Below are 55,062 nucleotides of genomic sequence, written 5' to 3' on the forward strand. Positions count from 1 at the left end.
AGCCGGTGGCGGGCTATCGCAAGGGCCGCAAGGCGCTCAACTATCTCAAGAACAAAAGCCGCATGATGGTGACGTTTGCACCGCTCGGCCAAACCGGCGTATATGCGCCGATCCATGCCACGGTGGGCACGCAGATCGGCACCTTGACCATCAGCGCCGGGCGTTTCGAAGCGGTACAATAGCCAGGCGCGGAATTGGCGCGCCACTGGAGACAGAATGGGGCGCGCTACTCTGATCGGCTTTTCGGCGGTCGCCATGTGGGCGCTGCTGGCGTTGCTCACGGATGCGTCGGGCCAGGTGCCGCCGTTCCTGCTGTCGGCAATCACCTTCTCGATCGGCACCGGCGTCGGGCTCGTCGCACGGCTGTTCATGCCGGCACCCGACAAGCGCCAGAAGATACCGCCGCAGGTGTGGCTGATCGGCATTGCCGGCCTGTTCGGCTACCACTTCTTCTATTTCACCGCGCTGCGCAATGCACCGGCGGTGGAGGCGAGCCTGATCGCCTATCTGTGGCCGCTGCTGATCGTGCTTGGTTCGGCGCTGATGCCGGGCGAAAAACTGGCGTGGAACCATGTCGTCGGCGCGCTGCTCGGCCTTGCCGGCACCATGCTGATCGTCACCAAGGGCGGTGGTCTCGCCTTCGACGCCCGCTATGCCTTCGGCTATGCCATGGCTGCCGTCTGCGCCGTGCTGTGGTCGTCCTATTCGTTGTTGTCGCGGCGCTTCCCGTCGGTGCCGACCAGCATCGTCACCTGGTTCTGCGCGGCGACCGCGGTGCTGTCGCTCGCCTGCCACCTGGCGCTGGAACAGACGGTTCTGCCTGACGGCGCCGGCCAGTGGCTGGCCGTGCTCGGCCTTGGCCTGATGCCGGTGGGCGCCGCCTTCTATGTCTGGGACATCGGCGTCAAGCGCGGTAACATCCAGGTATTGGGTGCTGCAAGCTACGCCGCACCGCTGTTGTCGACGCTGGTGTTGATCGCGGCCGGCGTCGCCGAGCCGTCGCTGCGCATCCTCGCCGCCTGCGTGCTCATAACCGGCGGCGCGGTGCTCGCCGCAAAATCCCTGCTCCTGCGCAAGCCTGCCGCGACCGAGAGCCAAGCCGGGTCATCCGAAAGCAAGGCCGGGGCATCCGAAGACGGAGCCAGGGCATGACGATGCCGTTTGCGGGCGGCATCGACGCCAACGCCAATGCGACGCTGATCTTTTCGCTGGCGGCGGCGGTGATCTACGCCTTCACGCTTGGCATGCCGCCGACGCTTGCCCGCTCGGCGGCAAAGACGCTTGCCGTGGCGATGCTTGCCGTGCTGGCCGGGCTGCAGGGCGGCCCGCTGCTGCTGGTCGCCGCGCTCGCACTCAGCGCCGTTGGCGACGCATTCCTGTCGCGCGACGGCGAAAAGGCGTTTCTCGGCGGGCTGGCCAGTTTTCTTGTCGCTCATATCGTCTATGTCGCGTTGTTCCTGCGCGGCGGTGGCGGGTTGGGAGTGCTTGGCACCGAATCGTGGCGCGGAGCGATCACGCTCGCCATGGCGGTGTTTGCGATCGTCATGCTGGCGGCGCTGTGGCGTCGCGTCGGTCCCGGCCTGCGCATCCCGATCGCCGTCTATGTCGCTGCGATCCTGGCAATGGGCGTTTCAGCCCTGACGACAAGCAACCTCTGGGTGATTGGCGGCGCCATCCTGTTCATGGCATCGGACGGGTTGCTCGCCACGGAGAAATTCCTTGTCGCCGCCATCTCGCCGCATCGTGCCTGGATGCGATTCGCCGTCTGGGCGCTGTACTACGCCGCCCAACTCGCGATCACACTTGGCTTCCTACTAAATTGGGCTTCTTATTGAGTTAGGACTGTCCAGGCTGCCAGCCGGGTGCCGCCAACTCAAAGGCCGAAAACTCGAAGCCCGGCGCGACGGTGCAGCCGACCAGTGTCCATTCGCCCAGGCTGCGCGCCGATTGCCACCAGCCTGCCGGCACGACGATCTGCGGCCGCTCACCGGCTGCGAGATCGATGCCGAGCACCTGCTCCACAACGGTACTGCCTTCCTCCCACATCGCCAGCGCCAGCGGGGCGCCGGCATGGAAATGCCAGACCTCGGCGGCGTCCTTGACCCGGTGCCAGGCCGAGACCTGATGCTCCTCAAGCAGGAAGTAGATGGCGGTCGAATGGCCGCGCGCGTCGCCGGTGCCATCGCGAAAGGTCTCGGCATACCAGCCGCCTTCCGGATGCGGCTTCAGCCCGAGCGTCGCGATGATTTCGGCGGAGCTGGTCATGGCGTCGACGATACCACCGGGCTCTAGAAATTGTCCTTGCGCTTGCGGATTTCAGCAAAGACCTCGGCGTCCGAAGCTTTCTCCAGCCCCAGATGCTTGCGGATCGCCGGATCGTGCCAGCGCAGGAAGGGATTGGTCGACAGCTCCTCGCCGATCGTCGTCGGCAGCGTCGGCTTGTCGGCGGCGCGCAGCTTTTCGATCCTGGCGGCGCGTTCCTTCAATGCCGAATTGGTCGGGTCGACGGTCAGCGCGAAACGGGCGTTGGAGAGCGTATATTCGTGGCCGCAATAGATGGCCGTCTCAGCCGGAAGTGCAGCCAGCTTCTTCAGCGATTCATACATCACCGGCGGCTTGCATTCGAACAGCCGTCCGCAACCCAGCGCAAACAGCGTGTCGGCGGTGAACGCCACACCCGAAGCCGGCAGATAGTAGGAAACGTGGCCGGCGGTGTGGCCGGGCGTGGCGATGACTTCGATCTTTTCATCGCCAAGATGGAGGACCGAGCCGTCTTCGACGGTCTCGTCGATGCCGGGGATCTTGGCCTTTTCGGCCTCCGGGCCGACGATGCGCAGCTTGAAGCGCTCCTTCAGCGCCAGATTGGCCTCGACGTGATCCATGTGATGATGCGTGGTCAGGATCATCGTCGGCGTCCAGCCGGTGCGCTTTATCGCGGCCAGGATAGGCGCTTCCTCGGGCGCGTCGATGATCGCGGTCTGGCCGCTTTTGGGGTCATGCACCAGCACGCCGAAATTGTCGCTGCGGCACATGAACTGTTCGATTTCGACCGGCATCACATCTCTCCGTTATGGCCGCAGACATAGGGCGCTTGCGGGGCGATGTCATCCCGGATGTCGAATGACATCCCGGAATGTCGGGTCGTCGCGGCCTTTTGTTGAAACCTGGCGACATCACGGCTACATCCCTGCCATGCATTCCGACATCGTCGATCTTCGCTCGTTCTATTCGACAACGCTCGGCCGGTTCGCCGAGCGCTCGATCACCATGGCGTTGTCGTCGATATGGGCGGTCGTGCCCAACGAGCGGCTGGTTGGTCTGGGTTACACCTTGCCCTGGCTGGAGCGGTTCGGCACCGATGCCGAGCGGGTCTTTGCCTTCATGCCGGCAACGCAAGGCGCCGTCGTCTGGCCGGCGACAGGGCCGACGGCGACGGCACTGGTCTTCGACGAGGAACTGCCGCTGGTCGATTCCTGCATCGACCGCATGCTGCTCGTCCATTCGCTCGAACATGTCGAGAACCCGCGTGAGACGCTGAACGAGATCTGGCGTGTGCTGTCGCCGGCCGGCCGCGTGGTCATCGTCGTGCCCAACCGGCGCGGTGTCTGGGCGCGCTTCGAGCACACCCCGTTCGGCAATGGCCGGCCTTTTTCGCGCGGCCAGCTTACGGAACTGCTGCGCGAGGCCAATTTCACGCCCGCCGCCTGGTCCGATGCGCTGTTCTTTCCGCCGTCACGGCGCCGTTTCATGATGCGGTTCCACAATGTGCTGGAGCGCGCCGGCCGGCGGCTATGGCCGATCTTTTCCGGCGTCATCGTCGTCGAGGCGCAGAAACGGCTCTATCAAGGCGTGCCGGTGGCGCAGCGCGCATCGCGCCGCGTCTTCGTGCCGGTGCTGTCGCCGCATGGCGCCACCCGGCTTGGCCGTCACAATGCCGATGCCAAGCCCTCGGCTTCGCAGGTGACGGCTTCGTGATCGCGGCAAGCGTGCCTGCCGTCGTTTCCCTGCCTATCTGTCGCAAGCGGACCGACAGCCCATCCGGCAGCCCATACGAACGCCTGTCAAGTTTCTCCATCCGGTTTCAGCTCTGAACGCAAGGACCTCGGCCATGGCTGATCAACCGGACAATGCCGCCGCCGTTCGGCCAGTTGCCGTGGCGGTCGAAGCCAGCAGCCTGCGCGATCAGGTGATGACGATCCGGCGGGCGCTGGCGGGATCGCCGGTTCGCAAATGGTTGCTGTGGACATCGGTCGGCATCATGGCCGTGATCATCGCAACGTCGATCGGCCAGGTTCTGCTCAACCGCTGGAACCAGCCTTTCTACGATGCGCTTGCGCGCCGCGACATGGCGGCCTTCCTGCACCAGCTCCTCGTCTTCGCGATGATCGCCGGCGGGCTGCTGGTGCTCAATATCGGCCAGACCTGGCTCAACCAGATGATCAGGCTCAAACTGCGCGAGGCGCTGACGCTGGATCTGATCGATCAGTGGATGCGGCCGGCGCGCGCCTTCCGGTTGGCCAATGCCGGCGCCATCGGCGTCAATCCCGACCAGCGCATGCAGCAGGACGCCGCGCATCTGTCCGACCTGTCAACCGATCTCGGCGTCGGGCTGCTGCAGTCGTGCATCCTGTTGGTGTCCTTCGTCGGGGTGCTGTGGGAGCTGTCCTCGGGCTTCGTGTTCCACATCGGCGGGACCTCGCTGGCCATACCGGGCTACATGGTCTGGGCCGCCATCCTTTACGCCGGCATCGCCTCCTGGCTGAGCTGGCTGGTCGGGCGCCCGCTCATCCGCCTGAACAGCGACCGCTATACACGCGAAGCCGAACTGCGCTCCTCGATGGTGCGCGTCAACGAGAATGTCGATGCCATTGCTTTGTATCATGGCGAGGCCGACGCCAGGCGGCGGCTCGAACTCGATCTCGGCACGGTGCTGGGCGCCATGCGGCGCATCTACACCGCCCAGATCAACCTGTCCTGGGTGACCGACACCTATGGCTGGATCACCGTCGTGGCGCCCATACTGGTCGCTTCGCCGGTCTATTTCTCAGGTGATATCAGCTTTGGCGGGCTGATGATGGCGGTCGGCGCCTTCAACCAGGTCCACTCCTCCTTGCGCTGGTTCATCAACAACATCGGCAGCATTGCCGATTGGCGCGCCACGCTGATGCGCGTGGCCGATTTCCGCATCGCGCTCGATGAAACCGATGCGCTGCACGACACCGAAAAGCGCATCGCCTTCGGCCAAAACGTCAATGGCAGCCTGACTTTCGAGAAGCTCGAAGTGGCCTCGCCGGAGGGCTGCACCAGGCTCGCCGACCCGCATGTCGAAATCCGCCCCGGCGAGCGCGTCATGATCACTGGAGACCCGGGTGCGGGGAAGACGCTGTTCTTTCGTGCCATTGCCGGCCTGTGGCCATGGGGAAGCGGCCGGATCGGCCTGCCGGCGGGAGAAACCCCCATATTCGTGCCGCGCGTGCCCTATTTTCCGGTCGGCACGTTGCGCGAAGTCCTCGATCACCCGAACGGGTCCGCGCCGGCGAACGATGCCGACATTTCGGCGGTGCTGGCCGAGGTCGGTCTGGTACGGCTGTCCTCATCGCTCGACCGTGCCGGGCGTTGGGATCACGAGTTGGGCGATGACGAACAGCGCTCGCTGGCCTTCGCCAGGCTCGCGTTGCGGCAGCCGAAATGGGTGATCATCGATGAGGCGCTGGATGCGTTCGACGGCCCATCGCTAAGACGCGTGCTGTCGATGCTCGAGAAGCGTTTGCCGGGGACAGCGATCCTCAACATCGGTCGCGGCCAGCACAACAACCACTTCTTCCCGCGCGCGTTGACGATCGTCAAGGATTCCGGTGCGCCAGCCCTGAAGCCCGCCCGCGTCAGAGCCGGCGCGATCGAACCGCCGCCAGCAGCCGCCCGCCGCAAGAAATGAGCTGATTTCCGGGCGAGGGAAGCAAAGCTTTATTTTGCCGTGATCGCGAGGGAAGCTCCTCGGGAGAAACAACCTTGGCGACGGCCGTGCTCGATGCTCTGCGCCTGCTTGCCTGTCTTGCCTGCGCCCAGGCTGCCCCGGCCGCCTCGCCGCCGGATGCGCTCGCCGTCGACGTCGAGCTGGTGCTGGCGGTCGACATCTCGCTGTCGATGGACGAGAAGGAGTTCGCCCTGGAGCGGGCCGGCTATGTCGAGGCGCTGCGGCATCCCGACTTCATCAAGGCTGTCCGCGCTGGCGCTACGGGCCGCATAGCGCTGACCTATTTCGAATGGGCCGGCACGGTGCGCGACGACGCGGTCATCGGCTGGCAGATTATCGATAGTGCCGAGAGCGCGAACAGCTTTGCCGACAAGGTCGCGGCTCGTCCGTTCCGCAGCTTTCGCGGCACTTCGATTTCCGGTGCGCTGGCCTTCGGCACCGAGCTTTTCGACCGCACGTCTTTCCAGGGCGAACGCAGCGTCATCGACATTTCGGGCGACGGACCGAACAATATAGGGCCGCCAGTCACCGCGACGCGCGATGCGGCGACCGTCAAAGGCATCGTCGTCAACGGCCTGCCGATCCTGATCAGCCCGTCGCCCACCTTCAGCCATCTCGACCAGTATTACGCGCAGTGCGTGACCGGCGGACCCGGTTCCTTCGTGCTGCCTATCTATGCCGCCGCCGAGTTTTCGACAGCCATCCGGCGCAAGCTGATCCTGGAAGTGAGCGGCATTCAGGACGAGATGAGAAGCATCCCCGTCGACGCGGCGACGCCGATAGACTGCCTGCAAGGCGAACGGGACAGGCGGTTTCTGTCGGATCCGTATTTTCCCGAACTTGACCGTTGAGCTCTCGACAGAGGGGTTAACGCGATCCGGAGGAAAAACCGTTCCACAATTTCCCGGAATCCCTCTCGGTTTAAGCGGGCCGGGCACCAAATTGATTGCGAAACTCGTTGGAGAGATCGCGGCGCCATCGCCGGCCGTGGACATAGCCTTGCATCAATTCCGGCAGCGAATAGCCAAGCGTCTTGGATGAACGGTTGGCCATGTAGCCCTGAAATGCCTCCGGTATCCTGCCTCGCAGGATGTCGGCGATGAGCTGCCGCGAGATCATGTAAGGCGGAATGTGCGGGTAGGCATGGGCAATATGCGGATGTTTGCCCATCAGGTTCGCATAGGCCTCGACATAGCCGTCACGACGGCCGGAAATCGAGTTCTCCGAATTGTATTTCGTCCAGTCCAGATCCCTGGACAACTGCGCACCGAAGCGCCGGGCAAGACGCAGCAGCAATTCGCGATCCTGCATGCGGGTGATGTCGCTGTCGTAGCCGCCGATGGCCAGCAAGGCTTCGCGGCGAGCCGTGATCGCGGAGCCGGCGATGAAGATGGTCTGCCCAACCAGCGTCCGCTCCAGCATTGCGGGGCTCACGAACGCCTCGGGGTTGACGCAGTTTGTGATGCGATTGCCCTTCAGGGACACGAACGAACTGATCAGCACTTGCAGTGCGGGATTTTCATCGAACCAGGTCAGGGTTCGTTCAAGCCGGTGCGGCATGTAGATGTCGTCGGAATCGAGGAACGTCACCAACGGTGCCCGCGCGCGCTCGATGCCGGCATTCCTGGCGGCGTTGGCGCCTCGCCATTTTGCCCCGACATAGATCAGCCGCGGGTCCTGGATACGGGCCATCGCCGCTTCGGTCCCATCGGTCGAACCATCGTCGACGACAATGTGCTCAAGCCTCGACATGCTCTGGGAGAGTACGCTTTCCACGGCGCGCAACACCGTTTCGCGTCGGTTGTGGGTCGGCGTAATGACCGTGATGAGAGGTGTTGGATCGATCCCGGCCATGTCTGTCAGCTGTTTCCTACGCAGGGTTGCGCGTCTGTCCAGGACTTTTCGATTTTCAGAACGGTTGAATGGATTGGACTTCCCTTCCTCTACACCACATCACGGTCGGTGCGACGCTACAAAAAACGACTGCCCCTGTCACTCACCGTGCCGGTACTCAATCCGCGCGAGACAACGAATCCCCGCTGCTAGCGTTCCAATTGCAACAGCACCGCCGCACATAGCATTGCGAATCACCATGGAAGCAACCCGTCATGACAGATAGCATACATCCCATTACCTCAGACGTAATCGCTTAGCGCTCGGGGTTTGGTCAGATTGCCCATGCGAGGCCGGCAACTCGGCTTCGATAACAAGGGAGTTCAGTCATGGCAGCTTACGCCGTCGCGCATATGCGCCAAGCCACAATGGGTCCGCAGATCGTCGAATATCTGCATAAGATAGATGCCACGCTGGAACCTTTCGGCGGCCGGTTTCTGATCCATGGCGGCGATGTGGAGGTGATTGAGAACGACTGGCCTGGCCATCTGATCATCATAGAATTTCCCGACAGGCAGCATGTGCATGGCTGGTACAATTCGCCCGCCTACCGGGCGATACTGGCGCTGCGCACGGACAATTCGGAGGCCGATGTGATGTTCGTCGACGGCGTCGAACATCCGCACAAGGCCACGGATGTTCTGGAGCAATTGACGGGTCAAGGTTCAATTGGACGCTGAACTGCGGTTCAAGGAATGGCGGTAAAGCGTCTAGCTATGCCCAACATAGTCGGGCACAGTTTCGATTTTGTCACGAACCATGCCAGTTGCGAAACTGAACTGACCCCAAAACGCCAAACCATAAAATGCCTGACCGACAATCAGAGAAAAGGGAACCTGCCAAAGCGGCATCCCCGTTTCCCGGGCATGACCTACGATCCGTCGTGTCGTGCGCCATGACATGGTGAGCCACCGGCTGAAAGACTTGACTATCCGTCGCGTACGGCTCGGCGAATTGAGCGCAACGAACTTCCGGTCGGCGTCGCGGCCTGTAACCAGGGCGCGCCAGTAAAAGAACCGCCAGCCCCTTGGCGAATAGTGATAAACGCGTGCGTTGACATTATGAATTTTGTGGCCCTCCCGCAGCAGTTCGCGCATCAGCAAAGTGCAGGAAACCTTGAAGCCGTTATGTTTTGGAAAAGGATGGCTGACGATCCACTCGCGTCGAAACGCTACATTGTTAGCGTTGATCGCTCGCTTCGAGGCAAATCGCCCGTCTCCATGCGCCATCGGGAAAAACCAGATCAACGCGAACGTTCTTGAAAAGAAATCGTCGTATGAGAGGTATGTATATCCGTTTGCGCAGATAATTTCGGAGTTTTCAAAGGGCTCAAGCAGTCCTGGCAGCCATCCTGGTTCCGCGACCACGTCGGAATCCATGAAGATGACGATATCTCCGTCCGATGCCAGCATGCCGTTGTTCTTTAGGTCGTAATACCGGCCGCCAGGGAAAGCCGTGAAGACAAGTTCGGCAACCTGACCGAGCTGCGGGGCCTCATTCGAAATCTCACGACGCAACGCATCTTTGTCCGACTCTTCTCCCCCGTGAGAGATAATGATCCTTGGTCGCGCTGAACCGGGTGCTGAAACCGATGAGATTTCTCGAGCCAAGGCTTTCATCCCAACGCCGATCTCGTCCCAGTCGATGGATTTTGCATTCTCCATTTCGACGACGAGTGAATAGGTTGGACGCTCTTGAGCCATATCTGAACCGATCAAGTTATTAGTGCCGATGTGGCTATAACGCTCTCGGCGGGCTGTCAAACCAGCGGGCAATACGATTTGTGCTCGTGATCGCCATGGACGGCGATGCGCTTTGATCAATAACACCGCATCTCTGGCGCCCCTGGATGCTTCGTGTTCCGCGGTCGATCAGATCGAGAACCTTGATCTCCTCTTTTTAAGAAAACCGCGACGGTAATTGTTGGCATGGAATTTCGACGTGTCAGAATATTCCGCCAAGAACCGCTCTCTCCACTCCTCATTGATGGTGTCTCGTTGAATATCGAGGCCCGAGCCGAGATCCGCCCCGGGTTTCAAGACAAGCTGGGCGTCGACCAGAGACGCAGCCCTTTCAAGGCAGGTCCGTGGCTGTTCAAGGAGTTCTTCGTATGTCAGTGACAGGAAGGACAATCCGTTCTTTGCAAACCAGACATCCCAGGCCAGATTTTCCAGGACAATTTTTTCAAGCGAGTCCGCGATTGCTTTGCCGTCGTAGCATGGTGTCTTCTGATCGGCCTCGGTAGAGCGGAACCGACCACTCTGACGAGCGCGGGTCCACGAAACTGCTTGGCCAACGAGGTCCCCACGCGTCAACCTGATATAGCGCAGCTTTGGAAGGCTTGCGGGGAGATCCACGGTTTTGGCAACTTGTGAAAACTGGCTGGCAAACAGTTTGACCGCGTAAATCCCGGAGGGAGACCGCCCGTCTTTCAGGGCACGCAAAACCTGGGCACGGGGATCGCGGGGATAATTCGGCATTTCTAGAACACGGCGGCCACCGAACCACTCGAGAGGGTTGCCAAGCCCGGTGGCTGCCATCAATCCGGCGAGGTGGTTGCTGCCGCTGCGCGGTGAGGTGCAGATGAGAATTCCGGCTTTCAACCCAGCCAGCATGTCCGGTGGGATTTCAACTGGCAAAGGGCGCCTACGAAAGAGATACATGGGCGATCAACACTACCGTTTCAGCAAGAACACTGCCTGCTGGCCGAAGAAGTTCCAGAACCACCATGGCATCGACAGGCCGATCTTCTGGCCGTTGGCGTCGAGAGCGGTTGCCTTCTCGACGGTCGCGCCGAGCTCGTCGCACAGATTGACGAAGTCGCGGATGGTGCAGAAGTGGATGTTGGGCGTGTCGTACCAGGAATAGGGCAGGTCCTTGGTCACTGGCATGCGGCCGTTGACGAACAGTGACAGACGCACACGCCAATGGCCGAAATTGGGGAAGGAGACGATGGCGCGATTGCCGATCCTGAGCAGTTCGTCGAGCACCAGCTTGGGGTTGCGGGTGGCCTGCAGCGTCTGCGAGAGAACGACGAAGTCAAAGCCCTTGTCGGGATAGAATTCGAGGTCCTTGTCGGCATCGCCCTGGATGACCGAGAGGCCGCGCGCCACGCATTCGTTGACGCCGCGCTGCGACAGCTCAAGTCCACGGCCGTCGACCTGCTTGGTGTCCTGCAGCAATTCAAGCAGCGAGCCGTCGCCAGAGCCGACGTCGAGCACGCGGGACTGTGGCGGGATGAGATTGGCGACGACCTCAAGATCGACGCGCTGGTCGAAATTGACGTTCATGATGAGAGCCCTCTCGCCCGGGCCGCCGAGCCGATGAAGCCGTTTATCGCGGCAAACAGTTCCGGCTCGTCGAGCAGGAAGGCGTCGTGGCCGCGGTCGGTCTCGATCTCGACGAACGACACCGATGCGCCGGCGGCGTTGAGCGCATGCACGATCGAGCGGCTCTCCTCGGTCGGAAACAGCCAATCCGAGGTGAAAGACACTAGACAGAAGCGGGTTTTCGTGCCGGCGAAAGCATCGGCCAGTCGGCCGCCATGGTCGGCGGCAAGGTCGAAATAGTCCATCGACCGCGTCATGTAGAGGTAGGAATTGGCGTCGAAGCGGTCGACGAAGGTCATGCCCTGGTGGCGCAGATAGCTTTCGATCTGGAAGTCGGCGTCGAAGCCGAAGGTCAGCGCTTCGCGATCCTGCAGATTGCGGCCGAACTTGCGGTGCAGGGCGGCTTCCGACAGGTAAGTGATGTGGGCGGCCATGCGCGCCACCGCAAGGCCCTTTTCCGGGCGTTTGCCGTGCTCGAAATATTTGCCGCCATGCCAGTCCGGATCGGCCATGACAGCCTGCCGGCCAACCTCATGGAAGGCGATGTTCTGCGAGGAATGGCGCGCGCCGGTGGCGATCGGCAGTGCCGAGAAGACGCGCTCCGGATAGCTCGACGCCCATTCCAGCACCTGCATGCCGCCCATCGAGCCGCCGAGCACGCAAAACAGTTTCTCGATGCCGAAATGGTCGATCAGCATCTGCTGGGCCCGCACCATGTCGCGGATGGTGATGATCGGCAGGTCGAGCCCATAGGGCTTGCCGGTGGCGGGATTGGTCGAGGCCGGGCCGGTGGAACCGAGACAACCGCCGATGACGTTGGAGCAGATGACGAAGAAGCGATTGGTGTCGATGATCTTGCCGGGGCCGATCAGCACTTCCCACCAGCCAGGCTTGCCGGTCACCGGATTGGTGCTGGCGACGTGCTGGTCTCCGGTCAGTGCATGGCAGACGAGGATGGCGTTGGAGCGGGCATCGTTCAGCGTGCCGTAGGTCTGGTAGGCGATCTGGAACGGCGACAGCAGCGTGCCTGCGTCCAGCTTGAGCGGCTTGTCGGATCCAAAACGCAAAACCGGGCTCGACGGTTGGTCGACCTCGTTGTTGGTTTTGCGGGCACGCAGAACGGCCATGACATCCATCTCACACTTTGAGCCCACGCATCGCGCTTGTCGAAAGTCGATGCCGATACGGGTGTCCGGCCGGCGCGGACAACAAAAAACCGGCATTGCGGTCGCAAAGCCGGTTACAGGATGCAAACGGCCCTTTAGCAAGTTGTTTAACGTGGCTGCAAGCCGACCGGCCAAATCACCACGGAAGTTCGCACCCCTTCTAGGGCTGTGGCGCGCCGTCGTCAACGGCCAGCCCTGGGCGATGGCTGTCGCCTCTCGACATTGCAGGCCACGGCTTGTATTTCCGCTGCGGCTTCCTTCAGGAAGCGTTCTCGACGGATTTTGCGACATGAGCCAGACACCGGACCAGGCACGTCCAACCCCGCGCGCGGGCATCATGGACATAGACGCCTATGTGCCGGGCAAGAGCACGGCGCCCGCCGGCGTCGCCAAGGTCCACAAGCTGTCCTCGAACGAGAATCCGCTCGGGCCCTCGCCGAAAGCGATCGAAGCCGCGCGCGAGATTGCCGGCAAGCTCGACATCTATCCCGACGGCACCGCCAGGCGGCTGCGCGAAGCGATCGCCGAGGTGCACGGCCTCAACCCGCAGAACATCATCTGTTCCAACGGTTCCGACGAGATCCTCGGCCTGCTGGCGCAGACCTATCTGGCGCCCGGCGACGAGGCTGTCATCACCGAACACGCCTTCATGGTCTACAAGATCTACATCCAGTCGGCCGGCGCCGTTCCGGTGACGATCAAGGAAAGGGATGAGCGCGCCGACATCGACGCCATCCTGGCCGCGGTCACGCCGCGCACCAGAATAGTGTTCCTCGCCAATCCCAACAACCCGACCGGCACCTATGTGCCGTTCCAGGAGGTGCGCCGCCTGCATGCCGGCCTGCCCAGGCACGTGCTTCTGGTGCTCGACGCGGCCTATGCCGAATATGTCCGCCGCAACGACTATGAGGCCGGCATCGAGCTGGTCGGCAGCACCGAGAACGTGGTGATGACCCGTACCTTCTCCAAGATCGGTCTCGGTGGCGCGCGGATCGGCTGGATGTATGCGCCGATGCATATCGTCGACGCCATCAACCGCGTGCGCGGTCCCTTCAACGTCAATGCGACGGCGATCGAGGCCGGCATCGCAGCCATCCGCGACCGCGCCCATGTCGAGCGCAGCGTGGCGCACAACGAGACCTGGCTTGCCTGGTTGAGCGAGGAATTCACAAAGCTCGGGTTGCGGGTGACGCCGAGCGTCGGCAATTTCGTCCTCGTTCATTTTCCCGACGAGCAGAAGCATTCGGCGGCGGCGGCGGACGACTATCTGACGGCGCGCGGCTATATATTGCGGCGCGTTTCGGGCTATGGCTTTCCCAACGCGTTGCGCATGACCGTCGGCACCGAAGAGGCCAATCGCGGCGTTGTCGCCGCTCTCACGACATTCCTGAAAAGCTAGAAACAATGACATCACCGATGTTTGAAAAGATCGCGCTGGTCGGCATCGGCCTGATCGGCTCGTCGCTGGCCCGCGTCATCCGCCGCGAGGGGCTGGCCCGTCACGTGGCCATATCAACGCGCAGTGCGGCGACGCTGGCGCGGGCTGAGGAGCTTGGGCTGGGCGATAGCTATAGCACCGATGCGAGCGAAGCTGTCCGCGATGCGGATCTGGTCATCGTCTCGGTGCCGGTCGGCTCATCCGGCGCAGTTGCCGAGGAAATCGCGCCGGCGCTGAAGCCGGGTGCCATCCTCACCGATGTCGGCTCGACCAAGGCGTCTGTCATCGCGCAGATGCAGCCTTATGTGCCTGAAGGTGTCCATTTCATTCCCGGTCACCCGCTGGCGGGCACGGAAAAATCCGGCCCCGACGCCGGTTTCGCCGACTTGTTCGACAATCGCTGGTGCATCTTCACGCCGCTGCCCGACACTGACCCGGACGCGCTGGAGAGGCTGTCGGAATTCTGGCGGCGCTGCGGCGCCAACATCGATACGATGGACCCGCAGCATCACGACATGACGCTGGCCATCGTCTCGCATCTGCCGCACATCATCGCCTACAACATTGTCGGCACCGCCGATGATCTGCAGTCGGTGACCAAATCCGAAGTGATCAAATATTCGGCTTCCGGCTTCCGCGACTTCACCCGCCTTGCCGCCTCCGACCCGACCATGTGGCGGGATGTCTGCCTGCACAACAAGGACGCCATCCTCGAAATGCTGGCGCGGTTCTCGGAAGATCTGGCGTCGCTGCAACGCGCGATCCGCTGGGGCGACGGCGAAAAGCTCTTCGACCTGTTCACCCGCACCCGCGCCGTGCGCCGCTCGATCATCGAGGCCGGCCAGGACATCGACGTGCCCGATTTCGGCCGCCAGGCCGTCGAGCATCCCGCGAAGGGCTAAGTCTGTTTCAGGCAGGCCAGGTCGCGGCAACCATGGCCAGCGTCTCGGCCCGGTTCGGCGCACCAAGCCTGCCGCCAAAGCGCAGGCATTTGAGCGCGGCGGCCGCACTGGCAAAGCGCAAAGCCTGCTCGACCGGCATGGCTTCCGCCAGCCCGACGGCGAAGGCGCCGTGAAAGACATCGCCGGCGGCGAGCGTATCCACCGCCTTGATCCTCGGCGCCGCGACATGGCGCACGCAGCCTGCGCGACGGTCGTGCCACCAACTGCCCGCCGCGCCGCCTGTCACCGCGACAAAAGCGTCGGTGCGGCCGGCGAGATCGGCGCAAGCCGTTTCCGGATCGAGCGCCTGGCCGCAGACAATGCGCGCCGCCGGCTCCGAAGCGACGATGTGCGTGGCGAGCGGCAACAGCTGTTCGAGGATCTGCAACGGTGCGGTATCGGCATCGAGGATAGCCGGCCGGCCAACGGCGCGTGCCGCCCTGAGTGCCAGCGCTGCCGCGCCAGGCCAGCGGACATCGACCAATACCGCGTCGAATGCCATGAGGTCGGCGACCGGCAGGATTTCGGGATCGGCCTGGGCAAGCCGGTCATAGAACGGCACGATGATGCGCTCGCCATGCGCGTCGACCAGGATCGAGGCCAGCGCCGAGCGGGCGCCTCTGACGCGGCGCACAAAGGTGCAGTCGACCCCCTCGGCTTCGATCGCGGCAATGAGATGGTCGGCGACGGCATCGTCGCCGGCGCTCGCCCACAGCGATACCTCGGCGCCGAGGCGATGGGCGGCGCAGGCAGCACTCGTGGCCATGCCCGAGGCGATCTGGACGCCATCGGAGGCGATGAACTTGCCCTGATGCACGGGCAGCGTCTCGACGCGCAGGATGGTGTCCAGCGTCAAGGCGCCAACGCTCAGCAGCTTCACGGGTCTTGTCATGGTTGAGCTATTCGACCGGCTTGATCTTGCCCAGCGGAATGAAGCCGAGCGAGGCCTTGCCCCTGACCACTTTCAGCGGCATCGACGGTTCGTTGCCGAGCACCGCCAGGGCAGAAAAACCCTGCTCGATCTGGCTTTTCTGCTCGGGTATGGCGGCGCCGAGGATGGCCGCCACCGCCTTCGGGTCCTTCAGCCTGATCATCAGGTCGGCGTTGACCAGGCCCTCGGCATCGACCGACAGCGGCCCCGAAACCGTGATGCGCGCCGTCCCCGACGACAAATCGAGATTGCGGATTTCGATCGCCTGGCCACGAAGGCTCTTCACCTGCGTGCCGATCAACGCGACACCGTTCTTCAGCGTGACATCGCCGCTGGCGTCGAGCGCCGGAAGCACGCGCCCGCCAATCGCGTCGGGGTCGATCTCGAGATCGCCGAAACTGCCGAGATAGTCGATATCCCCACCGTTGGGTTGCAATTGGCCTGCGGCCTTGCCAGCGCTGAACAGTTGCACCGGATCGGTGTCGTCGGCTGGATCGGTCTGGCCGGACAGGCCCTCCGCCTGCAGAGAAATCCGCTGCGGCAGCGGCCACCACAATTTGAAATTGGCTTGCAGATTGTCCCAGTCGATCCACAGCGGCACCATGTCCGGAATGGAGGTCCTGAGCGGGCCGCGCAGATTGGCAACCGGCGACAGAGGCTGGATGATCTGGGCGGCTGCGTTGAAACTGCCGGCTGAGGCCGCAATGTTCTTGGCATCGTCCTCATAGGCGAGGTTGTCGCAGGAGACGGTAAAGCTCAAGGGATAGCCGCTGACCTGGAGATTGGCGCAGCCGGCCTCGACGCCATTCTTGTTGAGCGTGGCAACCGCCTTGTCGGCTTCGCTCCTGACGCGGTCAGCCAGATAGAACCAGCCGCCGCTGTAGAGGGCGAACAGCACGGCTATGAATGCTGCAAGCCAGACCAGGCGGCGACGTTTGTTCGGCTGGCGTTCGTCACTTGACGTCATGCTTTGGCTCTCGTTAACGCATGGGTGTTGCGGACGGGTAGTCGATTCCGCCAGGTGGACAGACGAATAGTTAGACGGGACGGGTGGAAAAAACACCGGTCCGGGTGCGGTGTTGGCATCTTTTGCAATCAGGCGCGGCGATATGGGCGATTTTTGGGTGTTTGGCTATGGCTCGCTGATCTGGCGGCCGGGATTCGCGCATGTCGAAACACAGCGTGCCCGCCTGCATGGCTACCGGCGCTCGCTCTGCGTCTATTCCTTCGTGCATCGCGGCACGCGTAATCGGCCTGGGCTGGTGCTCGGCCTCGACCGTGGCGGGTCCTGCGTCGGCCTCGCATTCCGCGTCCCCGGCGACTTGCGCGACGAGGTCATGGCCTATCTTCGCGAGCGCGAACTGGTCACCAATGTCTATCTGGAGCGCATGCTCAAGATTCGCCTCGACGGGGGCGATACGGTCGACGCGGTGGTCTACATCGTCGACCGCCAGCACGAGCAATATGCCGGAGCGCTCGACGCGGCGGATGCGGCGGCCGTGGTGCGCGGCGCGGTCGGCCAGTCCGGCAACAACGAGGATTATGTGCTCAGCACGCTGGAGCATCTCGAGGCGCTGGGCATAAGCGACCACTGGCTGGAGGATGTCGCCAGGCAGGTCGCGCCTTTGTGAAGCTGGCTCTGCGGAAAAAGGCGGCCAGGCCTTTGACCTCGTTCAGGCAAGACCTAGGTTAGGCTCCGACCCTCAGCCCGCGGGCGCCATTTGCCCGCCCCAATCATCCCGGAGATCCGCCTTGCAGAAACGTCGTCTCGGTCGCACCGACCTGTCCATCGCGCCGCTGGTTCTGGGCGGCAATGTCTTCGGCTGGACCGCCGACGAGAAAACCTCGTTCGACCTGCTCGACCGCTTCGTCGGCGCCGGCCTCAACGCCATCGATACGGCGGATGCCTATTCGCGCTGGGTTCCCGGCCACAAGGGCGGTGAATCGGAAACCATCATCGGCAAATGGATGAAAGACCGTGGCAATCGCGACAAGGTCGTGGTGATCACCAAGGTCGGTTCGGATATGGGGCAGGGACACAAGGACCTGTCCGCCGCATACATCGAAAAGGCCGTCGACGCATCGCTGAAGCGGCTGCAGACCGAAGTCATCGACCTCTATCTGTCGCACTGGCCGGACCCTGCAACCCCCTACGAAGAAACGCTTGGCGCCTACGAGAAGCTGCTCGCCAAGGGCAAAATCCGCTATGCCGGCTGTTCGAATCTCGACGCCGGCCAATTGCGCGCCGCACTCGATGTGGCGAGCTTGCGCAGCCTGCCGCGCTACGAGGTGCTGCAGCCGGAATACAATCTCTACGATCGCTCGTCCTTCGATGGGCCGTTGCGCGATCTGTGCGTGGCCGAGGACATCGGCGTCATCACCTATTTCAGCCTGGCCAAGGGTTTCCTCAGCGGCAAATACCGCAGCGAGGCCGATCTCGGCCAAAGCCCGCGTGGCGGCGGGGTTAAAGACTACCTCAACGCGCGCGGCACGCGCATCCTTGCGGCACTCGACGCGGTTTCATCAAGGCATTCGGCCAAGCAGGCGGAAGTCGCGCTTGCCTGGGTTATCGCACGGCCAGGCGTCACCGCGCCGATCGCCAGTGCGACCAAGCCTGAACAGATGGACAGCCTGATCAAGGCGGCGTCGCTGAAATTGAGCGCCGACGACATGGCCGAGCTCGACAAAGCGAGCGGCTGAAGCTTCGGGCAGCCACCGAGTTCGGCTGAATGTTGCCCGAGAGCCTTCGTTTCAGGTCTTCACGCCGAGCTCCCGCAACCGCTTCACCGCCGTTGGCGGCAGAGCCGGCGGATTGGGCGACTGGGAGGCCTCGATGAGGAACTGGTCGCAGGCAGCCTCGGTCTCGCCGATCAGCCGGGCCATGAATTCGTCCTTGCTCAGTCCCGGTGGGATCGGCGGCAGGAAACGCGCCTTGATGGTGCCGGGATAGCGCAGGAATTTCCGACGCGGCCAATAAAGGCCGGCGACATGGGCAACCGGCACCACCGGAACGCCAAGCTGTGCATAGATTTCGACGATGCCGTATTTGTAGGCCGGCTCGTCGCCCGGCGCGCGTCTTGTCCCTTCGGGGTAGATGATGAGCTGGCGGGGGTTGCGCGCCATCTCCTCCTTGGTAGCGGCGACCACGGCCTTCAGCGCTTTCGAGCGGCTGCCTCGGTGAACCGGGATCATGCGCATCTTCATGATGTACCAGCCGAAGAACGGGATCCAGGTCAGCTCGCGCTTCAGGATGTAGAGCGGGTCGTGAAGGAAGGGGAAGAAGGCGATCGCGTCCCAGAACGACTGGTGCTTCGGTGCCAGGATGAAGGAGCCTTCGGGCAGGTTTTCCCGGCCGGTGATCTCGTTCTTCGTCCCGGCGATCTTGTCGTAAAGCCACATCGAGGTGCGTGACCAGAATTTCGGTACGAACCAGGCGCGGTGCCGGGGCGACAGGAAATAGTAGGGGGTCCAGAGGATCATCTGGACGATCAAGTTGACGTAAAAGACGAAATTGAACGTCAGCGATCTGATGTAGAGCATTTGGGGGGAGCCCGGTGAGGAGGTGAGCGTTGGTTACACCAAGCGCGGGAAAAAAGGAAATGGCCGCAGGGCGCTTTGGTTGGCGACGAAGAACGGCCGCCGATGGGGGCTGGCTTGGTTCCGCTACATCAGCCGCGCCAGCCGCTCTTTCAGGCGCGGAGCGGCAAAATCGAGGAAGGCGCGCAGCTTGACCGGCAGCAGGCCGTGGCCCGCATGCACCAGGCTTACCGGCCATGGCGCCGGCTCGAATTCCTGCAGCAGGACGCGCAGCGTGCCGGACCGCAGCGCGGCTTCGATCTGGTAGGAAAGCACACGTGTCAGCCCGACGCCGGCAATCGCCGCATCGATGGCCGCTTCGGCGGTGTTGACCTGAAGCCGGGAGCGGACCCGAACCGGGATTTCGGCCTTGCCCTTGGTGAAGCTCCAACTGGCGGCGGAGGCAAGTCCCTCGAAGGTGATGCAATCGTGTGTTTCCAGATCCTCCGGGGTAGTCGGCGTGCCGTGGTCGGCCAGATAGGCCGGGCTGACGCAGACGACGCGGCGGATCGCGCCGACGCCGATGGCGACCAGGCTCGAATCGGGCAACTGGCCGATGCGGATGGCGAGATCGAAATGGTCCTCGACCAGCTGGGTTATGCGGTCTGCCAATGTCAGGCGGATGTCCACGTCTGGATAGGCGGCGAGAAAGCCGGTGACGACCGGCAGCACGTGCAGGCGGCCAAAGACGACCGGCGCGGTGATAGCCAGTTCGCCGGTCGGAGCACTGTATTCGCCGGCTGCCGTGCGTTCGGCCTCGCCGACGTCGTCGAGGATGCGGCGGCAGGCGGCAAGATAGGCCTGGCCGGCATCGGTCGGTGTCAGCCGTCGCGTCGAGCGATTCAGGAGACGTGTGTTCAGATGGCGCTCGAGATCGGAAATCTTGCGGCTGACCGTCGCCAGCGGAATGCCGAAACGGCGGCTGGCCGCGGAAAGGCTGCCGGCCTCCACCGCGGCGACAAAGAGCGACATGGCTTCGAGACGATCCATAGCTTCTTCCGAAAAATGGAAGGATGGGTTACGAATATGGCATCTGCATTCGAATGATGGAAGGCTTTATATTGGGTCTGTCGGCCTGCCTGCAGCATGGCCTCGCAAAGGAGTTGCCATGTCCGAAGCCCGCCCGCCGCTGCCGCCGTTTACCGCCGAGACCGCAGCGCAGAAGGCGCGCATGGCCGAGGATGCCTGGAACTCCCGCGATCCGGCACGGGTCGCGCTTGCCTATACGACGGAAAGCCGCTGGCGCAACCGCGCCGAACTCCTGCAAGGCCGCGACGCCATCCAGGCCTTCCTGACGCGCAAATGGAGCCGCGAGCTCGACTACCGGCTGATCAAGGAGGTCTGGGCCTTCCACGGGAACCGCATCGCGGTGCGTTTCGCTTACGAATGGCGCGACGACAGCGGTTCATGGTTCCGCAGCTACGGCAACGAGAACTGGGAATTCGACGAACACGGGCTGATGCGTCTGCGCATCGCCAGCATCAACGACCTGCCGATCGGCGAGGCCGATCGCAAGTATCACTGGCCGCTCGGCCGGCGGCCGGACGACCACCCGACACTGTCGGAGCTCGGACTTTAGCATCTTGCCGCAAGGAGGCTTTCGATGAACGCGCATGCTTTCACCAGCGACGTCGCCTTCACGCCGACCGTCAAGGCGATCCAGGCCCGCAAGGGCTCGCGTCAGTCCTATGCCCGCGTCGAGGAGCGTGGCGGCTGGCAGGCCGGCATCACCCCGGACCTTGCCGCCTTCATCGAAATGCAGACCAGCGTCTTCCTGTCGACCGCCAATGGCGAGGGGCAGCCCTATGTCCAGCATCGCGGCGGGCCGGCCGGCTTCCTCAAGGTGCTGGATGAACATACGATCGGCTTCGCGGACTTTTCCGGCAACCGGCAGTTCATCACGCAGGGCAATCTGGCCGACAATCCAAGGGCGTTCCTGTTCCTGATCGACTATATGCACCGCCAGCGCATCAAGATCTGGGGCACGGCGCGGGTCGTCGAGAGTGAGGCCGAGCTGATGGCGAAACTGATGCCGCAAGACTACAGAGCGCGCCCCGAGCAGGTCATCCTGTTCACGGTCTCGGCCTGGGATGCCAATTGCCCGCAGCACATCCCGCAACGGTTCGAGGCAGCCGACGTGGCGGCGGCACTCGGCGAGCGGGACAAGCGTATCGAACGCCTTGAGCAGGAGATTGCACGGCTCAGGGGAAATTCGGGCACGGCCGCAGGGGAATGATCAGCCGCCGGCCGCGGTTTCGGCCAGCGCGATGCCGTTGGGTGTCGGCTTGACCGGCACGATGCCGCGCGCCAGCGCCAGCAGATATTTGTTGTATTCGGTGAACAGCACGCGCAAGGCCCGCGGCTTGGTCAGCCAGCCGCCATTGTCGAGGTTGGAATTGACCACCGGATAGGGCTCGAGCTTGGCGCCATGCAGTAGCCTGCCCATTTCAAGCAGGCTGCGCGGCATATGATAATTGTTGGTGACGAGGATCACCGTGCCATAGGCGTGGCTCTCGACCCATTTGGCGCTTTCCTCGGCGTTGCCGATCGTATCGAGCGCGGCGCGGTCGATGTCGACGCAACAGGAAAACAGATTCTTGTCGCCGCCGGTCGCCGCCTGCAACTGGCGACGGCTGGCGGAAGGATGGACGCCGCTGATCAGCAGCCGTTCGCCCTTGCCGGACGCCAGCAGATCCATCGCCGCATCGAGGCGGGACTGGCCGCCGGTCAAGACAATGATCGCGTCTGCCTTGGCCGGATTGGCGGGCGTTGTCAGATGGCTGACCTTGTTGGCGAACCAACCGAAGCCGCCGGCGAACAGGGTTGCGAGGATGAGAACGGAGAGAGCGGACAGGCGCAACGCGGCTCTTAGGCGGCTCACAGCGCGGCGGTCATGCGAACGGGCAACCACCACTGGCATCTGCCCAGCCGTACCGGTCGAATCCCGCGCGTCCATCGCCATATGGTTAATCCTGAAATGTGGCCTTGGGTAGGTAAAAGACGCACTTTGCGTTACGTGAATTCTCCATCCGTGATCAGCCTGTTCTATCCATGTCGTTGTTGAGCGACATGAATTAGCCTGCATCCGGCTGGCGGACATCGATGTCGCTGAGATAGGCAACGACGGTGGCGTGGGACGTGGCAGCCGTCAGACCGCCGATCACCAGCACCATCAACACGACACCGAGATAGCCTGCCGAACCGATGGCGAAATTGCCGAACAGGGCGGTCGCCTGATCGGCTTGCGGCGTCGCCATATTGCGCGACGACCACCAGGAAAAGACGATGAAGACGAGCACTGCCGCGGCACCGCCAGCCGCCGCGCCCTTCATGCCGGTGACCAGGAAATGCCGGCGGAATTCGCGCGCGATGAAGCGTGCTTCGGCGCCGACGAAATGCAGTACTTCGATGATGTGACCGTTGCCGGCCATGGCGCCGCGCGTCGCGAACACCACGGTCAGCACGGTCGCCGACAGCATCAATGCCAGCACGGCAATGCCGATGGTCACCGTCGTGCGGGCCATCGCTACCAGCCGGTCGACCCAGGTGCGGTGATCGTCGAGCGATGCGCTCGGCAGTTTCGGCGTGATCGCGGCGCGCATGGCAGCGAAATCGGGCGGGCTGTTCTCGTCGATGGTGACGATGATCAGGCGCGGCACGGGTAATTCGTCGATGTTGAGCCCCGAGCCCAGCCAGGGCTCAAGGAGCCTCGCGGTCGCCTCGCGGTCGATGATCCGGGTCGTCTTGACGCCAGGGAATTCACCGGCGATCTGGGAGGCCTGGGTAAGGGCTGCTTCCATGTCGAGGCCGTCGACCGGCTTGATCTGGATCGTTGCCTCGCGTGAAATCTGGTTCTCCCAGACGGACGCTGTGTCGCGCACCAGCGTCACCGCGCCGAAAGTCAGGCAGGACAGGAACGTCATGATGGCGATGACCAGCACCAATGCCCGGCCGGCAATGTTCTGCGCCGGCACGATCGGCGCCATCCTGCGCTGGGCGCGCGGCTTTGCCTCGGTCGCCTCGGCGTCCTGCTCCCGTTCCACAAAATGTTCGGCGGACAGCTCAGTCATAGATGTCCAGCCTTCCGCCGGCCAGGATCATGCGGCGCGCGTCGACCTGTTCCATCAAGCCAAGGTCGTGGGTGGCGATCACCACCGCGGTGCCGAGGCGGTTGAGTTCGATAAACAGCCGCAGCAGCCGTCGCGCCAGAGGCGGATCGACATTGCCGGTCGGTTCGTCGGCGAGCAGGATTTCCGGCTGCTCGATCAGCGCCCGCGCGATCGCCGCGCGCTGCTTTTCGCCGCCGGACAGAACCGGCGGCAGCACATGCATGCGTTCGCCCAGCCCGACCCACTTCAACAACTCGGTGACATCGGTGCGGTAGCTCGCCTCCTCGCGCCCGCGCACGCGCAGCGGCAGCGCGACGTTCTCGTAGGTAGTCATGTGGTCGAGCAGGCGAAAATCCTGGAAGACCACGCCGATGCGGCGGCGCAGATGCGGCAATTCGGTGCGCGAGATGCGCGAACGGTCCTTGCCAAAGATGGTGATCAGCCCGCGCGTCGGCTTCAGCGACATGAACAGCAAGCGCAGCAAGGTCGTCTTGCCGGCGCCCGAAGGCCCGCTGAGGAACTGGAAGGAGCGCTCCGGGATGTGCAGGGAGATGTCGCGGAGGATTTCCGGACCCATGCCATAGCGGAGGCCGACATTTTCGAAACGAATCAATTTCGACGACCTGAATTTCGGCACGGCGGCGAGCCGGCCTGTTCTGGGTAAAGACCATCGGCCGGCATGGTTAACCGGCGGTTAATTTCTGGGCTGTTTCGGCTCGTCACGAGGGCTCCGGTGGGGAAGCGTTAACCATTTGTGTTTACGCAAAAGAAACGAAAAGCGAACACGTGCTGCAATGCTGGGGCCATGATGGCTGACGATCGAACCGCGCGCCCGGTTTCCGGCGAAATCATGACCGATCCGGCGGCAATTGCCGCAGCGGACAGGTCCATGCGTGGTTCGGCCGGCGACATCGTCGATGCCGACTACGTGGTGATGCCGCGCCTTACGCCTGCGGTGGAAAGCGTTTCGCCGCTGCCGCGCGCGATCGTCACGCCGCCCATCGAAGGCATGGACATGCTGCGCAAGCCCGAAGCCTCACCGGAGCGGCTACCGGCCTCGCGCGGCGGGCCGATCTTCTGGGTCGCTGGTATCGGCGCTGCCTTGGCCGCGTTCTGGGTCTCCGGCGGGCACGCGCTGGTGCGCCAGGCGCCGTTCCTGTCCAGCGCGCAGGCGTCGGCGCTCAGCATTTCGGGCGTCACGTCACGCGTCGACGCTACCGGGCCGAACGCCGCACTGTTCGTCGATGGCGAGGCCGTCAATGATGGTGCGAAACCGACGCAGTTGCCGCCGCTTGAAATCCGGGTGACCGGCAATGACGGGCGCACGACCCGCTATACGTTGGGGACATCCGGCCGCGCGCTGGCGTCCGGCGAAAGATTCGGCTTTGCCAGCCGGCTCGACGTGCCTAAGAACGGTGTGAAGACCGTGTCGGTCACTTTCGCCGAATAGCGTGTGCCGATATTCAGGTGAGGCTGGCCTGCAAACGGCGGTTTCCTGCTTCCGGTGCTCACGTACTTCAAGTACGCTCCGCTCCGGTTCTCGGAAACCACCGTTTTCGACTCAGCCTGACCTGAATCTCAACACACGCCAGGCGTGAAGCGTTCAGGTAAAAATTCAGGGGGCGAAAAATGCCAATCGTACGCGGCAAGGACATCGAAGTCCTGTTTTCAGCGTCGGCGATCGCGCGGCGCAATCTCGAACTCGCCAAGGAGATTGCCGGCCACGACTATCACGATCTGCTGGTGATCTCGGTGCTGAAGGGTTCGTTCATCTTCGCCGCAGATCTCATCCGGGCCATGCACGATGTCGGCCTGTCGCCGGAGGTCGAATTCATCTTCATCTCCAGCTACGGCGCCGGCACCACCAGCGGCGAGGTGAGGGTGCTGCGCGACATCGACAATGAGGTCGCCGGCCGCGACGTGCTGTTGATCGACGACATTCTCGAATCTGGCAAGACGCTGAGCTTCACCCGCGAGCTGATGCTGTCGCGGGGCGCCAAGAGCTGTTCCATCGCCGTGCTTCTCGACAAGCGCATGCGCCGCCAGACCGCGCTCAATGCCGACTATGTCGGCTTCGACTGCCCCGACTATTTCGTCGTCGGCTACGGCATGGACGTTGCCCACGCTTTTCGCGAGCTGCCCTTCGTCGGCGTCGTGAAAGGGGATGTGTAGGCGACTTCAAAAAGGTTTGTTGACGCTCCGCACCTTCAGGAAAAGTCAACTTTTCGCGGCCAAATATGCCGGCCATGGCAAAGCTTCTGATCGTCGAGGACGATGAGTCCGTCCGCACCCTGGCCGCCCGTGCGCTTGAACGTGCCGGGCACACAATCGATATCGCTGCGGACGGCGCGCAGGGGCTTTCGCTGATCCAGGCGGCGCGTGGCGGCTACGATCTCGTCGTCTCCGATATCCGCATGCCGGAGATGGACGGCATCGAGATGGCGATCGCGGCTGCTGCATTGTTTCCGTCGATCAAGATCGTGCTGATGACCGGCTATGCCGACCAGCGCGAGCGCGCCGAGGAATTGAACGGCATCATCCTCGATGTCGTGCAGAAGCCCTTCACGCTGGCCGAAATCCGTTCGCGAGTCGAGCGGGCGCTGATCTGCTTCGCCTGATCAGGCTGGGTCGGCGGCAGCGAGCACGGGTGGAACACTCTTGCGCCGTTCGGTGTTGAGCGCCAACAGGCCGGCGCCGATGATCAAGATGGCCCCGATGACGGTTGTCGACCGCGGTACTTCGGCGAAGAACAGGAAACCCCACAGCGGCGACCACAGGATGCCGGTGTATTCGAAGGTGGCAACGCGGTTGGCCGGCGCCATCCGGTAGGCCTGCGACAGCAGGATCATGCCGGCCGAGGCGACGAAACCGCAGGCGGCCATCTTTAAAAAATCCGGCAGCGTCGGCCAAAGCCATGGCCTTACCAGGAATTCCAGGCTCGGGTGGACGGCGTGCGTGATACCGGCAAGGTGAAACGCCCCGGCAACCACGGCGGCGCCGACGAGATAGGCGCCGTTCTGATAGAAGGCCATGACGGTGGACGATTCGGTGTCGCCGATCTTGCGCGCCATCAGCTGCGAAAAACCGTAGAGGGCCGCCGAGCCCAGCGACAGCAGCGCTGCCCAGTCGAACAGTCCTGCGCCGGGGCGCAGCATCACGAGGACGCCGAACAAGCCGATCAGCACGGTTGCCAGTGTCTGCCAGGAGACGCGCTCGCCAAGGTACGGTCCGGCCAGCACCATGATGAACAGCGGCGCCATGAAATAAAGCGCCACCGCATCGGCAAGCGGCAAAGCGGCGATGGCCAGGTAGTACATCGTATAGGAGGTGAACTGGATGAAGGCACGCACCGTCAGCATGCCGAATCGCTTCGACAGGATCGCCCGCAAGCCGACATCGGCATGGACCAGAACGATCAGGATCGGCAGGGCAACGATCGAGCGGATCGCCATCACCTCGGTCACTGGATAACCGCTCGACACGGCTTTGACGAGCGGATCCTGCAGCGAAAAGACCAGCACGCCGAGGCACAGGCTCAGGATGCCGCCCACCATCCGATTCTGCATCTGCATCCAGGCTCCTGCGCGTACGATCCGAAGCTGCCGCCCGCGGGTAAAAAGAACCCGCCACCGTTTCGGGTAGCGGGCACGAGTGAGGACTCTTGATTGGTCCGCGGCTGATTTCGCAGCCGCATATCCAATGGGTGAAGCGACTATCGTCCGTCGTTTGACATGTTGCAAACGAATTGGAATGATGCCAGCAATCAAATTCCCTTATGGCGGATTTCATGCGGCCGACCCTCGACAGCGACCTCCTGCGCACCTTCGTGGCGATTGCCGAGACCGGAAATTTCACCAAGGCGGCGGAGCAGGCCGGCCGCACCCAATCCGCAGTGTCGATGCAGATGAAGAAGCTCGAAGAGCTGATCGGCGCCAGCCTGTTCGAGCGCGGTTCGCGCGGCGTCGCATTGACGCGGCGCGGCGGCGAACTCATCGTCAACGCCCGCCGCATTGTCTCGCTGCTCGACGAGACGTCGGCATCGATGGCGGCAGCGCCGCTTGGAGGGCCGGTGCGCATCGGCATTCCGGAGGAATATGGCCACGCCATCCTTTCGCGCGCTCTCGGCGCTTTCTCCAAGCGTCATACGCAGGTCGAGGTCACTGTGCGCTACGCCCATTCCGGGGCACAGATGGCGGCGCTCGCTGCCGGCGAGCTCGATCTGTGCGTGGTGTTCGAATGGCAGGATCCCGCCGGCGGCGAAGTGCTGATGCAGGACCCGACCGTGTGGGTGACGTCGACCCTGCATCACATGCATGAGGAACAGCCGGTGCCGATCGCGCTCTACAACCGGGCCGGCTGGTGCAAGGACTTTGCCATCAAATCATTGGAGCAGCGCGATCTTGCCTATCGTGTCGCCTATACCAGCGACACCACCGGCGGCCTCAAGCTCGCCGTCACCTCCGGACTGGCGATCGCGCCGATTTCGCGCAGCAACATTCCGGACGGCTGTCGTGAACTGACCACCGCGGACGGATTCGGCGCCATCGATTCCTCCAACGTGGTGATGCACCGCAACCCCAATGCGTCAGGTGAGGCGATCGACGGCATGCAGGATGCGATCCGCGAAGCCTTCGTCAACAGGCTCAGTCAGCCGGCGGCATCCTCGTAGAAATGCAGCCGGTTGCCGAACGGATCGGCGACCGATATCTCGCGGGTCTTCCAAGGCGTCTCTTCCACGCCTGGCCGGGCGAAGCGGTAGTTTTTGCCGATCAGTTCGCCATGAAGAGCCGTGATGTCCTCGACCTCGATGCGCATGGCGATGCCGGGTGCACCGTCGCCATGATGTTCGCTGAGATGCAGAACGCAGCCGTCGCGGCCGACCGCCATGTAAAGCGGCGCGTCGTCAGCGAAGCGATGTTCCCACTGCACCTCGAAGCCGAGGAAGCCGACGTAGAATTCACGCGCCTTGGCAATGTCGAAGATGCGCAGGATGGGTGTGACGGCGCCAAGTCTGGGCATGGTGGTGCAACCGTGCGAGAGGGTTTTCAGGTGGGATGGACGCGGGCGGCAATCCCTATGTTTTTTCGCAATTCCGGACGGAAAACCGCTTCACACTTTTCCTGGAATTGCTCTATTTCAGCTCGAGCAGCCGTTCCAGATAGCTGCGTTCGATGTCAGGGCTGAGCGCATTGCCCAGCCGCTTGCGGATCGCTTCCAGTATCTGCCGGGCACGCTGCACGTCGATCTCGTCGGGCACCTTAACCGAATCGCCGAAATCGGGACCTTGGCTGGCGCGCGGCCGGCCGAGCGGATCACGGTCGGCGTTCTGCTGGCGGCCGCCTTCCTCGCCGCCGCCCTGGTCGCCCTGCATGGCCTGCATCTGCTTCATCATGTCCTTGGCGCCCTTGCGCAGCGCTTCCAGCGCCCGGCCCTGATGGCCGACGGCCGCATCCCCTTCGCCCTCGCCGAGTGCCTGTTCGGCATTGCCCATGGACTTGCCGGCATCGCCAAATCCTTCATTGGGCTCCATGCCCATGCCTTCGAGGCCCTTCTTCAGCTGGTCGAGGTCGCTTTGCAGCTGGCCTTGGCCCTGCTGCAGCTGTTTCAGCGCATCGGCGAACTCCTGGGGTGTCATCGGCTTTTGCCGGGCGAGCGGATCGCGGTCTTCGCCGACGCCGGGTCTGTCCTCATCCTGGCCGCCTTCGCCGAGCTGCTCGTCACGGTTCTGCCCGCGCTGGCGCTCGCCGCGCTGCATCTGATCCATGCGGAAGGTGTCGTTCATCATCTCCTGCTGACGCCGCAGGATCTCGCCCAGCTTGTCCATCTGCTGGCGCATCTCACTGTCCTGCTGGCCGCCTTGCTGCTGACGGCCGGCTTGCAGATTGTTCATCATGTCCTGCAGTTGCGACAGCAGTTGCTGGGCCTTGTCGCGATCACCCGACGTCGCCAGGTTTTCGATCTGGTCCATCATGCGATCGATGTCGCTCTGGCGCAGTTCCTGGCCATTCTGCTGCATCTGCGGGGCGTTGGGAATTTGCTTGGCGCGCTCCGCGAATTCCTGCAGGAACTGGTTCATCGCCTCGCGCAGTTCCTTCATCGCCTTTTCGATCTCAGCGTCGCTGGCGCCATTCTTGATGGCGTCCTGCAGCGCCTGTTGCGCCTGGCGCAGCCGCTTTTCGGCGGCCGAAAGATTGCCTTCCTCGATGCCGAGCGCGATTTCCCAGAGATAGGAGACCTCGCTGCGCAATTGATCGTCGCTCTCGGCCATCTTCAGCCGGGTGCGGGCGCTCATAATGGCGAGGTAGTGGGACATGTTGTCGAACGTGTCTTCCGGCCGCAGCGTGATGGCGTCCATCAGGTCGAGCACGCGCGGCTTGGCGTTGGCGTCGAGCGCCAGCAGGCGGCGCTGTTCGATCACGGCGCGTGCCAGCGGATTGGCGAAAGGCCGCTCCGGCATCAGCAGCGTCTTGGTTTCGCTCGACGCGGTGTGTCCGGCATCGTCGGTGGCGACCAGCGTCAGCTTGATGCTGCTGCCGGCCCAGACATGCTCGGTCAGGTCCTTGGAGGTCCTGGCGGCGTTCGACTTGCCGCCGCGGCGCGGCAGTGTCAGCGGCATTTCAGGTGCACCGTACAGCGGACGCGCATTCGGCGCCTGCGGATCGGCGAGCGCGAACACCGCCCTGGCGGTGGCGGCGCCATAGTCGTCGTCGATCTGGTAGTTTAGCTCGAAGGCGCCGTTTGCGGCGCGCTTGGGCTCGCCGACGAAGCGGATCTGCGGCGGCTTGTCCGATATGACCGCGAAGGCCCAGCGGCCGAGCTGTTCCTCGCCCGACGTCAGCGTCAGCGTGCCGTCGCCGGTCAGCTTGCTGGTGAACTGGCGCACCTTGGACGGCGTCGCCGGGCTTGCAGCCGGCTTGGCGGCGGCCTGCGGCGCAGCGGGGTCGATGACGCGGGCGTTGCCATTCTTGTCGGCATAGCCGAGCGTTTCCTCGCCTGAGCCGCCCGTCACGCGCAGCGAAACGTCACTGCCTTCGGGAACCGTAAAGGTCGGGATCGCCTGGTTGGCGTCGGCGGTCAGGAAGATCGGCGGCTTGCCGGTATAGGCCGGTGGCGTCACCCATGCATCGATGCGCGGCGGTACGATATCGCGCGCGCCATGGGCATTGAAGCCGTCGCTGATCCTGCCGCCCGTCGGCCCGAAGGAGAAGGCGAAGGCGGTAACGAGCAAAAGGGCAGCCACCGCGCGCAGCCCCCAGGGGTCGCGCTCCGGCACGCGCGTGCGCGGCAGGTCGGCGCCAAGGTTGTCGAGCCTTCCGGCCATGCGCTTCTGGTGTTCACGCCACAACGCCTGCGAGAAGCTGCTTTCCTTGCCGCTGGGCCGGTCGGTCTGCACCAGAACCGGGCTGTGCAACAATTGATTGGCGGCCTCGATGCGGCGGTCGATTTCGCCGGGGCCCGGCAGGCGGAAGAAGCGCAGCGGATAGAGCGCGGCCAGTGCCGCTATGGCAAAAGCAGCGACGAGGCCGATGCGCGCCATATCCGGCAGCCGGGAGAACAGCCCGAGCCAGGAGATGCTGAGGAACAGGCTGGCGACGATGACGAGCGGAAGCAGCAACGGCCAGCCGCGCTCGACCATCATCGAGACCCGCGTCGCCAGCCGGCTCAAGGCCAGCCGCCCGGCGAGGCCGCGATCGCTGCTGAAGGTGGGTCGTTGCGTCATCGGCCCTTCCTTGAGCCTATTGCATCCCGAAAACCGGGATGCGGCCCTATCCCTTTGAGCATGATCTGTTCCGAAAGGGATTTCACTTTCCGGGATCATGCTGTGGAGCGGGCAGGATAGCCCGGCGCCTCACGACTCAAAGAATACCAGCAAACACGGCAAAGGCGAGGCAGTTCGGAAAAACGTGAAGTGGGCCGTTATAGTTCCATCCTGCATACTTCAGAAGGTGGGGGCCCTTCAGAAGGTGGTGGGCCCTTTAGAAGGTAGCGGGGTCCGCATTCGCCCCGCAGACCAGTACGGCGACCCGTTCGCCCGCCACCGGCGCATAGCGGCCGGACAGGACCGCGGCAAAGGCGGCCGCACCTCCCGGCTCGGAGATGATGCGAGCCCGGTTCCACAGCGCCTTCTGCGCGGCGATGATGTCGTCGTCGCTGACCAGGATCGAGCGTTCGACAAAGGCCTCGGCGATCGGGAACATCATCTCGCCGACGCGCTTTGGCGCCAGCGAGTCGGCGGCGATGCCCTCGGCCGGCGCGTCGACGGGGTGTCCGGCCTCGAAGGCGCGATGCAGCGTCGGCGCTCCTTCCGGCTCGACGGCGATGATGCGGATGCGGCCGGCGAACCAGGCAGCGATGCCGCCGATCAGGCCGCCGCCACCGACAGCGACCAGCAGCGTGTCGATCCGAGGCAAATCGGCCTCGATTTCGAGCCCAAGGGTGCCTTGGCCGACGAGCGTTTCCTCCTGGTTGAAGGCGTGGATCTGCAAGGCGCCGGTCTCCTCGGCGAAACGTTCGCTGGCGGCCAGCGCCTCGGCGTAGCGGGCGCCGCCGACGATCAGCTCGGCGCCATAGGAACGGATCCGTTCCAGCTTGGCCGCCGGGCTCACTTCGGGAACGAAGATGGTCGCCTTGTGGCCCAGCCGCATGGCGGCATAGGCGACGGCCGCACCATGGTTGCCGCCCGATGCGGCGACGACGCCGGCGTCGGGAACCGGGCGCTCCAGGAGGTTGGTGAAGGCGCCGCGCGCCTTGAACGAGCCGGAATGCTGCAGGCATTCGAGCTTCAGGTCGACGGCCAGCGGCGGCCGATCGAAGTCGGCCATGTCGACGCGCAGCACCGGCGTGTGCCTGATATAGGGGCGGATGCGCGGTTCCATCGCGGCAATGCGCTCGCGTGTGACGGTGATGCCGTTCGTCATGGTTTGCTCCCTGTGACGGGTAGGTGTGTTTCCGGCGCTTCTATGCAAGCCAGTCGGGCATCGAATCCAGCCCGATCAGGTCGTCATAGGTCAGGCGTGGGCGCACGACGTGGAACCGGTCGCCATCGACCAGCACTTCCGGAACCAGCAGACGGGTGTTGTAGGTGCCGGCCTGCACTGCGCCATAGGCGCCGGCGGTGGAGACGGCAATCAGGTCGCCGGCCTTCAGCCTGGGCAGTTCGCGGTCCAGGCCGATATAGTCGCCGGTCTCGCAGACCGGGCCGACCACGTCGACCATCATGCGCGGCGTGTCGGCCGGCGGCTGCACGACCGGACGGATGTCGTGGAAGGCGTCGTAGAGCGTCGGCCGGATGAGATCGTTCATTGCGGCATCGACGACGAGGAAGTTCTTGGCGTCGCCTTCCTTCACGAAGATCACTTCCGAGACGAGGATGCCGGCATTGCCCGATATCAGTCGGCCAGGCTCGAACATCACCTTCAGCCCGAGCTTGGTGACATGCTTCCTGACGATCTGGGCATAGGCGTCGGGCAGCGGCGGCGGGTTGTTGTCGATGCGGTAGGGAATGCCGAGCCCGCCGCCGACATCGATATGCTCGATGGCATGGCCGTCCGCCCGCAGCGCGCCGACCAGCTCGACAAGCAGGGCGAAGGCATCGTCGAAGGGCTGCAGCTCGGTGATCTGGCTGCCGATATGGGTATCGATGCCGGTGATCCTGATGCCGGGAAGCTTTGCCGCGCGGGCATAAACCTGCCGCGCCCGCTGCCATGGGATGCCGAACTTGTTCTCGGCCTTGCCGGTGGAGATCTTCTTGTGGGTCTTGGCGTCGACGTCGGGATTGATGCGCAGCGAGATCGGCGCCACCTTGCCAAGGGCAGTAGCTCGCGCCGACAACAGCTCGAGTTCAGGCTCGGACTCGACGTTGAAGCAAAGGATGCCGGCGGCAAGGGCAAAGTCCATTTCACGCGCGGTCTTGCCCACGCCGGAAAACAGGATCTTGCCGGCCGGAATGCCGGCGGCCAGCGCACGGCGCAATTCACCTTCCGAAACCACGTCGGCGCCGGCGCCGAGCTTCGCCAGCGTCCGCAGGACGGCCTGGTTGGAATTGGCCTTCATGGCGTAGCAGACCAGCGCGTCGAGCCCGGCAAAGGCTTGCGCAAACACCCGGTAGTGCCTGGTCAGTGTGGCCGTCGAATAGCAGTAGAATGGCGTGCCGACCTGTGCGGCGATATCTGGTATCGCCACGTCCTCGGCATGGAGCACGCCGTCGCGGTAGTCGAAATGGTTCACGAGAATGGTTCCGGAAAGTTGGGGCGCGATGAGACCGGGTTGGAAGGCCCGGCTCTCGTCGGCTCTAGATCAGCGGGTCGAGGATGAATTTCTTGTCCTTGACCGGTTTTTCCGGCTCCGGCGGCACGGGCTGGTGGGCCTTCGAGGCATCCTTGCGCGCCTGCACGGCCGCCTCATAGGGCGTGTCGAGAGCGCCCCTCCTGCCGCAGGCCGAAACGGCCGCGATCGCAACCAGCAGCGTCAGCGTCACCAAAATCCTGCTTCCGGTCATCGATCCATCCGTCCGAAACGTTTGTCAGCCGCCGCTTTTAGCCGAGTTCTCTGCGCATTGCACCCCGAGATATTGCTCGTCGCAATATCTGGCGCAACCTCCGGCATTACGCTTTCGCCAGTCGCTTTTTCCAGGCGCGGATCTGCTTCCTCACTTCCGACGGCGCGGTGCCGCCGAAACTGGTGCGGCTCTTGATCGAGTTCTGCACCGCCAGCACTGAAAATATGTCGGCGGTAATGCCGGGATCGATCGACTGCAAATCCTCCAGTGAAAGCTTCTCCAGCCCCACCTTCCTGTCTTCGGCCAGCGCCACTGCCCGGCCGGTGATATGATGCGCCTCACGGAACGGCAGGCCGAGCGTGCGCACCAGCCAGTCGGCAAGGTCGGTTGCTGTCGCGTGGCCGGAGCCGGCGGCCTTCTTCATCGCGGCAGCGTTGACCGTCATGTCCGAGACCATGCCGGTCATCGCCGCCAGCATCAGGTCGAGCGTCTCGGCGGCGTCGAACACCGATTCCTTGTCTTCCTGCATATCCTTGCCATAGGTCAAAGGCATGCCCTTCATCACGGTCAGCAGGCCGACCAGATGGCCGGTGACGCGGCCGGTCTTGCCGCGCACCAGTTCGGCGGCATCGGGGTTCTTCTTCTGCGGCATGATCGAGGAGCCGGTGGAAAACGAGTCCGACAGCCTGACGAAGCCGAACTGCGGGGTCGACCAGATGATGATCTCTTCGGCTAGCCGTGACAGATGCGTGGCGCAGATCGCGGCAAGAGCGAGGAACTCGAGCGCGAAATCGCGATCCGAGACGCTGTCGAGCGAATTGCGCATCGGCTCGCGGAAGCCGAGCGCCTTGGCGGTCCGGTGACGGTCGATCGGGAAGCTGGTGCCGGCAAGGGCCGCGGCACCGAGCGGGCTTTCATCCATCCGTTCGATCGCATCGCGCGCGCGCGACAGGTCGCGCGAAAACATCTCGACATAGGCCATGCAGTGATGGCCGAAGGTCACCGGCTGGGCCGTCTGCATATGGGTGAAGCCCGGCATAACGGTCGCCGCATGCTCCTCGGCCCGCTCCAGCAGCGCCTCGATCAAGCCCTTCAACGCCTCGGCGACGCGAAAGCACTCCTCCTTGACCCACAGCCGCAAATCGACCGCGACCTGGTCGTTGCGCGAGCGGGCGGTGTGCAGGCGGCCGGCCGCCGGGCCGATCAGATCGGCGAGGCGCGCCTCGATGTTCATGTGGATGTCTTCGAGCCGTGTCGAAAACTCGAAGCTGCCGGCCTCGATCTCTTTCAGGATCGTGTTCAGCCCGTCAGCGATTTTTTCTTGGTCGGCCGCCGAAATAATGCCCGTTTGCGCCAGCATCTCGCTATGGGCGATCGAGCCTTTGATGTCCTGCGCATAGAGTTTGCGGTCGAAGGAGATAGACGCGTTGATCGCTTCCATGATCGCGGCCGGACCCGAGGCAAAACGTCCGCCCCACATCTGGTTGCTGGTTTTCTTGTCGCTCATGGCTATAACCCGTGCTTCGGAGCAGTTTTGAGAAAATGGCAGACGGTAATCGATTCTTCCCGGCCTCGCGCCTGATCCTCGCCGCCTTGGTGGCGGGCGCGCTGGCCGGTGCGGTCGCGGTATATGTCAGCGAGAGCCGGTCTGGCAACAATGCACCGGCACAAGCTGCCGTGGGTGAGAGCAAGGACGACGTGGCCTGCGCGGCCAAGAGCGACCGCGCCAAGAAAGTCGCGGCGTCGGCCACCGGTGAGGTCGCGGCACTTTTGCCGGCCGATCCGCCTCAATCCCTGAAGAGCCTTGCCTTCAATGGTCCGGACGGCAAGCCGATGACGCTTGCCGATCATGCCGGCAAGACGGTGCTGCTCAATCTGTGGGCGACATGGTGCGCGCCGTGCCGTGCCGAAATGCCGGCGCTCGATGCGCTGCAGAAGGAAAAGGGCAGCGACGCCTTTCAAGTGGTCGCCGTCAATGTCGATGCCGGTGACGATGTGAAGCCGAAGAAGTTCCTCAGCGATACCGGCGTCGCGACGCTCGGCTATTACCGGGATTCGACGATGGCGCTGTTCAACGACCTCAAGAAGCGCGGCCTGGCGCTAGGCCTTCCCGTCACCATGCTGATCGACGGCGAGGGCTGCCTGATCGCCCATATGAACGGCCCGGCCGAGTGGTCGGGGCCGGACGCCAGGCGGCTGGTCGAGACGGCACTCAAGCCCGAGAGTCTTTAAGCCCTATTCAGGCCAAGGACAGGCGCGGGCGCGAAGGCCAGAACGCTTCTGTCGCGCAAGCTGGCGGGTTTGCTGCCGGCAGCGGGCGCGACGACACCGGTCAGCTCGCCGAATTCCTCGATGAGAGCTGGCCTGCCGATATAGTAGCCCTGACCGATCTCGCAAGCTTCGGCGTCCAGGAATTTCAGTTCGCCGAGCGTCTCGACACCCTCCGCCAGAACCGGCAGGCCGAGACCGCGTCCAAGTCCCAGGACGGCGCGCACGATCGCGGCGACCTGGCCGTTCTTGTCGACGGACTTGATGAAGGAACCATCGATCTTGATCTTGTCGAAGGGGAAGGCGCGAAGGTTGGAGAGCGAGGAATAGCCGGTTCCAAAATCGTCCATGGCCACGCGCACGCCCAGCGCCTTGACCTGCCGCAAGGTGGCCAGCGCCCGCGGCATGTCCTTGACAAGCGCCGTCTCGGTGATCTCAAGCTCGAGCCTGCCGGGAGCGAGACCGGAATTCAGCAATGTTTCGTGGACCTTGCGGCTGAAATTCGTGTTGTGGAGCTGCACTGCCGAAACGTTGACGGCCACCGTCAGCGGATTTTCCCAGCGGGCGGCTTCCTCGCAGGCAGCCGTCAGCACCCATTCGCCAATCTGGCCAATGGCTCCGCTGTCTTCGGCCACCGGGATGAATATGCTCGGCGACACGTCGCCGCGCGTCGGATGGCGCCAGCGGACCAGCGCTTCGAAGCCGACCATCTTTCCGCTGCTGATCTCTTTCTGCGGCTGGTAGACGAGGTAGAACTCCTGGCGCGCGACTGCCTGGCGCAATTCGTGCTCCATCACGCGCTTGTCGCGGGCCTCGGCCCCCATCGAGGCCTCGAAATAGCGGTAGGTGTCCTTGCCTTCGGTCTTGGCCCGGTAGAGTGCCGTATCGGCGTGGCTTATCAGGCTTGCCTGGTTTTCGGCATCCGATGGATAAAGCGCAATGCCGATGCTGGCCGACACCAGGCCGCCGCCGACTGAGAGCCGGTTTTCCTCGCGCATGGCGGTCAGCACCGCATCGGCGATACGGCCTGCCTCCAACGGGTCGGTCAGGTTCGGCGCGACGATGGCGAATTCGTCGCCGCCCAGTCGCGCCACCATCTGTCCTTGGCGAAGAATGCCGGTAACGCAGTGCGCAACCTTCTGCAGCATGGCGTCGCCCGCGCCGTGTCCATACAGATCGTTGACCTCCTTGAACCGGTCGAGATCAAGCAACAGAAGCGCAAGGTGGCCGCCTTTCCTGGCCCGGCCCATCGCGGCAATTTCTGTCTCCAGCCGGCCGGAAAAGCTGCGGCGATTGGCCAGTCCGGTCAGTGGATCGAAATGGGCGAGGCGCAGGATCTCCTGTTCCGCCTTCTTGCGCTCGCGAATGTCGCGGACCGCGACCACGTTGTGAGGCTTGCCACAATAGTCGATGCTCCTGGCGATCAGCTCGACAGGAATGCTCGTGCCATCGCGGCCGCTCAATTCGGCCTCCTGCGGCTGTTCGCCGAAGCCCGACATATCGGACCCGAAGAGATCGCCAAGCTGCATGCCGTTCAGCGTCGCTGTTGCGATGCCCGTCAGTGTCGCCATGCTGTCATTGGCACTGATGATGCGGTTGCCGTCGCAGACGATCAGCCCCTCCACGGCGGCATTGGCCAGGCCGTGCATGCGGTCGACCTCGAGCTTCTGGCGACGGAAGCGCAAATCGATCCACAGCGCCGATGCCGACAGAACCAGGATCACCAGTGTGGCGGCAGCGGCCGCGAAAGCCTGCGAGGTCGGCTCGATCGTGTACTCGGATATGACGATCGAGGGATCGGGAAAGATCGAGACGGCACCCATGCCGATGAAATGCAGGGTGCAGATTGCCAGCGTCAGCAGCACCGCGCCGCCGGATGTCGCCTTCAAGGAGGGTCGGCGCTGCACGACACGCAGCGCCAGCGCCGCGAGCGTCACGCCGGCCAGAAGGGAAACGGCGACAAGCAACAGGTTCCACTCGATGCGGCCCTGAACCTCGAACGCCGCCATACCGATGTAGTGCATGGCCGCGATACCGCCGCCCAGCACGGCGCCGCCGACGAGATGATAATCGAACTCATTCCGCAAGGTGGCGATCCACATGCCGGCTGCCGTCAGAGTGACCGAAGCAGCGAGCGAAAGCACGGAGAGTGCGGGATCGTAAGCACTGGGTATGCCCGGCGTGAATGCGAGCATGGCGATGAAGTGCGTTGCCCAGATGCCGAAGCCGGTCGAAGTGGCCGCGATCATCAGCCAGGCAAGCCGGTTTCGATCGGTGGAGCGGCTTATGTGATGAAGCAGGTTGACGGCAGAGAAACAGGAAATTCCGCAGATCAGCGCAGCGAGTGCGACCAGTCTCAGATCGTGTTCGTTGACGATACAATTGTAGACCGTCAGCATTTTATTTCACCTGATCTTTGAAAATAAACAGGGCAGCAGTATCGAGTAGCGCTTTGCCGTTGAGGGATCGATAAAGTCGCCTGCAACCCTGGCGTGTCTCGTCGGGTTGCAGCGGCTGCAATCAGGGCTGCCACGCCGAAAGTCAGCTTGGCAGTCCCGACGGTGGTTTCTGGCGCGCTTGTCGTCCCGCTGAGCCGGCTAACCGTGTCGCTTTCCATGCATCCAAACGGAGGCGAGCGTTGCGTTAGGTAAAGGGTGAAGTTCGTCAATCTGCAACAAAACCGTTGTCTGATTGTCATGAGCGACACATATTGCCTCTGCGGGAGTGCCCCTTTCGCCAATGACAAACGGGAGATGAAACATGAAGTCCTTCGGCTTCGCGGCCGGTGTTGCCGCCACCTTTATGCTGCTTTCCTCAACCTCCGCTTTTGCTGTCACGCAGATCAGCTGGTGGCACGCCATGACTGGTGCCAATGCCGAGGTCGTCGACAAGATCTCCAAAGATTTCAATGCCAGCCAGAGCGACTATGAGCTCGTTCCGGTGTTCAAAGGCACGTATCCCGAGACGCTGAATGCCGGCATCGCCGCCTACCGCGCGGGCCAGGCGCCAGACATTATCCAGGTATTCGACGTCGGCACCGGCGTGATGATGGCAGCCGAAGGCGCAATCAAGCCGGCAGCCGATGTGTTGACCGGCGCAGGAATGACCTTCGACAAGAGCCAGTATCTGCCAGGCATAGTCGGCTATTATTCGAAGCCGGACGGCACCATGCTCTCCTTCCCCTACAACTCCTCCTCGCCGATCCTTTATTACAACAAGGATATCTTCAAGAAGGCTGGTCTCGACGTCGACAGCCCACCCAAGACCTGGAATGAGGTGTGGGAAGATGCCAAGAAGATCAAGGCGAGCGGCGCGGCCGCCTGCGGCTACACCTCGACCTGGCTGACCTGGATCCATCTGGAGAATTTCGCGGCCTGGAATGATGTGTCATGGGCCACCCAGCAGAACGGTCTGGCCGGCGGCGATGTTGAGCTCAAGATCAATGCGCCGATTTTCGTCAACCATTTCCAAGCGCTCGCAGACCTCGCCAAGGACGGCACCTTCAAATATGGCGGCCGCACCTCCGAAGCCAAGCAGATCTTCCTTGCGGGCGAATGCGGGATCATGACTGAATCCTCCGGCGGGCTTGGCGATATCGTCAAGTCCGGCATGAATTACGGCATCGGCCAATTGCCCTACGACAGCGACGCCAAGGGCGCGCCGCAGAACACGACGCCGGGTGGCGCCAGCCTGTGGGTTTTCGCGGACAAATCCGATGAGGAATACAAGGGAGTGGCCGCTTTCTTCGCCTATCTGTCCAAGACTGACGTCCAGGAATACCTGCACCAGAAGTCGGGTTATCTGCCGGTAACGCTGGCGGCTTATGAAGCGACCAAGAAGTCCGGTTTCTATGACAAGAACGTCGGTCGCGAGACTCCGATCCTGCAGATGACGGGTAAGGCGCCAACCGACAATTCCAAGGGCGTACGTCTGCCGAACCTGCCGCAGGTGCGCGATATCCAGAACGAGGAGTTCGAGAAGATGCTCGCCGGCCAGCAAACCGCGCAGCAGGCACTCGACAATGCGGTTACGCGTGGCAATGCCGCAATCAAGGAAGCGCTGGGGAATTAGAGCGAGCGCAGGTCCTTGCTCTACGGCGTACCCACCTGTCCTGCCAGGCATCTCCCCTCGGCGAGGGGAGTTTTGCCGTGCCTTACGATTTCGCCAATGGTCGATGATGCCCAATCCGAAACGCTCATCAAAGCTATCCTGGCGGAGCCGGGTGCCGCATGGTGCCGCCCGCCTCATCACCTCGGAGTGGCTCCATGACCCCTCGCGTCGTGTTTCCCAACAAGGTTCTTCCCTATCTGCTTGTGGCGCCGCAACTGGCCATCACGCTCGTTTTTTTCTACTGGCCGGCCGGTCAGGCGTTCTACCAATCCATGCTCAGGCAGGATCCGTTCGGACTGAGGACCAAGTTCGTCTGGTTCGCCAATTTCAGGAAAGTGCTTGCCGATCCGGCCTACTTGAACTCGATCAAGGTCACGGTGGTGTTTTCCCTGGCGACCGCTATCGTCGCCATGTGCGTGGCGCTCCTGCTTGCGGTCATGGCAGAGAAGGTGGTGCGCGGCAAAGGTCTCTACCGCACGCTCTTGATCTGGCCCTACGCGGTGGCGCCGGCGATCGCCGGTATGCTGTGGCTGTTCCTCTTCAACCCGTCGATCGGGTCGCTGGCCTACATGCTGAGGAGTTTCGGCATCGCCTGGGATCCATTGCTCAACGGCACCCACGCCATGATCCTGCTGGTGTCCGCCGCTGCCTGGAAGCAGATCAGCTACAATTTCCTGTTCTTCGTCGCCGGCCTGCAGGCGGTGCCGAAAGCCTTGATCGAGGCGGCGGCCATGGACGGCGCCGGCGAGACCAAGCGATTCTGGACCATCGTCTTCCCGCTGCTTGCGCCGACGACCTTCTTCCTGCTGGTCGTCAACACCGTCTATGCCCTGTTCGACACGTTCGGCATCGTCCATGCCGTCACCGGGGGCGGTCCGGGCAAGACGACTGAGACGCTGGTCTACAAGGTCTACAATGACGGCTTCGTCAATCTGATCCTCGGTGACTCGGCGGCGCAGTCGGTCATCCTGATGGTCATCGTCATCTCGCTCACGGCCATCCAGTTCCGCTATGTGGAACGCAAAGTCCATTACGGCTGAGGGCGAGCGATGATCGGCCAGTCACCGCTCCGCACCGTCATCGCCCACGCCGTGCTGATCCTCGGCATATTGATCGTCGCCTTCCCGATCTACTACACGTTCGTTGCCTCGACGCAGACGCTGCAAACGATCCTCAGGCCGCCATTGCCGCTCCTGCCCGGCGATCAGTTCTGGAACAATTACACCGAAGCGCTGTTCGGCGGTGTCGGCCGTATCGGCGGCGTCAGCGTCGGCAGGCTGCTGCTCAACACCACGGTCATGGCGCTCGGCATCGCGGTGGGAAAGATCTTCATCTCGATCCTGTCGGCCTACGCGATCGTATTTTTCCGCTTTCCGCTGCGCATGACCTTCTTCTGGCTGATCTTCATCACCTTGATGCTTCCCGTCGAGGTGCGCATCCTGCCGACCTACAAGGTGATGGTCGATCTCGGCATGATCGACACCTATGCCGGCCTGATCATCCCGCTGATCGCCTCGGCCACCGCCACATTGCTGTTTCGACAGTTTTTCATGACTATTCCAGGTGAACTGGTGGAGGCGGCGCGTGTTGACGGTGCGGGGCCGTGGCGCTTCTTCTTCGATATCCTGTTGCCGCTGTCGCGGACAAACATCGCGGCGCTGTTCGTCATCCTCTTCATTTATGGCTGGACCCAGTATCTGTGGCCGTTGCTCGTCACCAACAGCAGCAACATGAACACGATCGTCATCGCGCTCAGAAAGATGGTCTCCTTCGCCGATGCCGATACGCAATGGCACCTGGTCATGGTCACAGCGATGCTGGCCATCGTGCCGCCGATCCTGGTCGTGGTGCTGATGCAACGCTGGTTCGTTCGCGGCCTGGTCGATTCCGAAAAGTGAGAAGCTGATGGCGACCGTCGATCTGAAGGATGTGAAGAAGGTCTACCCCAGCGGTTTCGAGGCCGTGAAGGGCGTTTCAATCGCGGTTCCCGACAAGGAGCTTTGCGTGCTTGTCGGCCCATCGGGTTGCGGTAAGTCCACGCTGCTCAGAATGATCGCCGGGCTCGAAACCATCTCCTCGGGAACAGTTGCGATCGACGGCAAGATCGTAAACTTAATCGGCCCGACCGAGCGGGACATCGCCATGGTGTTCCAGAACTATGCGCTCTATCCACATATGAAAGTCTACGACAACATGGCCTATGGGCTGCGCAACCGCGGCACGCCGAAAGATGAGATCGACAGCCGGGTCCGCGCGACGGCGAAAATACTCGAACTTTCGGCGCTGCTCGACCGCCGCCCGCGCGAGCTTTCCGGCGGCCAGCGCCAGCGTGTCGCCATGGGTCGTGCCATTGTGCGCAACCCGAGGGTTTTCCTGTTCGACGAGCCGCTCTCCAATCTCGATGCCAAATTGCGTGGCCAGATGCGGGTCGAGATAAAGAACCTGCAACGCTCGCTTGGCGTCACGTCGGTCTATGTCACGCATGACCAGCTCGAGGCGATGACGCTGGCCGACATCCTCGTCGTCATGAATGCCGGACTGGTCGAGCAAATGGGGGCGCCGCTCGACGTTTACGAAAGGCCGGCCTCGACCTTCGTTGCTTCCTTCATTGGCGCGCCGCCGATGAATCTTCTGGCACTGACCGAAGGCGCCTCAGGCGCGGCGCTCGCAGATGGCACGGCGATCGCTTTCGCACCTCGGGAGGCAAGAGCTGCGACCCTCGGTTTTCGGCCCGAGGATGCCGACGTCACCTTCAATGCGGAGGCGCCGTCCGGCGCGCTCGTCCTGCCGGCGCTGGTCGAGGCAGTCGAACCGGTAGGCGCCGAAAGTTTCCTTCACTGTGCGGCAGGCGGCAACCGCATTGTCGTGCGTGTCGCGGGTCGCGCCACCGCCACGGTTGGCAACCAATTGCGCGTGGTTGCCAAGGCAGAAAAGCTGCACTGGTTCGATCAGGCCGGAAAGCGCGTCGGCTAATCCAAAGGATATGCCCACAACATTTCACCGTTTCACGGAAACGGCGAGCTGCTCTCTTTGCTTTGACGCAATTCCAGACGGAAAGCCGCTTCACACTTTTCCTAGAATTGCTCCAGGTTACCCCATACGGCGTTCAAGCGAAGACATGCGCCTTTCCCGATACGGTCAGCCGGACGATCTCGCCGACCGCCGGCGCGTCCATGCCCGGCTTGCGCAGGACCAGCGGCGTGTTGCCGATCGCTGCCGCATCGGGCGGATCGGCATTGTTCAAGAGCCGCACCGCGACCGTGCACATCGAGCCGGCGAATTCGGATTCCGTCACTTCGCCGAACAGCATGTCCGAGGTGCCGGACATGCCCTCGCGCGACGTTCTCTTCAGCGCGATCTGCTCCGGGCGAAGCATGATGCGGGCGATATCGCGGCTGTCATTGGTGTCGACCGCGATGCGGCCGAGCGGCGAGTTGGCGAAGCCATTCGATATCTTGGCCGGCAGGATGATGGCGTCGCCCAGGAATTCGGCGATCATCCTGTCCTTCGGCTTGAGATAGAGCTCGCGCGGCGTGCCGATCTGCGAGAACTTGCCGTCGCGCATCACCGCGACCTGGCTGGCGAAGGACAGCGCTTCGGCCTGGTCGTGCGTCACCAGGATGGTGGTGATGCCGGCAGCCTCAAGAAGCTCGGCCACCGCCTTGCGCATCGAGGCGCGCAGGCCGGTATCGAGCGCCGAGAACGGCTCGTCGAGAAGCATCAGCCTGGGCTTCATCGCCATGGCCCGGGCCAGCGCCACACGCTGCTGCTGGCCGCCGGAAAGCTCGTGCGGGCGGCGTTTGAGGATCGCCTTGTCGAGGCCGACGATGTAGGCGAGCTCGACGATGCGCTCAGTGCGCTTGTCCTCGCCGCGGCCCATGCCGAAACCGATATTGTCGCCAATGGTCAGATGCGGAAACAGGGCACCATCCTGCGCCACCACACCGATGCCTCGCCGATATGCCGGCACCGCAGCGCCGCCATTGGCCAATATGGCACCGTCGAGCGTGATGTGCCCCTGGTCCGGCGCCTCGAAGCCGGCAATCAGCCGCAGCAAGGTCGTCTTGCCGCAGCCGGAAGGACCGACGATCGCCGTGCGGTTGCCGCTGGCGACGCTCAGGTCGACGCCGGCAAGAGCCGCCACCGGGCCGTATTGCTTGTGCAGGCCGCCGATTTCGAGAAAACTCATCGTCCGGCCATCCGTTTCGACTGGACATAAAGCAGCCAGGTCAAGGGCAGCGACATCGCCACCATGATGAAGGCATAGGGTGCCGCCGAGGCATAATCAATCTCGCCACTGTAGGACCAGAACGCCATCGCCAGCGTGCGGGTGCCGTTCGGCGCCAGCATCTGGGTGGCAGTCAGTTCGTTCATGATGCCGAGCGCCACCAGCGCCATGCCGGCCGCGGCACCCGGCGCCGACAGGCGGATCGTGGTCGACCACAGCGCCTGCAGCGGCGGCCGGCCGAGGCTGGAAGCGGCGCGTTCGAGCTCGACCGGCGCCTGCGCGATAGATGCCCGCAGGCTGACCAGCGCGCGTGGCAGGAACATCAGCGCATAGGCCACCAGGATGGTGAACAGGGTCTGGTAGAGCGGCAGCGCGATGCGCACGGTGATGGTGACCAGCGCCAGTGCGATGACGACCCCGGGCAGCGAGCCGACAATGTAGTTGCAGCCCTCCAGAAGACGCTGCAATGGCCCCGGCGCGCGGATCGAGATCCAGGCCATCGGCATGGCGGCGACGGTGGCGAGCAATGCGCCGGCTAGCGCCAGGAACAGCGTCTGGCCAAGCGCCAGGCCGATCTCGTCCAAGCGCCAGACAGCGGCGCCGCCGGCGGCAAGCCAGCCGCCAATTGTGACGAACGGCACACCGAGCGCCAAAAGCGAGGTGACGACAAGCAAGAGCAGGCTCGGAATGGTGGCGCGCCCGAGGCTTGCGCGTTGTTGATGGCGCGCCGCGCCTGAGCCGACGCGGGCATAGCGCTCCTCGCCGCGCACCAGCACTTCGAGGCCGAGCAGCACGAAGCAGCAGCTGACCAGCACGCCGGCCAGCATGTTGGCGGCCGGTCCATTGAAGGTCGACTGGAACTGGTCGACGATCGCCGTGGTGAAGGTGTCGAAGCGGATGAAGACATAGAGGCCGTACTCGGCCAGCAGATGCAGCCCGACCAGCAGCGAGCCGCCGCAGATGGCGAGCCGCAATTGCGGCAGCACGACCCGCCAGAACACGCGCCGGGGCCCAAGGCCGAGTGCGGCGGCGGCGTCTTCCAGGGCGGGATCGAGACGGCGCAATGCCGCCGACACCGGCAGATACAGGAACGGGAAATAGGCGATAACGGAAACCAGTACGCCGGCCCACAGGCCGTGCAGTCCCGGCACCATGGTGATCCAGGCGTAGCTGTGCACGAAAGCCGGGATGGCGAGCGGCGCCACGCACAGCCAGGCCCAGAGCCGGGCGCCCGGCAGGTCGCTGCGCTCGGTCAACCAGGCCAGCGAAACCGACAGCACGATGGTGATCGGCACCGAGAGCGCGACCAGCAGGACTGTGTTGACCAGAAGCTCGCCGACACGCGGCCGGAAGACCAGTGCCGAGACTGTCTCCCAGCCAGTCTGCACCGCGATCCAGACGATGAAGGCGAGCGGCACCAGCGCCAGCAGTGCAACGAAGATGGCGGCGAGGACCAGCCAAAGCGGTGCGCGTCGCCGGGCCCTTCGGCCTGTTCCCGAAGGCAGGCCCGAGCGCGCGAGATCGACCGCGGACTGCATCAGGTCAGACGCCGTGCCGTTGCCGTCCAGCGGCAGCAATTGAAGGACCGCGATCGCGGTCGGGAACACAGCGTGTCGTCATCGACGAATGCCATCTCGAAAACAAAATCACTCCCGCGGAAAGCGAATTCCCGCGGGAGCGTGGTCGGGTGTCCTTTTAGGAGGAATGGCAACTAAAGCAAGCCGGCCGCCGTCATCAGGTCGGTGACCTTCTTGGAGTTCAGCGTCGTGGCGTCGACCTTCGGCGCCTGCAGATCGGCGAGCGGCACCAGCTTCGGGTTGGAGTCCGCACCCTTGCCGACCGCGTACTCGAAGGAATCGCCGGTCTTCAGCACGTCCTGGCCGCCCTTGCCGGTCAGCCATTTCAGGAACGCCTGGGCTTCCTTGGGATGCTTGCTCGAAGCCAGCACGCCGCCGCCGGAGATCGAGACGAAGGCGCCCGGATCCTGGTTCTTGAAATAGTGCAGCTCGACATTTTTGCTGTTTTCGCCGGTCTTGGCCTGATCGCCGAAGTAGTAATAGTGATAGATCACGCCGCCTTCGATCTCGCCGGCATTGACCGCCTTCATCACCGTGCTGTTGCCCTTGTAGGCGGTGAAATTGGTTTTCATCGCCTTCAGCCAGTCGGCGGTAGCGGCTTCGCCCTTGAGCTGGAGCAGGGCGCTGACGATGGCCTGGAAATCGGCGCCTGACGGGGAGGCGGCCCAACGGCCCTTCCAGCTCGGATCGGCGAGGTCCAGCATCGATTTGGGCAGTTGGTCGGCGGTCAGCTTGGTCTTGTTGTAGGCAAAGACCGTGCTGCGCGCGGCAACGCCGACCCATTTGCCGCTGGCCGGCTGATAGTCCTGCGGAACCTGCGCCAGCGTGTCGGCGTCGACCGGCGCGAACAGGCCGGCGCTTTCGACCAGCACCATGGCCGGCGAGTTTTCGGTCAGGAACACGTCGGCCGGCGAAGCAGCGCCCTCGGCGACGATCTGGTTGGAGAAGTCGCTGTCGCCGCCATTGCGCACGGTGACCTTGATGCCCGTTTCCTTGGTGAAGCCTTCGGCCCACGCCTTGGTCAGGCTTTCGTGCTGGGCGTTGTAGACAATGATGCCATCCTCTTGCGCCTTTGCCGGACCGGCGATCAGGCTGATTGCCAGCGCGGTGGCGCCGGCGAGGGTGGAAAGAGCGTATTTCATGGCATTGTCCTCGATTTCGGGGCTTTGGTCTGTCACGGCTGCACCTATCGATACCTGACAGCAGTAGTCAACATTGTCGATGTGCTTCAATCGGTCGCTGACATGCAAAGGTCGGTGCCGGACGGACAAATCCGCGTGATGCTCCCGGTTAGGCGGTGCCGCAAACTTTCGTGATTTGCCGACAGTTTGCCTTGGACATTATTTCGCCGGCCACGTAACAAATCAGCGCCGAGACGCGAAAATCGGGGAGTGAACTCTTGTGAGCGGCAAGGACGAGGCCGAACTTTCCCGGCTGATGCGGGCCGCGATCGCGGGAGATGAAAGGGCTTACGCCGACTTTCTGCACCGGATTGCCGCGCTGGTTCGCGGTTTTGTCCGGCGCAAGATCGTGCAGGGCGGGGTCGATCCCGAGGATGTCGTGCAGGAAACCTTGCTGGCCATTCATGTAAAACGGCATACCTGGCGTCAGGATGCGCCGGTTTTGCCGTGGATTTACGCGATCGCCCGCTTCAAGCTGATCGATGCGTTCCGGCGGCGTGGACGGCGCATCGAGATCGACGTCGACGATATCGCCGAGACGTTCGCCGAGCCGGAAACCGAGACCGTCAGCGAGCGCGACATCAACCGGGCATTGGACAGCCTGTCGCCGGCACAGCGCTCCGTGGTCTCGGCCGTGTCGGTGGAAGGTCGCTCGATCGGAGAGACGGCGGCAAAGTTCGGCATCAGCGAGACGGCGGTGCGTGTGTCGCTGCATCGCGGACTTGCCGCGATAGCCAAGCGATTCGGGCAGGGGCGGTTCGGGCGGGAATGACATGAGGACGGACGATCTCATCAAGGCGCTGGACGCCGATGCAGGCAGCAAGGCGATGCCGTTGCAATCTGCCTGGTGGATGGCCGCAGGCGCGGCAGCGGTGATCGCGGCCGTGGTTTTCCTGCTGACCATCGGGCCGCGCCCGGACTTCATGGCGGCCGCGCACACGATGCGCTTTCTTTCCAAATTCGTCTTCACCGTCGTGCTTGCCGTCAGCGCTTTCGCCCTGATCCGCGCCTTGTCGACACCGGGTGCCTCGACGGGCCGGGCGATGGCCTGGATGGCCGCGGCGCCGGTGCTGGTAGCCGTGGCGGTGGTTCTGGAGCTTTTCATGGTGCCGGAGGCGCTGTGGGGCACAAGGATGGTCGGCTCCAACATGATGATCTGCATGGGCTTCATCCCGCTGATCGGCCTCGGTCCGCTTGCCATCTTCCTGTGGATGCTGCGCTACGGGGCCCCGACACGGCCGGTGCTTGCCGGTGCGGTGGCGGGCCTGCTCGCCGGCGGGCTGGCGGCAACCTTCTATGCCGCCCACTGCTTCGACGACTCGCCGCTTTTCGTCGCCACCTGGTACACGATAGCGATCGCAGCGCTCGCATTGCTCGGCGCGCTCGGCGGACGGTTTTTCATACGCTGGTAGCGTTTCGTAGCGATCGCGGACCCGTGCACCGATCCTTAATCATGCCGGCAATTGTTTGCCGGTTAGCGATGGCGCCGGCAGGCCGGACGCAACCTTTCCTTAAAATCGATCCGCCAAGGTTGATGCGAGAACATGCGTTTGCGCACGGGGGTGGCACGTATCGTGATGTGGCGAGGATTGACCAGCCGAAAATCTCTTGGGCATGCAGGGCTGGCGTTGCTCGTCGCCGGCCTGGGCGTGCTGGCGACCTCGATCCTGCTGTCGCGCCTGGATTTCGGCACCGAAGCCTTGAAGCTCTGTCTGCAGATCGCTGTGGCGGTGGCGGTGGGCGCGCTGTTCCTCGCCGCCCTGTCCATCCGCAGGATCAGCAGGGATCGCCAGCAGATCGCCGAGAGCGAGCTGCGCTTCCGCCGCGCCATGGAGGATTCGGCGATCGGTATCGTCGTCGTCGGTCTTGACGGGCGCATCCGCCAGACCAATCCGGCCTTCGCTGCCATGCTTGGCTACACGAGCGAAGAGATCGAGGCGCTGACTTTCTTCCAGATCACGCATCCCGACGATCTGCTGATCGGGCGGGAGACGATGGACGATCTAAAGGCGGGCACGGTCAATTCCTTCCACTTCGAGAAGCGGTATCTCAGGAAGGACGGAACGCCCGTCTGGGCCCATCTTGCCGGTTCGGTCATTCGCGATGAGACCAGCGGCCGCCCGCTCTATCTCGTCTCGCAAATCGAGAACATCGACGCGCGCAAGCAGGCCGAGGCGCGCATTGCCGAAGCGGAGACGCGTTGGAATTTCGCGCTCGCCGGTGCCGGCCAAGGCGTCTGGGACCTCGACATGCGCAAGGGCGGCACGACCTATTCCTCGACCTGGGTCAAGATGCTGGGCTATGCGGATGGCGAGCTCGATGGCGACACCGACCGCTGGCTGGAGATGATTCATCCCGACGATCGCGAGACTGTCGCCGAAGCCGATCGCGCCCATCTCGAGGGCAAGACGCCGTTCTTTGAGGCCGAGTTCAGGATGCGCCACAAGGATGGCCACTGGATGTGGATACTCGACCGCGGCAAGGCCATCGAGCGCGACGAGGATGGACGGCTGATCAGGGCCATTGGCAGCCTGACCGACATCACCCGCCGCAAGGAAGCCGAAGAGCGCCTCACTGTGTCGGCGGCAATGCTTGCCGATGAAAAGGAGCGGCTGAGGGTGACGCTGCAATCGATCGGCGATGCCGTCATCTGCACCGATGCCACAAACCGTATCACCTTCATGAACCCGGTCGCCGAAAAGCTGACCGGGATTGCCGGCGGCGAGGCTCTCGGCAAGATGCTTGGCCATGTCTACTGGGCGGTCGACGAGGAGACGGGGCACAGGATCGGCGTGACCCGGCCCGCGGTTGGCGTTCCTGCGCCCGCCGACCAGAACAGCCGCGCCGTCCTTATTCGGCGCGACGACACGCGCTGCAGCATCCGCCAGGTGGTGTCGCCGATCGTCAACGAACGGAACGAATTCTGCGGGCTGGTCATCGTCTTCCAGGACTTTACCGATGCGCGCGCGCTGCAGCGCCAACTGGCACACGCCGCGGCACACGATGCGCTGACCGGCCTTGCCAACCGCTCCAGCTTCATTCGCGCCATGGAGGGCCTGGTCGGTCAGGCGCGCAAGGACATCACCTCGGGCAAAGGCACCGGGCACCAGTTCATGTTCATCGATCTCGATCACTTCAAACTGGTCAACGATACGGGTGGCCACGCGGCGGGAGACGCGCTGCTGAAGCGGGTTGCCGAGGCGGTTCGAGGCGTGCTTGGTCCAGACGACATCGTCGCTCGCCTCGGCGGCGACGAATTCGCGGTCGTTCTGAAATCGGGTTCGGCAGCCGGCGCCAAGATCGCGGCGCGCTCCATCATCGATGCGATACGCAGCCTGGATTTCACCTGGGACGGCCGTCCTCACGTGATCGGCGCCAGCATCGGGCTGGCTGCGATCAACGCCAATTGCGGTGAAGTCGACGAGATCATCGCCAGGGCCGATGCGGCTTGCTATGCGGCCAAGGCGGCTGGCCGTGGCTGCGTTTGCGTCGCCCCGAACGGCGAGAGCATGGCCATCAGGGAAGAACCGCCCGAGCCACTGGCCGCCGCGTCCTGATCAGAGCCGGTCCGGAAAGCCTGCTGCTGACGCGGACCTGATCAGCGCGTCGGCACGGGATGCTCGCCGCGATAATCGTAAAAACCACGCCCGGTCTTGCGGCCGAGCCAGCCGGCCTCGACATATTTTACCAGCAGCGGGCAAGGGCGGTATTTCGAGTCCGACAGGCCGTCATGCAGCACCTGCATGATGGACAGGCATGTATCGAGCCCGATGAAGTCAGCCAGCTGCAGCGGCCCCATCGGATGGTTGGCGCCGAGCCGCATGGCGGTGTCGATGGCATCGACCGAGCCGACGCCCTCATAGAGCGTGTAGATCGCCTCGTTGATCATCGGCAGCAGGATGCGGTTGACGATGAAGGCCGGAAAATCCTCCGAGACCGTGATCGTCTTGTCGAGCTGCTTCACATAGGTCTTGGCGGCCTCGAAGGTCTGGTCCTCGGTGGCGATGCCGCGCACCAGTTCGACCAGCTTCATCAGCGGCACCGGGTTCATGAAATGTATGCCGATGAACCGCTCGGGCCGGTCGGTCTGCGCGGCAAGCCGCGTGATCGAGATCGACGAGGTGTTGGTCGCCAGGATGGCTTCGGGATTGAGCTGCGGACAGAGCTGGGCGTAGATCTTGCGCTTGACCGTCTCGTCCTCGGTCGCCGCCTCGATCACCAGATCGGCGCCAGCAAGATCGGCCATCGCGGGGGCGGCCGAAATTCGGCTCATCGCGTCGTTGCGCACCTTTTCGTCGAGCTTGCCCGACCCCACCTGGCGGGCCATGTTGCCGCTGATGGTGGCGATGCCCTTCTCGATGCGATCGGGCGATATATCGTAGATCAGCACCTTGTAGCCCGAAAGCGCGGAGACATGGGCGATGCCGCCGCCCATCTGGCCCGCGCCGATGATGCCGATCGTCTCGATCTTGCTCATTACACCGATCCCGTTCGGAGCCCTTCCGCATGAAATGCGAAAGCGCTCCACCTTTTTGTTTTATCGCAATTCCGGACGCAAAACCGCTGCGCACTTTTGCTGGAATTGCTTTTGGCCTTTGTGGCCTGGTTTTTGTGCAGTGCAAACTAAAAGGGTGGGGCGACTTCGTCTACCCCACCCTCACCATTTAATACGCTTTGGCGGAAAGCGTCAAAGCGCCTTTTGGAGTTCCGGCAGAATGACGAAGAGATCGCCGACGAGGCCGTAGTCGGCGACCTGGAAGATAGGCGCCTCCTCGTCCTTGTTGATGGCGACGATGACCTTCGAATCCTTCATGCCGGCGAGGTGCTGGATGGCGCCGGAGATGCCCACGGCAATGTAGAGATCGGGGGCAACCACCTTGCCGGTCTGGCCGACCTGCCAGTCGTTCGGCGCGTAGCCGGCATCGACGGCGGCCCGGGAGGCGCCGACGGCGGCACCGAGCTTGTCGGCGACCGGCAGGATGACCTCCTGGAACTTCTCCGCCGAACCCAGCGCACGACCACCCGAGATGATGATCTTGGCCGAGGTCAGCTCAGGACGATCGGTCTCGGAAAGCTTGTTCTCGACGAAGGTGGACAGGCCGGGATTGGCTGCCGCCTTGACGGACTCGACCGCCGCCGAGCCGCCCTCGGGGGCTGCCTGGAAGGAGGCGGTGCGGACCGTGATCACCTTCTTGGCGTCGCTCGACTGCACCGTCTGGATGGCATTGCCGGCATAGATCGGCCGCTTGAAGGTGTCGGGCGATACGACTTCGATGATCTCGGACACCTGCGCGACATCGAGCAGCGCAGCCACGCGCGGAGCGACATTCTTGCCCGACGAAGTCGCCGGCGCGATGATGGTGTCATAAGCGCCCGCCAGCGACACAATGAGCGCTGCCGTCGGTTCGGCCAGGCGCTCGGCAAGCTCGTCGGCTTCCGCCAACAGCACCTTGCTCACGCCCTTGAGCTTGGCGGCAGCGTCGGCTGCCGGCTTGGCGCCCTTGCCGGCAACCAGCACATGCACGTCCGAGCCGATCTGCAGGGCGGCCGACAGCGCCTTGGCGGTCTGGTCGGAAAGCGTTGCGTTGTCGTGTTCTGCGATGAGGAGAATAGCCATTTTCTGTTCCTTTCCCGATCGCTTACAGCACGCCGGCTTCGTTCTTCAGCTTGTCGACCAGCTCAGCGACGCTCTTGACCTTGACGCCTGCCTTGCGGCCACTCGGCTCCTCGGTCTTGATGACCTTCAGCCGCGGCTTGACGTCGGCGCCGTAGTCGGCCGGGGTCTTCTCGTCGAGCTGCTTCTTCTTGGCCTTCATGATGTTGGGCAGCGAAGCATAGCGCGGCTGGTTGAGGCGAAGGTCGGCGGTGACGATCACCGGCATCTTCAGTTCCACGGTCTGCAGGCCGCCATCGACTTCGCGCGTCACCTTGGCCTTGTCGCCGTCGAGCACGATCTTGGAAGCGAAGGTGCCCTGCGCCCAGCCAAGCAGTGCCGCCAGCATCTGGCCGGTCTGGTTCGAATCGTCGTCGATCGCCTGCTTGCCGAGAATGACGAGGCCGGGCTGCTCGGCGTCGACGACGCCCTTCAGCACCTTGGCGACGCCGAGCGGCTCGGTTTGTTCATCGGTCTTGACCAGGATGGCGCGGTCGGCACCCATGGCGAGTGCGGTACGCAGGGTTTCCTGCGCCTGCTGCGGGCCGATCGAGACGACGATGATTTCTTCCGCCTTGCCGGCTTCCTTCAGCCGGATTGCTTCTTCCACCGCGATCTCGTCGAACGGGTTCATCGCCATCTTGACGTTGGCGAGCTCCACCGCCGAACCGTCGGCCTTCACGCGAACCTTGACGTTCGCATCCACAACCCGCTTCACGGGCACAAGGATCTTCATTTGCCTGTCACCTCTTCACGCTAGTTGGGCGCGCTATAACAGCCTGCGCCCGTTCTGAGTTGTCGAAAGCCGACATTTCGGATGGAATTCTGGTCTTTGCCCGCCTTAGGCTGCGGCGGAGACGTTTCCGTAGTTGCGGCAACCCTGCACGTCAATACGCTGCAAGCGGCTCAAATCGGTTCAGTCCGAACTGGAAGCGTTTCCGCGCCCCCAGCGCGGCGTCGCGGCGGGTGGCTCAGGCGCCAATGGTTCAACGGCAGCTTGCGGCTGGTTGGGAGCGGCGGGCGCGACGTCCTCGTCGGCGCCGGCAAACAGCGGCACGCCGCGGCTGCGCAGGACGAGCACAAGAACGGCTCCGGCAATGATGCCGCCGATATGGCAGGCCCAGGAGATCTGGTCCTCGCCGCCGGCGGCAAACATCACCACCTGGAACAGCACCCACAGGATGAGCGGGATGAAGGCCGGAATCCGCAGCGGTATGCGGGCGAAGGCCAGCACCCAGACCTTCACCCTGGGATAAAGGATCAGATAGGCGACGACCACCCCGGCAATGGCGCCGGAGGCACCGATCAGCGGCGCCTGTGAATCCCAGGCGACGAGGCCCTGGAAGGCGGCGCCGGCAATGGCGCACAACAGATAGAAGATGAGGTAGCGGATGTGGCCGAGCGCATCCTCGACATTGTCGCCGAACACCCACAGGAACAGCATGTTGCCGCCGAGGTGGAAGATGTCTGCATGGAGGAACGAATAGGTGAGGTAGCTCAGGCTTTCGGGGATGACGATGAAACGGGGATCGAGCTCGGCGGTGTCATGGACGACCGACGGGATGAAGCCCAGGCCAAGGACGGCGGCATTGGAGAAACTCTCGCCGCCGAGCGCGGTGGCGAGGTAGACCAGGGCGTTGACCACGATCAGCCCGATCGTCACGTATTGCAGGCGGATGTGGCGCAGCCTGTTGGTGTCGTAAAGCGGGATGAACATGCCCCAGGCCCTCTTCCGCTTTCGACAATCAGCGGTTCTTGCCGGGAACCCATAGCACGTCGGCGTTTCCGTTGTCATTGACCGCCCGGGCGGCGACAAACAGGAAATCCGAGACGCGGTTGATGTATTTCAGACCGTCGCGGTTGACGTGTTCGCTGGGGTTCTGGGCCAGTGCCACCATCAGCCTTTCGGCTCGCCTTGCCACGGTGCGGGCAAGGTGAAGTGCCGCCGCTGCCGGCGTGCCGCCATTGAGCACGAAGGATTTGAGCGGCTGAAGCTCCTTGTTGAGAAGATCGATGTCCTTCTCGACCCGGTCGGTCTGCACGGCGACGATGCGCAGCGGCTCATAGCCGAGCGGCTTGCCGTCGTCGGGCACGGCGAGATCGGCGCCGAGGTCGAAGAGATCGTTCTGGATGCGGGAAAGCATGGCGTCGATCGCGGGATGGGCCGCGGCCGTGTGGACCCTGGCGATG

General features: G+C 63.3%; 55 protein-coding genes and 1 riboswitch (2 of these 56 only partly in view). Of the genes, 25 read left to right on the forward strand and 30 right to left on the reverse strand.

The genetic code is table 11. The annotated features are described in order from the left end of the window. The 3 genes in view from MESCI2_RS0119845 to MESCI2_RS0119855 are tightly spaced (at most 34 nt apart) and all read left to right on the forward strand, a layout consistent with a single transcriptional unit that may run on beyond the window. On the forward strand, positions 1-182 hold the 3' portion of the coding sequence (locus MESCI2_RS0119845; RefSeq protein ID WP_027038096.1) for a DUF3108 domain-containing protein. It extends 607 nt beyond the left edge of the window; only the last 182 of its 789 coding nucleotides appear in the window; the start codon falls outside the window, past its left edge; its stop codon occupies positions 180-182. Between the two features lie 34 nt (positions 183-216). Next, on the forward strand, positions 217-1,152 hold the full coding sequence (yddG, locus tag MESCI2_RS0119850) for an aromatic amino acid exporter YddG (protein WP_027038097.1): 936 nt from the start codon (positions 217-219) through the stop codon (positions 1,150-1,152). Further along, positions 1,149-1,835: a lysoplasmalogenase family protein gene (locus tag MESCI2_RS0119855; protein WP_027038098.1), complete on the forward strand. Its 687-nt coding sequence runs from the start codon at positions 1,149-1,151 to the stop codon at positions 1,833-1,835. The genes yddG and MESCI2_RS0119855 overlap by 4 nt, the downstream gene beginning before the upstream one ends. Position 1,836: 1 nt before the next feature. Here MESCI2_RS0119855 and MESCI2_RS0119860 read toward each other — a convergent pair whose 3' ends face one another. After that, positions 1,837-2,265: a cupin domain-containing protein gene (locus tag MESCI2_RS0119860; protein ID WP_027038099.1), complete on the reverse strand. Its 429-nt coding sequence runs from the start codon at positions 2,263-2,265 to the stop codon at positions 1,837-1,839. A gap of 23 nt (positions 2,266-2,288) precedes the next feature. Beyond that, on the reverse strand, positions 2,289-3,056 hold the full coding sequence (gene gloB, locus MESCI2_RS0119865; protein WP_027038100.1) for a hydroxyacylglutathione hydrolase: 768 nt from the start codon (positions 3,054-3,056) through the stop codon (positions 2,289-2,291). A 136-nt stretch (positions 3,057-3,192) separates the two neighbouring features. Between gloB and MESCI2_RS0119870 the strand changes: the two genes are divergently transcribed. The 3 genes from MESCI2_RS0119870 (at position 3,193) to MESCI2_RS0119880 (ending at position 6,825) form a co-directional block, all read left to right on the forward strand. Then, a complete protein-coding gene (locus MESCI2_RS0119870) occupies positions 3,193-3,975 on the forward strand; it encodes a class I SAM-dependent methyltransferase (protein WP_027038101.1) in 783 nt (260 codons plus the stop codon). Between the two features lie 133 nt (positions 3,976-4,108). Then, the gene (locus MESCI2_RS0119875) at positions 4,109-5,935 is read left to right on the forward strand and encodes an ABC transporter ATP-binding protein/permease (protein ID WP_027038102.1); all 1,827 of its coding nucleotides are present in this window, start codon (positions 4,109-4,111) and stop codon (positions 5,933-5,935) included. Between the two features lie 86 nt (positions 5,936-6,021). Further along, complete coding sequence (locus MESCI2_RS0119880; RefSeq protein WP_027038103.1) at positions 6,022-6,825, forward strand: DUF1194 domain-containing protein; 804 nt, start codon at positions 6,022-6,024, stop codon at positions 6,823-6,825. A 70-nt stretch (positions 6,826-6,895) separates the two neighbouring features. Here the strand turns inward: MESCI2_RS0119880 and MESCI2_RS0119885 are convergent, their stop codons facing one another. Next, entirely contained in the window at positions 6,896-7,828 is a 933-nt protein-coding gene (locus tag MESCI2_RS0119885; RefSeq protein ID WP_027038104.1) for a glycosyltransferase family 2 protein, read from the reverse strand. A 368-nt stretch (positions 7,829-8,196) separates the two neighbouring features. On the opposite strand from MESCI2_RS0119885, the gene MESCI2_RS0119890 reads away from it, so the two are divergent. Next, entirely contained in the window at positions 8,197-8,547 is a 351-nt protein-coding gene (locus MESCI2_RS0119890) for a DUF1330 domain-containing protein (RefSeq protein ID WP_027038105.1), read from the forward strand. 30 nt (positions 8,548-8,577) lie between these two features. Here the strand turns inward: MESCI2_RS0119890 and MESCI2_RS0119895 are convergent, their stop codons facing one another. Genes MESCI2_RS0119895 through metX form a run of 4 tightly spaced genes read right to left on the reverse strand, consistent with a single transcriptional unit; the run spans position 8,578 to position 12,323 of the window. After that, positions 8,578-9,696 carry a glycosyltransferase family 2 protein gene (locus MESCI2_RS0119895; RefSeq protein WP_245270401.1) on the reverse strand — a complete coding sequence of 373 codons (1,119 nt, stop codon included), beginning with the start codon at positions 9,694-9,696 and terminating at the stop codon, positions 8,578-8,580. Positions 9,697-9,738: 42 nt separating this feature from the next. Beyond that, the gene (locus MESCI2_RS0119900) at positions 9,739-10,530 is read right to left on the reverse strand and encodes a Stf0 family sulfotransferase (RefSeq protein ID WP_081738812.1); all 792 of its coding nucleotides are present in this window, start codon (positions 10,528-10,530) and stop codon (positions 9,739-9,741) included. Between the two features lie 12 nt (positions 10,531-10,542). Next, positions 10,543-11,157 carry a methionine biosynthesis protein MetW gene (metW, locus tag MESCI2_RS0119905; protein ID WP_027038108.1) on the reverse strand — a complete coding sequence of 205 codons (615 nt, stop codon included), beginning with the start codon at positions 11,155-11,157 and terminating at the stop codon, positions 10,543-10,545. After that, a complete protein-coding gene (gene metX / locus MESCI2_RS0119910) occupies positions 11,154-12,323 on the reverse strand; it encodes a homoserine O-acetyltransferase MetX (protein WP_027038109.1) in 1,170 nt (389 codons plus the stop codon). Before metX ends, metW begins: the two co-directional genes overlap by 4 nt. A gap of 114 nt (positions 12,324-12,437) precedes the next feature. Continuing rightward, positions 12,438-12,515: riboswitch (SAM riboswitch) on the reverse strand. Positions 12,516-12,651: 136 nt separating this feature from the next. Here metX and hisC point away from each other — a divergent pair. Continuing rightward, entirely contained in the window at positions 12,652-13,761 is a 1,110-nt protein-coding gene (gene hisC, locus MESCI2_RS0119915) for a histidinol-phosphate transaminase (protein WP_027038110.1), read from the forward strand. 5 nt (positions 13,762-13,766) lie between these two features. After that, positions 13,767-14,702, forward strand: a complete 936-nt coding sequence (locus tag MESCI2_RS0119920) for a prephenate/arogenate dehydrogenase family protein (protein ID WP_027038111.1) — start codon at positions 13,767-13,769, stop codon at positions 14,700-14,702. A 7-nt stretch (positions 14,703-14,709) separates the two neighbouring features. Here MESCI2_RS0119920 and MESCI2_RS0119925 read toward each other — a convergent pair whose 3' ends face one another. After that, positions 14,710-15,633 carry a sugar kinase gene (locus MESCI2_RS0119925; RefSeq protein ID WP_027038112.1) on the reverse strand — a complete coding sequence of 308 codons (924 nt, stop codon included), beginning with the start codon at positions 15,631-15,633 and terminating at the stop codon, positions 14,710-14,712. Between the two features lie 7 nt (positions 15,634-15,640). Next, positions 15,641-16,639: a DUF2125 domain-containing protein gene (locus MESCI2_RS0119930; protein ID WP_027038113.1), complete on the reverse strand. Its 999-nt coding sequence runs from the start codon at positions 16,637-16,639 to the stop codon at positions 15,641-15,643. A gap of 142 nt (positions 16,640-16,781) precedes the next feature. Between MESCI2_RS0119930 and MESCI2_RS0119935 the strand changes: the two genes are divergently transcribed. Both MESCI2_RS0119935 and MESCI2_RS0119940 read left to right on the forward strand, forming a co-directional pair. Continuing rightward, positions 16,782-17,303 (forward strand): gamma-glutamylcyclotransferase, encoded by a 522-nt coding sequence (locus MESCI2_RS0119935; RefSeq protein ID WP_027038114.1) that lies wholly within the window; start codon positions 16,782-16,784, stop codon positions 17,301-17,303. A 121-nt stretch (positions 17,304-17,424) separates the two neighbouring features. After that, positions 17,425-18,372 (forward strand): aldo/keto reductase, encoded by a 948-nt coding sequence (locus MESCI2_RS0119940; RefSeq protein ID WP_027038115.1) that lies wholly within the window; start codon positions 17,425-17,427, stop codon positions 18,370-18,372. A gap of 51 nt (positions 18,373-18,423) precedes the next feature. Here the strand turns inward: MESCI2_RS0119940 and MESCI2_RS0119945 are convergent, their stop codons facing one another. Beyond that, on the reverse strand, positions 18,424-19,212 hold the full coding sequence (locus tag MESCI2_RS0119945) for a lysophospholipid acyltransferase family protein (RefSeq protein ID WP_027038116.1): 789 nt from the start codon (positions 19,210-19,212) through the stop codon (positions 18,424-18,426). Between the two features lie 123 nt (positions 19,213-19,335). After that, the gene (locus tag MESCI2_RS0119950; protein ID WP_027038117.1) at positions 19,336-20,238 is read right to left on the reverse strand and encodes a LysR family transcriptional regulator; all 903 of its coding nucleotides are present in this window, start codon (positions 20,236-20,238) and stop codon (positions 19,336-19,338) included. Positions 20,239-20,356: 118 nt separating this feature from the next. On the opposite strand from MESCI2_RS0119950, the gene MESCI2_RS0119955 reads away from it, so the two are divergent. Together MESCI2_RS0119955 and MESCI2_RS0119960 are read left to right on the forward strand one after the other, a co-directional pair. Next, positions 20,357-20,827, forward strand: a complete 471-nt coding sequence (locus tag MESCI2_RS0119955) for a DUF1348 family protein (protein ID WP_027038118.1) — start codon at positions 20,357-20,359, stop codon at positions 20,825-20,827. A 24-nt stretch (positions 20,828-20,851) separates the two neighbouring features. After that, a complete protein-coding gene (locus MESCI2_RS0119960; RefSeq protein ID WP_027038119.1) occupies positions 20,852-21,484 on the forward strand; it encodes a pyridoxamine 5'-phosphate oxidase family protein in 633 nt (210 codons plus the stop codon). Here the strand turns inward: MESCI2_RS0119960 and MESCI2_RS0119965 are convergent, their stop codons facing one another. The 3 genes from MESCI2_RS0119965 to ftsE all read right to left on the reverse strand — a co-directional run bounded on the left by MESCI2_RS0119965 (position 21,485) and on the right by ftsE (position 23,970). Then, positions 21,485-22,210 carry a YdcF family protein gene (locus MESCI2_RS0119965; RefSeq protein ID WP_027038120.1) on the reverse strand — a complete coding sequence of 242 codons (726 nt, stop codon included), beginning with the start codon at positions 22,208-22,210 and terminating at the stop codon, positions 21,485-21,487. A gap of 112 nt (positions 22,211-22,322) precedes the next feature. Then, positions 22,323-23,318 carry a cell division protein FtsX gene (locus MESCI2_RS0119970; protein ID WP_027038121.1) on the reverse strand — a complete coding sequence of 332 codons (996 nt, stop codon included), beginning with the start codon at positions 23,316-23,318 and terminating at the stop codon, positions 22,323-22,325. Next, positions 23,311-23,970, reverse strand: coding sequence for a cell division ATP-binding protein FtsE (gene ftsE / locus MESCI2_RS0119975; RefSeq protein WP_010911739.1), 660 nt, complete (start codon positions 23,968-23,970; stop codon positions 23,311-23,313). Before ftsE ends, MESCI2_RS0119970 begins: the two co-directional genes overlap by 8 nt. A gap of 192 nt (positions 23,971-24,162) precedes the next feature. Here ftsE and MESCI2_RS0119980 point away from each other — a divergent pair, with 192 nt between their 5' ends. The 3 genes from MESCI2_RS0119980 (at position 24,163) to MESCI2_RS0119990 (ending at position 25,975) form a co-directional block, all read left to right on the forward strand. Beyond that, on the forward strand, positions 24,163-24,807 hold the full coding sequence (locus MESCI2_RS0119980) for a hypothetical protein (protein ID WP_027038122.1): 645 nt from the start codon (positions 24,163-24,165) through the stop codon (positions 24,805-24,807). 179 nt (positions 24,808-24,986) lie between these two features. Next, complete coding sequence (hpt, locus tag MESCI2_RS0119985) at positions 24,987-25,529, forward strand: hypoxanthine phosphoribosyltransferase (RefSeq protein WP_027038123.1); 543 nt, start codon at positions 24,987-24,989, stop codon at positions 25,527-25,529. A gap of 74 nt (positions 25,530-25,603) precedes the next feature. Further along, positions 25,604-25,975, forward strand: coding sequence for a response regulator (locus tag MESCI2_RS0119990; protein WP_027038124.1), 372 nt, complete (start codon positions 25,604-25,606; stop codon positions 25,973-25,975). Here the strand turns inward: MESCI2_RS0119990 and MESCI2_RS0119995 are convergent, their stop codons facing one another. Then, complete coding sequence (locus MESCI2_RS0119995) at positions 25,976-26,923, reverse strand: DMT family transporter (protein ID WP_027038125.1); 948 nt, start codon at positions 26,921-26,923, stop codon at positions 25,976-25,978. Between the two features lie 221 nt (positions 26,924-27,144). On the opposite strand from MESCI2_RS0119995, the gene MESCI2_RS0120000 reads away from it, so the two are divergent. Further along, on the forward strand, positions 27,145-28,026 hold the full coding sequence (locus tag MESCI2_RS0120000) for a LysR family transcriptional regulator (RefSeq protein ID WP_023811107.1): 882 nt from the start codon (positions 27,145-27,147) through the stop codon (positions 28,024-28,026). Here MESCI2_RS0120000 and MESCI2_RS0120005 read toward each other — a convergent pair. The 6 genes from MESCI2_RS0120005 to argH all read right to left on the reverse strand — a co-directional run bounded on the left by MESCI2_RS0120005 (position 28,005) and on the right by argH (position 35,362). Then, on the reverse strand, positions 28,005-28,376 hold the full coding sequence (locus MESCI2_RS0120005) for a glyoxalase superfamily protein (RefSeq protein WP_027038127.1): 372 nt from the start codon (positions 28,374-28,376) through the stop codon (positions 28,005-28,007). The two genes, MESCI2_RS0120000 and MESCI2_RS0120005, sit on opposite strands and share 22 nt — an antisense overlap. 112 nt (positions 28,377-28,488) lie before the next feature. Continuing rightward, entirely contained in the window at positions 28,489-31,077 is a 2,589-nt protein-coding gene (locus MESCI2_RS0120010) for a TIGR02302 family protein (protein ID WP_027038128.1), read from the reverse strand. 256 nt (positions 31,078-31,333) lie between these two features. Further along, entirely contained in the window at positions 31,334-32,275 is a 942-nt protein-coding gene (locus MESCI2_RS0120015; protein WP_027038129.1) for a threonine/serine dehydratase, read from the reverse strand. 40 nt (positions 32,276-32,315) lie between these two features. Continuing rightward, the gene (gene lysA, locus MESCI2_RS0120020; RefSeq protein WP_027038130.1) at positions 32,316-33,584 is read right to left on the reverse strand and encodes a diaminopimelate decarboxylase; all 1,269 of its coding nucleotides are present in this window, start codon (positions 33,582-33,584) and stop codon (positions 32,316-32,318) included. A gap of 64 nt (positions 33,585-33,648) precedes the next feature. After that, positions 33,649-33,855, reverse strand: coding sequence for an LPS translocon maturation chaperone LptM (gene lptM, locus MESCI2_RS0120025; protein ID WP_023811112.1), 207 nt, complete (start codon positions 33,853-33,855; stop codon positions 33,649-33,651). 106 nt (positions 33,856-33,961) lie between these two features. Continuing rightward, positions 33,962-35,362 (reverse strand): argininosuccinate lyase, encoded by a 1,401-nt coding sequence (argH, locus tag MESCI2_RS0120030; protein WP_032901064.1) that lies wholly within the window; start codon positions 35,360-35,362, stop codon positions 33,962-33,964. A 35-nt stretch (positions 35,363-35,397) separates the two neighbouring features. On the opposite strand from argH, the gene tlpA reads away from it, so the two are divergent. Next, positions 35,398-36,087 (forward strand): thiol:disulfide interchange protein TlpA, encoded by a 690-nt coding sequence (gene tlpA / locus MESCI2_RS0120035; RefSeq protein WP_027038132.1) that lies wholly within the window; start codon positions 35,398-35,400, stop codon positions 36,085-36,087. Here the strand turns inward: tlpA and MESCI2_RS0120040 are convergent. Continuing rightward, positions 36,084-38,522: a sensor domain-containing diguanylate cyclase gene (locus MESCI2_RS0120040; RefSeq protein WP_027038133.1), complete on the reverse strand. Its 2,439-nt coding sequence runs from the start codon at positions 38,520-38,522 to the stop codon at positions 36,084-36,086. The genes tlpA and MESCI2_RS0120040 overlap by 4 nt on opposite strands. A gap of 361 nt (positions 38,523-38,883) precedes the next feature. On the opposite strand from MESCI2_RS0120040, the gene ugpB reads away from it, so the two are divergent. From ugpB to MESCI2_RS0120060, 4 genes are all read left to right on the forward strand, one after another. Continuing rightward, on the forward strand, positions 38,884-40,194 hold the full coding sequence (gene ugpB / locus MESCI2_RS0120045; protein ID WP_027038134.1) for a sn-glycerol-3-phosphate ABC transporter substrate-binding protein UgpB: 1,311 nt from the start codon (positions 38,884-38,886) through the stop codon (positions 40,192-40,194). A 194-nt stretch (positions 40,195-40,388) separates the two neighbouring features. Further along, entirely contained in the window at positions 40,389-41,273 is an 885-nt protein-coding gene (ugpA, locus tag MESCI2_RS0120050) for a sn-glycerol-3-phosphate ABC transporter permease UgpA (RefSeq protein WP_027038135.1), read from the forward strand. 9 nt (positions 41,274-41,282) lie between these two features. After that, complete coding sequence (gene ugpE / locus MESCI2_RS0120055) at positions 41,283-42,131, forward strand: sn-glycerol-3-phosphate ABC transporter permease UgpE (protein WP_027038136.1); 849 nt, start codon at positions 41,283-41,285, stop codon at positions 42,129-42,131. A 7-nt stretch (positions 42,132-42,138) separates the two neighbouring features. Continuing rightward, positions 42,139-43,206 carry a sn-glycerol-3-phosphate import ATP-binding protein UgpC gene (locus tag MESCI2_RS0120060; RefSeq protein ID WP_027038137.1) on the forward strand — a complete coding sequence of 356 codons (1,068 nt, stop codon included), beginning with the start codon at positions 42,139-42,141 and terminating at the stop codon, positions 43,204-43,206. Positions 43,207-43,339: 133 nt separating this feature from the next. Here the strand turns inward: MESCI2_RS0120060 and MESCI2_RS0120065 are convergent, their stop codons facing one another. The 3 genes from MESCI2_RS0120065 to MESCI2_RS0120075 form a co-directional block, all read right to left on the reverse strand. Continuing rightward, complete coding sequence (locus MESCI2_RS0120065) at positions 43,340-44,422, reverse strand: ABC transporter ATP-binding protein (protein ID WP_027038138.1); 1,083 nt, start codon at positions 44,420-44,422, stop codon at positions 43,340-43,342. After that, the gene (locus MESCI2_RS0120070) at positions 44,419-45,999 is read right to left on the reverse strand and encodes an ABC transporter permease (protein ID WP_027038139.1); all 1,581 of its coding nucleotides are present in this window, start codon (positions 45,997-45,999) and stop codon (positions 44,419-44,421) included. Before MESCI2_RS0120070 ends, MESCI2_RS0120065 begins: the two co-directional genes overlap by 4 nt. A gap of 173 nt (positions 46,000-46,172) precedes the next feature. Then, the gene (locus MESCI2_RS0120075) at positions 46,173-47,180 is read right to left on the reverse strand and encodes an iron ABC transporter substrate-binding protein (RefSeq protein ID WP_027038140.1); all 1,008 of its coding nucleotides are present in this window, start codon (positions 47,178-47,180) and stop codon (positions 46,173-46,175) included. A 259-nt stretch (positions 47,181-47,439) separates the two neighbouring features. Between MESCI2_RS0120075 and MESCI2_RS0120080 the strand changes: the two genes are divergently transcribed. The 3 genes from MESCI2_RS0120080 (at position 47,440) to MESCI2_RS0120090 (ending at position 50,776) form a co-directional block, all read left to right on the forward strand. Further along, a complete protein-coding gene (locus tag MESCI2_RS0120080) occupies positions 47,440-47,991 on the forward strand; it encodes a sigma-70 family RNA polymerase sigma factor (RefSeq protein WP_027038141.1) in 552 nt (183 codons plus the stop codon). Between the two features lies 1 nt (position 47,992). Then, a complete protein-coding gene (locus tag MESCI2_RS0120085; protein WP_027038142.1) occupies positions 47,993-48,631 on the forward strand; it encodes an NrsF family protein in 639 nt (212 codons plus the stop codon). A 132-nt stretch (positions 48,632-48,763) separates the two neighbouring features. After that, a complete protein-coding gene (locus MESCI2_RS0120090) occupies positions 48,764-50,776 on the forward strand; it encodes a PAS domain S-box protein (protein WP_027038143.1) in 2,013 nt (670 codons plus the stop codon). A 41-nt stretch (positions 50,777-50,817) separates the two neighbouring features. On the opposite strand, the gene MESCI2_RS0120095 is transcribed toward MESCI2_RS0120090, so the two are convergent. The 5 genes from MESCI2_RS0120095 to MESCI2_RS0120115 form a co-directional block, all read right to left on the reverse strand. Then, the gene (locus MESCI2_RS0120095) at positions 50,818-51,696 is read right to left on the reverse strand and encodes a 3-hydroxybutyryl-CoA dehydrogenase (protein WP_027038144.1); all 879 of its coding nucleotides are present in this window, start codon (positions 51,694-51,696) and stop codon (positions 50,818-50,820) included. A gap of 210 nt (positions 51,697-51,906) precedes the next feature. Beyond that, positions 51,907-52,836 carry an electron transfer flavoprotein subunit alpha/FixB family protein gene (locus MESCI2_RS0120100; RefSeq protein ID WP_027038145.1) on the reverse strand — a complete coding sequence of 310 codons (930 nt, stop codon included), beginning with the start codon at positions 52,834-52,836 and terminating at the stop codon, positions 51,907-51,909. 22 nt (positions 52,837-52,858) lie between these two features. After that, entirely contained in the window at positions 52,859-53,608 is a 750-nt protein-coding gene (locus MESCI2_RS0120105) for an electron transfer flavoprotein subunit beta/FixA family protein (protein ID WP_027038146.1), read from the reverse strand. 180 nt (positions 53,609-53,788) lie between these two features. Then, on the reverse strand, positions 53,789-54,589 hold the full coding sequence (locus MESCI2_RS0120110) for a rhomboid family intramembrane serine protease (RefSeq protein ID WP_027038147.1): 801 nt from the start codon (positions 54,587-54,589) through the stop codon (positions 53,789-53,791). Positions 54,590-54,617: 28 nt separating this feature from the next. Continuing rightward, positions 54,618-55,062 carry the 3' portion of a cob(I)yrinic acid a,c-diamide adenosyltransferase gene (locus MESCI2_RS0120115; RefSeq protein WP_027038148.1) on the reverse strand. 137 nt of this gene lie beyond the right edge of the window, so only the last 445 of its 582 coding nucleotides appear in the window; its start codon lies beyond the right edge, outside the window — the gene reads right to left on this strand; the stop codon is at positions 54,618-54,620.

Origin of the sequence: Mesorhizobium ciceri WSM4083 (assembly GCF_000519305.1) — a bacterium.
Taxonomy (GTDB): Bacteria; Pseudomonadota; Alphaproteobacteria; order Rhizobiales; family Rhizobiaceae; genus Mesorhizobium; species Mesorhizobium ciceri_B.

Coding starts and splice junctions, on each gene's coding strand:
- MESCI2_RS0119970 (WP_027038121.1), bottom strand. CDS start 23,318: ATGACTGAGCTGTCCGCCGAACATTTTGTGGAACGGGAGCAGGACGCC.
- MESCI2_RS0120015 (WP_027038129.1), bottom strand. CDS start 32,275: ATGACGAACGGCATCACCGTCACACGCGAGCGCATTGCCGCGATGGAA.
- MESCI2_RS0119935 (WP_027038114.1), top strand. CDS start 16,782: ATGGGCGATTTTTGGGTGTTTGGCTATGGCTCGCTGATCTGGCGGCCG.
- MESCI2_RS0120060 (WP_027038137.1), top strand. CDS start 42,139: ATGGCGACCGTCGATCTGAAGGATGTGAAGAAGGTCTACCCCAGCGGT.
- MESCI2_RS0119965 (WP_027038120.1), bottom strand. CDS start 22,210: ATGGCGATGGACGCGCGGGATTCGACCGGTACGGCTGGGCAGATGCCA.
- MESCI2_RS0119950 (WP_027038117.1), bottom strand. CDS start 20,238: ATGGATCGTCTCGAAGCCATGTCGCTCTTTGTCGCCGCGGTGGAGGCC.
- MESCI2_RS0119925 (WP_027038112.1), bottom strand. CDS start 15,633: ATGACAAGACCCGTGAAGCTGCTGAGCGTTGGCGCCTTGACGCTGGAC.
- metX (WP_027038109.1), bottom strand. CDS start 12,323: ATGGCCGTTCTGCGTGCCCGCAAAACCAACAACGAGGTCGACCAACCG.
- MESCI2_RS0120085 (WP_027038142.1), top strand. CDS start 47,993: ATGAGGACGGACGATCTCATCAAGGCGCTGGACGCCGATGCAGGCAGC.
- hisC (WP_027038110.1), top strand. CDS start 12,652: ATGAGCCAGACACCGGACCAGGCACGTCCAACCCCGCGCGCGGGCATC.
- MESCI2_RS0119960 (WP_027038119.1), top strand. CDS start 20,852: ATGAACGCGCATGCTTTCACCAGCGACGTCGCCTTCACGCCGACCGTC.
- MESCI2_RS0119980 (WP_027038122.1), top strand. CDS start 24,163: ATGATGGCTGACGATCGAACCGCGCGCCCGGTTTCCGGCGAAATCATG.
- ugpA (WP_027038135.1), top strand. CDS start 40,389: ATGACCCCTCGCGTCGTGTTTCCCAACAAGGTTCTTCCCTATCTGCTT.
- MESCI2_RS0119920 (WP_027038111.1), top strand. CDS start 13,767: ATGACATCACCGATGTTTGAAAAGATCGCGCTGGTCGGCATCGGCCTG.
- metW (WP_027038108.1), bottom strand. CDS start 11,157: ATGAACGTCAATTTCGACCAGCGCGTCGATCTTGAGGTCGTCGCCAAT.
- MESCI2_RS0120040 (WP_027038133.1), bottom strand. CDS start 38,522: ATGCTGACGGTCTACAATTGTATCGTCAACGAACACGATCTGAGACTG.
- MESCI2_RS0119955 (WP_027038118.1), top strand. CDS start 20,357: ATGTCCGAAGCCCGCCCGCCGCTGCCGCCGTTTACCGCCGAGACCGCA.
- MESCI2_RS0119930 (WP_027038113.1), bottom strand. CDS start 16,639: ATGACGTCAAGTGACGAACGCCAGCCGAACAAACGTCGCCGCCTGGTC.
- MESCI2_RS0120005 (WP_027038127.1), bottom strand. CDS start 28,376: ATGCCCAGACTTGGCGCCGTCACACCCATCCTGCGCATCTTCGACATT.
- MESCI2_RS0120065 (WP_027038138.1), bottom strand. CDS start 44,422: ATGAGTTTTCTCGAAATCGGCGGCCTGCACAAGCAATACGGCCCGGTG.
- MESCI2_RS0119875 (WP_027038102.1), top strand. CDS start 4,109: ATGGCTGATCAACCGGACAATGCCGCCGCCGTTCGGCCAGTTGCCGTG.
- MESCI2_RS0120000 (WP_023811107.1), top strand. CDS start 27,145: ATGCGGCCGACCCTCGACAGCGACCTCCTGCGCACCTTCGTGGCGATT.
- MESCI2_RS0120070 (WP_027038139.1), bottom strand. CDS start 45,999: ATGCAGTCCGCGGTCGATCTCGCGCGCTCGGGCCTGCCTTCGGGAACA.
- yddG (WP_027038097.1), top strand. CDS start 217: ATGGGGCGCGCTACTCTGATCGGCTTTTCGGCGGTCGCCATGTGGGCG.
- MESCI2_RS0119885 (WP_027038104.1), bottom strand. CDS start 7,828: ATGGCCGGGATCGATCCAACACCTCTCATCACGGTCATTACGCCGACC.
- MESCI2_RS0120110 (WP_027038147.1), bottom strand. CDS start 54,589: ATGTTCATCCCGCTTTACGACACCAACAGGCTGCGCCACATCCGCCTG.
- MESCI2_RS0119855 (WP_027038098.1), top strand. CDS start 1,149: ATGACGATGCCGTTTGCGGGCGGCATCGACGCCAACGCCAATGCGACG.
- tlpA (WP_027038132.1), top strand. CDS start 35,398: ATGGCAGACGGTAATCGATTCTTCCCGGCCTCGCGCCTGATCCTCGCC.
- MESCI2_RS0119870 (WP_027038101.1), top strand. CDS start 3,193: ATGCATTCCGACATCGTCGATCTTCGCTCGTTCTATTCGACAACGCTC.
- MESCI2_RS0119890 (WP_027038105.1), top strand. CDS start 8,197: ATGGCAGCTTACGCCGTCGCGCATATGCGCCAAGCCACAATGGGTCCG.
- ugpE (WP_027038136.1), top strand. CDS start 41,283: ATGATCGGCCAGTCACCGCTCCGCACCGTCATCGCCCACGCCGTGCTG.
- MESCI2_RS0119995 (WP_027038125.1), bottom strand. CDS start 26,923: ATGCAGAATCGGATGGTGGGCGGCATCCTGAGCCTGTGCCTCGGCGTG.
- MESCI2_RS0119860 (WP_027038099.1), bottom strand. CDS start 2,265: ATGACCAGCTCCGCCGAAATCATCGCGACGCTCGGGCTGAAGCCGCAT.
- lptM (WP_023811112.1), bottom strand. CDS start 33,855: ATGACCGGAAGCAGGATTTTGGTGACGCTGACGCTGCTGGTTGCGATC.
- MESCI2_RS0119900 (WP_081738812.1), bottom strand. CDS start 10,530: ATGTATCTCTTTCGTAGGCGCCCTTTGCCAGTTGAAATCCCACCGGAC.
- MESCI2_RS0120075 (WP_027038140.1), bottom strand. CDS start 47,180: ATGAAATACGCTCTTTCCACCCTCGCCGGCGCCACCGCGCTGGCAATC.
- MESCI2_RS0120090 (WP_027038143.1), top strand. CDS start 48,764: ATGCGTTTGCGCACGGGGGTGGCACGTATCGTGATGTGGCGAGGATTG.
- MESCI2_RS0120105 (WP_027038146.1), bottom strand. CDS start 53,608: ATGAAGATCCTTGTGCCCGTGAAGCGGGTTGTGGATGCGAACGTCAAG.
- argH (WP_032901064.1), bottom strand. CDS start 35,362: ATGAGCGACAAGAAAACCAGCAACCAGATGTGGGGCGGACGTTTTGCC.
- MESCI2_RS0119945 (WP_027038116.1), bottom strand. CDS start 19,212: ATGCTCTACATCAGATCGCTGACGTTCAATTTCGTCTTTTACGTCAAC.
- MESCI2_RS0120100 (WP_027038145.1), bottom strand. CDS start 52,836: ATGGCTATTCTCCTCATCGCAGAACACGACAACGCAACGCTTTCCGAC.
- MESCI2_RS0119990 (WP_027038124.1), top strand. CDS start 25,604: ATGGCAAAGCTTCTGATCGTCGAGGACGATGAGTCCGTCCGCACCCTG.
- ugpB (WP_027038134.1), top strand. CDS start 38,884: ATGAAGTCCTTCGGCTTCGCGGCCGGTGTTGCCGCCACCTTTATGCTG.
- MESCI2_RS0120010 (WP_027038128.1), bottom strand. CDS start 31,077: ATGACGCAACGACCCACCTTCAGCAGCGATCGCGGCCTCGCCGGGCGG.
- hpt (WP_027038123.1), top strand. CDS start 24,987: ATGCCAATCGTACGCGGCAAGGACATCGAAGTCCTGTTTTCAGCGTCG.
- MESCI2_RS0120095 (WP_027038144.1), bottom strand. CDS start 51,696: ATGAGCAAGATCGAGACGATCGGCATCATCGGCGCGGGCCAGATGGGC.
- gloB (WP_027038100.1), bottom strand. CDS start 3,056: ATGCCGGTCGAAATCGAACAGTTCATGTGCCGCAGCGACAATTTCGGC.